This window comes from Corynebacterium maris DSM 45190 (assembly GCF_000442645.1).
Taxonomy (GTDB): Bacteria; Actinomycetota; Actinomycetes; order Mycobacteriales; family Mycobacteriaceae; genus Corynebacterium; species Corynebacterium maris.
In genome coordinates this window covers 1,191,995-1,249,665 of sequence record NC_021915.1, presented here as the reverse complement: position 1 = coordinate 1,249,665, position 57,671 = coordinate 1,191,995, and the positions used below count along the sequence as shown (strand labels likewise).

The following is a 57,671-nucleotide window of genomic DNA, read 5'->3' as shown; positions in this document are numbered from 1 at the left end:
GATGTCGTAGGAGTCGGGCTTGCCGGCCGTCGAGAAGCCGTGGGCGGCCGCTTCCTCGCGGATCTGCGGCTTCTCGGTGTCGCCGACGGGGAACAGGCAGTGATCGAGCTCGTGCTTTTCCAGCACGCCCAGGACATACGACTGGTCCTTCTTCTCGTCTAAGGACCGGCGCAGGTAGCCGTCCTCGTCGATGATGGCGTAGTGGCCGGTGGCCACCGCGTCGAAGCCCAGCGCGATGCCGCGCTCTAAGAGGGCGGCGAACTTGATCTTCTCGTTGCAGCGCAGGCACGGGTTCGGGGTTTCGCCCACGGCGTAGGAGTCGACGAAATCGTCGATGACGTCTTCTTTGAACCGGTCCGAGAAGTCCCACACGTAAAAGGGGATGCCCAGCTTGTCGCACACGCGACGGGCGTCCGCGGAGTCCTCGAGCGAGCAGCAGCCGCGCGCGGTTTCCCGGGTCTGCTGGGCGTCGCGGGACAACGCCAGGTGCACGCCGATGACCTCGTGGCCCGCCTCGACGGCGCGGGCGGCGGCGACGGAGGAATCCACTCCCCCGCTCATGGCTGCCAATACTCGCATGTGTTGTGCGCTCCTTGCTCGTTGAGTCCCTCACACGCTAGCGCCTGAGGCCCGTGTGCAGAAAATCCTTCCTCATCACCCAACGCTCCAGGTGCGGGCAGTATTCCGCTACGGTGAGCCGACATGGGAAGAAAGCGTGCACAGGCCGTGAACACGGCCTCCTCCATCATCGGCAACTACGAGATCTCCACGGGCAAGGCGGAGGTCGTCGCCGACGAGTTCCGCTCCGACGCGTATGTCCTCTACGTCAACGGGGTGCCGTCCTCGCACGTGTCGATCGGCCGGCCGCGGGACCTGGACTTCGAGTACATGCGGTGGCTCGCCGCCGCGATCGAGCACTTCGTCGACGCCCACCTCGATCCCGCCCGGTTACGCGTGACGCACCTGGGCGGGGCGGCGTGCACGATGGCGCGTTACTTCGCGGACGTCTGGCCCGAGTCGCGCCACACCGTCGTCGAGCTGGACGACAAGCTCGCGTCCTATGTGCGCGAGTGGTTCGACATCCCGCGCGCGCCGACGGTCAAGATCCGCGTCGGCGAGGCCCGCCGGGTCACCGACTCCTTCAAACCGGCCACCCGGGACGTCATCATCCGCGACGTCTTCGCCGGGGAGACGACCCCGGAGAGCCTGACGACGCTGGAATTTTTCCGCTCCGCGCACTCCTCGCTGGCGCCGGGCGGGCTGTACGCCGCCAACTGCGGCGACCGCTCGGATCTACGGTTGGCCAAGGCGGAGCTGGCCGGCATGGCGCAAGTCTTCGAGCACGTGGCGGTCATCTCTGATCCGGCGATGCTCAAGGGGCGCCGCTACGGCAACATCATCCTGCTCGGCTCGGACACCCCGTTGCCGGCCGAGGGCTCGGCGGAGGCCGCCGCCCTGGCCAAGCCGCTGTTGGCGGGCGCGGTGCCGGCGCAGTACAAGGACGAGCGCTGGACCCGGGAGTTCTTCTCCGGGGCGAATGCGCTGGTCGACGAGGACTAGCGTGGGCCGGGTCGTATGGCGCATCGACCCGTCGAGAAATACGAGGCGTCGGAAAACGTCACTCTTTGTGTCTTGGCGCGCCTTTATTTCCCCAGGTGGTGAAGGTCAAGGAGCAGGCGGGCGGGTGAATTTTCCGACCCGTCGTATTTTCTGACGTGAAACGTCAACCACGGCGTCACCGCGAAGCATGGCTGCAGGCAGTGTCTCGGCACCGCTTATTCCCCACTGCGTGCCGATTCACTGCCGTCTGCGAGTCCCTACCGCAACCCGGCGTTGCGCGCCTTGCCCACCACGTCGGCGATGTGGGCCGCGAGGTAGTCGACGTCCTCGGCGGTGGTGGTGCGGCCGAGGGTGAAGCGCAAGGAGCCGATGCCTTCGCTGTCGGCCACGCCCATCGCCTCGAGCACGTGGCTCATGCGGTTGACGCCGGCACTGCAGGCGGAGCCGGTGGCGGCCTCGACGCCGAGGGAGTCGAGCAGCATGATCATGCTGTCGCCGTCGGCGCCCGGGAAGGACAGGTGCAGATGCCCCGGCAAGGCGGGCTCGGCGGTGTTGACTCGGACGTCGTCGACGGCGGCGAGGATCTTGGCCTGCAGGTCGTCGCGCAGGCCGGCGATGCGCGCGTTCTCCTGCTCCATCTCGGTGACGGCCTCGGTGAGCGCGGCCGCCATGGACGCGGCGGAGGCGACGTCGACGGTGCCGGGGCGGATGCCTCGTTCCTGGCCGCCGCCGACGAGGATCGCGGACGGTGCGGGCGAGCGCTTGGCCAGCAGGAAACCGGCGCCGCGCGGACCGCCGTATTTATGCGCCGAGGACGCCAATGTGGTGGCGCCGAGCCCGTGGAAGTCGATGGGCACGCGCCCGACGGCCTGGACGGCGTCGACGTGCACCGGGGTGCCCTGCGCGGCGGCGCGGGCGATGATCTCCGGAATGGGCTGGATCGCGCCGGTCTCGTTGTTGGCGTACATGCACGTCGCCAGCGCCGCCGGGGCGTCCAGGGGCGTGAGGTCGCTGACATGCGAGTGGCGGTCGACGGGCAGCAGCGCGACCTCGGCGCCGCGTTCTTTCGCCAGCTTCTCCACGGCGTCTTTGACGGCCGGGTGCTCGATCGTGGTGGAGACGACGCGGTTGTTCTCGCTGATCTCGAACAGCCCCTGGATGGCGATGTTGTCGGCCTCGGTGCCGGAGGAGGTGAAGATCACTTCGATGGGGTCCGCGCCCATGAGTTCGGCGATCTGTTCGCGGGCGTCGTCGAGCACGCTGCGGGCCCGACGTCCGGAGCCGTACTGGCCGCCGGGGTTGACGGCGCTGGAGTGCTTGAGCCAGGCCTCGACGGCGACCTGTCGCATCGGGGTGGTCGCGGCGTGGTCCAGGTAGTGCAACGTGTCAGTCATGCCTGAGATTCTAACCCCACCGCTGAGGGAGGGATTCTGCACGTGCAGAAAAATCCCGGGCCCGACCATGCGCACGTAGTCGAGCCCGGGGACACGGGGTGTGTGGCAGGGCGCCGCCGAGATTACTTCCGGGAGTTGAGCTCCTCGGTCAGGGCGGGGACGATCTCGTGCAGGTCACCGACGACACCGAGGTCCGCGATCTGGAAAATCGGCTCGTCGCCGTCCTGGTTGATGGCGACGATGGTGCCGGAGGACTGCATGCCGGAGGTGTGCTGGATCGCGCCGGAGACGCCGACGCCGATGTAGAGGTCCGGGGAGACGGTTTCACCGGTCTGGCCGATCTGGTATTTCGCGTCGTACCAGCCTTCGTCGGCGACGTCGCGGGTCACGCCCACCGCACCGGAGAGCGCGTCCGCCAGCGGTTCGACGACCGCGCCGAAGGATTCTTCGGAGCCGACGCCGCGGCCGCCGGCGACGATGGCTTTGGCCTGCGACAGCGCCGGGCGATCGGCGTCGGCGGCCTTGGTGAAGTTGACCACGGCGGCGTCCTTAGCGGTGGCGGCCGGCAGCTGCATCGGGGCCACGGCGCCGGAGGCGGCCTGCGGGACCGGGGTGACCGAGCCGGCGCGGATCGTGTAGATCGGGCAGGCGCCGCCGGCTGCGGCGACGGTTTCGAGCTGGCCGCCGAACAGCAGGTGCGTGGCCGTGCGGTCGGCGTTGACGGCGATGACGTTGGCCAGCACGCCGGAGGCCAGTCGGGCGGCCAGGCGGCCGGCGATCTCGTTGCCGTATTCGGTGGCGGAGATGACGATCGGGGCCGGGTTGGCGGAGCCGAGCGCGTGCAGGGCGTCGACCTCGGGCAGCAGCAGGCGGGAGTCGTAGTCGGCGGCGCCGGCATCGATGACCTGCTCCGCGCCGAGGGCGCCCAGTTCCGCGGCGAGGGGCTCGGCGCTGCCCGGAGTGCCGACCACCACGGCGGAGACCACGCCCAGGGGGCGGGCGGCGGTGATCAGCTCGGCGGTGACGGGGTTGAGCTGGCCGGCGTCGTGCTCGACCAGAACGTACACGTGGGACATGAAGAAAATTCCTTAGCTTGTCGGTCGGGTTTACAGGAGGTTCTTGCCGGCCAGGAAGTCGGCGATCTGCTTGGCGGCGGCCTGCGGGTCGGCGGCGCCCTGGATGACCTCGCCGGCGGTGCGCGGAGGGCGGGCGGTGACGGACTGCACGACGGTGGCGGCGTTGTTCAGGCCCACCTGGGCGGGCTCGACGCCGACGCCGGCGAGGTCGTGGACGGTGATCTCGTGGGCCTTGGCGGCGCGCATCTTCTTGAAGTTGGGGAACCGCGGCTTGTCCGCCTTGTCGGTCACCGAGACGATGGCCGGCAGGCTCGCCTGCAGCTCATAGGTGCCGCGGGCGCCGTCGCGGGTGCCGGTGACGGAGCCGTCGGCGACGGACACGGCGTGCACTCCCGTCAAGGCGGGCAGCTGGCGGTATTCGGCGAGCAGGCCGGTCAGCAGGCCGGTTTCGCCGTCGGAGGAGGCGGCACCGGTGACGATGAGGCGGACGTCGTCAAGCGTGTTGAGCAGGTTGGTCAGCGCCCAGGCGGTGCCGATGGCGTCGGAGCCGGCGAGGGCGTCGTCGCTTAGCCGCACCGCGTCGTCGGCGCCCATCGACAGTGCCTTGCGCAGCGCCTCGTCGGCGCCGGCGGGGCCCATCGTGGCGGCGATGACCTGGTATCCGGCGGCCTCGTCGGACTCCTTGATGCGCAGCGCCTGTTCGACGGCGTACTCGTTGATTTCATCGATGATGGAGTCGACGTTGACGCGGTCGAGCGTGTGATCGGCTTCGAGCGTCTTGGCGGACCAAGTGTCCGGCACGTGCTTGACGAGCACGACGATGCTGGGCATGCTGTTTCCCTTTCAGTCAAAGTACATTATAGACAGTTCTGTCCACACTATCCTAGACCAAGGTGTCTAGGCGAGGGGCGGTGGGGTGGCCACCTTCCTGCCCCAAGGGAGCGTGCCACCCATTGTAAGGGTGCCCAAACCTCAAAGAAAAGGACCTCGGTCACAGGTAGGACAACCCAATATCCCCTGACAGCGGGCATCGTGACCCGCGCCACTCTACCGTTCGTCGCCCGATGTCCGCGGCCCGCAGATCACCGCCACCCCGGCACGCCCGATCCGGGTGCACACCACCGCCATCTGCTTCTTCCCCTTCAACTTGAGCTTCTTGCGCAACTGATCGGGATCCACGTCGACGCCGCGCACCAGAATCTCCACGCTGCCGGCGCCGTGAGCGGCCAACGCCGCCTTCAACCTCTTCAACGGCACCTGTTCGACGACCTCAAAACCGGTGCGACCGGCCGGGATGCGGTCACCGGTCAGATACGCGATCCGCTCATCCAGCATCCACAACCCCTCCCGGCGCGCATAGTGGCGCACCAGCCCGGCGCGCACCACGGCGCCGTCCGGGTCAATGAGAAACCGCCCCAGCTCCCCCGCCCCGACGTCATCGGGCTCACGGTCGGAAATCCGGTCGGCTTCCCCGCCCACCACCATGAACGCCTCGCGGCGGGTCCCCTGCGCCAAGCCCGGGGTGTACAGGCAGGCCTCCTTGACCGCGCCGTCGACGCTGGCGATCGACACCAGCCCGTCCCAGTCCGAAAAATCCAGGCCCGGCGCGCACTTGACCGCCAGTTCGCGCCCGGCGTAGACCTCCAGCAGATCCGGCAACGGCGGGATCAACTGCGCGGGATCCGTGATCCGACGACCGCCGGACCGGCGCGCGGGGTCGGCGACGACGACGTCGACGGCCCCTGTGCTCACCGGGGCCAACGCATCCGCGCGCAACAGCCAGGCGTCGTCGCCGAGGTTGTGGCGGGCCATGGCCAGCCGCGCCGGGTCGAGGTCCGAGCCGAGCCAGTCTAGGCCAGCTTCCCGGGCCGGGGCGCCTTCCGTGCCGATCGAACACGTCACGTCGTGGACCAGGCGGGCCCCGGCCTCAACGAGGCGGCGGGCGCGTTCCTGCGCGACCGGGCGCGGGGTGGCCTGCTGGGCCGTGTCCCCGTCCGCCAGCCACGTCACCGGGAACTTGCCGACGCCCGCACGCCGAGCCGTGATCAACTCGATGACCGCCCGGCCATACTCGCCGTGGCGCTCACGCAGGACGGCGGCGTCGGCCAGCATCGACTGCTTGGTCAACGCCAGCTCCTCCGCGGCGGCGTCGACGGCGGCCGGGTGTGCGCGCAGGTAGGCGACCTCGTCAGTGGTGAGGGCCACGGGTGAAACCGATCCGATCTATGGGGGTGGAAGTGAAAAACTCATGGTAGCGCCGGTCATCGACCGGATCGCCGACCACCGGGTTGAGGTCGGCTCGGGCGGCGGCCTCCACCACCTGCGCGGTGGTGTGGAACTGCGTCAGCTCGTTGAGCTGCGCCCACGTGGGGATCACGAAGCGCACCAGGCCCATCCGCCAGCCCTCCAGCAGCAACCGGGGCGGGAACCAGTTGGCGTCGTCCGCCTCCGTGGTGTCCGCGTCCGGTTCCTGCCCGGCGGGCGCGACCGCGACGAAAGAGTGGTTGTCGAACCACTTGCCCGCGTCCGAGGCGCCGACCCACCGGGCCCAGGGGCGCAACAGGTCCGACCGGACCTTGAGCCCGTGCCGGCGCAGCACGTCCGTCAACGACAGCTCGTGCGACACCAACCCGGCGCGCGCCTCACTGTACGGGCGGGCGTCGGTGACCGGGCTGCCGTCCTCGCGCACCGCCAAGAGCGTGCCGGTTTCCTCGAACAGCTCACGCACCGCCGCGAACACCAGGGCGTGCGCCTTATACTTCGTCGTTCCCATCGTGCGCGCCACCGACACCACCGACGGCCCGGTCCATAAATCGCCGGAGTCCCAGGAACGCGGCGGGAAATCCCGGGTGTCGACTCCCCCGCCCGGAAACACCGTCATGCCGGCGTAATTGCGCATCGTGTCCACCCGCTCCTGGACCCACACCTCTAGACCGTGGTCGCCGTCGCGCAAGAGAATGACGGTCGCCGCCAGGCGACCGCCGTTATAACCGGAGGCGTCGGTGGGGTCGATGCGATCGGCGTCGTCCGACGAAAATGCCCCAGTCGTCGCTGACATGCGCAGCCTCCTTCATGCTTGACGTCGCCCCGGCCCGGCCAGGTGCACTCATTGTAGGTGTCCCGGTGTGGGGCGGGCCCGCCAGGAGCGCTACTTGCGGTGCGCGCCGCCGGCCCGGAGACGACGGGCGAAGTACCGGCCGTCGATGCGGTCGAGCTGGATCGGCTGGTGGAACGTCCGGGAAAGGTTCTCGCTCGTGAGCACATCCTCCAGCAGCCCCTGCGCGACGACCTCGCCCTCGTCGAGCAGCATGGCGTGCGTGAAGCCGTACGGGATCTCCTCCACATGGTGGGTGATCATCACCGTGGCGGGCGCATCCGGGTCCAGGGCCAGGTCCCCCAGGTAGGCCACCAGGTCTTCGCGCCCGCCGAGGTCCATGCCCGCGCCGGGTTCGTCGAGGATGAGAAGTTCCGGGTTGATCATGATGGCGCGCGCGATCAGCACGCGCTTGCGCTCGCCTTCGGACAGCGTGCCCCACGTGCGGTCGATCAGGTGCATGGCGCCGACCTGTTCCAGGGTTTCCGTCGCCTGTTCCAGATCCATGTCGTCGTATTCCTCCATCCAGCGGCCTAAGACGGCGTACCCGGCGGAGATGACCAGATCGCCGACTTTCTCGTCCGCGGGGATGCGGTTAGCCAGCGCGGAGGTGGACACGCCGATCATGGCACGCAGGTCACGCATGTCGGTCTTGCCGATGCGCTCGCCGAGCACGTAGGCCACCCCCTTGGAGGGGAACTCTTCCGCGCCGGCCATCCGGACGAGGGTGGTTTTGCCGGCGCCGTTGGGGCCGATGATCACCCATCGTTCGTCGAGTTCCACGTGCCAGTCGATGTCCTTGATCAGCTCCCGGCCGCCGCGGATGAAGGAAACGTCGCGGAAGTCGATGAGCAGGTCCGGGTTGGTGGGGGCGTCAGCGGATTCGTAAGTCACACCCCTATTGTGGCTCAAAAACATTTCGGCCGGTGGCATCGACACAATATGGCTAATCTGGGTGGGCGAAGCCCGTCGAGGACGGGAGATCGACTATAAGCGAGGGAATTTGGTATGACCGGCCGACTTGGTATCGACGATGTTCGCCCCCAGATCTCTGGGCGGACCCACCCTGCGAAGGCGGTGGTGGGCGAAGTCGTCCCCGTGTCCGCGCTGGTGTGGCGCGAGGGGCACGACGCGGTGGCGGCCACGTTGAACGTGACCGGCCCGTCCGGCGCCGAGACCATGGCCGTACGCATGACCGCCGAGGAATTCGTTCCGGACCGCGTACACGCGGTGTTCGTGCCGGACGAGATCGGCACGTGGACTTTCCGGGTCGACGCCTGGTCGGACGTGTTCGCGACCTGGCGCAACGCCATCACCAAGAAGATGGAGGCGGGGCAGGGCGCCGCGGAGCTGGCCAACGACCTGGCCCACGGCGTCGAGCTCTTCGAGCGGGCCGCGGAGCAGACCCCGGACCCGCACGCCGAGGTGTTGCGCACCGCCGCCGCAGAACTGGCCGACGAGTCCCTGACCGTGGCCGAACGCGTGGCCACCGCCCTGGGCGAGGAGGCCACGGCGACGCTGGCGGCTTTCCCGGTGCGCGAACTGCTCACCCGCGGGCCGCTGTGCGAAGTCAAGGTGGACCGCCCCAAGGCCCTCTATTCCTCGTGGTACGAGCTCTTTCCGCGTTCCACCGGCGGATGGGATGATGAGGGCAATCCGGTGCACGGCACGTTCGCGACGACCGCCGACGCCCTGGAGCGGGTCGCCGACATGGGCTTCGACACCGTCTACTTCCCACCCATCCACCCGGTGGGCAAGGTCAACCGCAAGGGCCGCAACAACACCCTGACCCCCACCCCCACCGACGTGGGTTCACCCTGGGCCATCGGTTCCGACGAGGGCGGCCACGACGCCGTGCACCCGGAGCTGGGCACCATGGACGATTTCCGGGCGCTGGTCGACCGGGCCGAGGAACTGGGCCTGGAAATCGCCCTCGACCTCGCCCTCCAGGTCGCCCCGGACCACCCCTGGGCCACCGAGCACCGCGACTTCTTCACCGTGCTGCCCGACGGCACCATCGCGTACGCGGAAAACCCGCCCAAGAAGTACCAGGACATCTACCCGCTGAACTTCGACAACAACCCGGAGGAGATTTACGCGGAGGTCTACCGCGTAGTGAAGTTCTGGGTGGACAACGGCGTACGCACCTTCCGCGTGGACAACCCGCACACCAAGCCGGCCAACTTCTGGGAGTGGCTCATCGCGGAGATCCACACCACCGACCCGGACGTGATCTTCCTGTCCGAGGCCTTCACCCGGCCCGCCCGCCAATACGGGCTGGCCAAGCTCGGCTTCACACAGTCCTACTCCTACTTCACGTGGAAAACCACGAAGGAGGAGCTCACGGAGTTCATGACCGATTGCGTCGACAACGCCGACATCATGCGCCCGAACCTCTTCGTCAACACCCCGGACATCCTGCACGAGTCGCTGCAGACCGGCGGGCGCGCGATGTTCGCCCTGCGCGCGGCGCTGGCCGCCACCATGAGCCCGCTGTGGGGCGTCTACTCCGGCTATGAGCTCTACGAACACGAAGCGGTCAAGCCGGGCAGCGAAGAGTACCTGGACTCCGAGAAATACGAGCTGCGGCCCCGCGACTACGACGGCGCGCTCGAGCGCGGTGACTCCCTCCAGCCGTACCTGACGCTGCTCAATGAGATCCGCCGCGACAACCCTGCCTTGCAGCAGCTGCGCAACCTGCACTTCCACGACGTCGACAACGACCAGATCATCGCCTACTCCAAGGTCGACCCGGTCTCCGGAAACACCATCCTCACCGTGGTCAACCTGGATCCGACCCACCCGCAGGAAGGCACCGTGCACCTCGATGTGGCGGCCCTCGGCCGCGACGCCGGCGAGGTCTACCCGGTCCACGACCTGATCACCGGGTCCACCTACACCTGGGGCGAGCGCAACTTCGTGCGCCTGTCCCCCGTCGCCGACGTCGCTCATATCTTCCGGCTTCCGGACGTGCCCGCCGACAGGCGGGAGCAGCTCGCCTGGCGCAACATCACGGATTACCGCCCGTAGTCAGATTTCCTACCGGCGACCCCGCGGACCCGAGTACCGTTTGAACTATCACGTCTTCACCCCGCCCCACCCGGGGCGGACCACAAGGAAGGTTTTTCACCGATGACTGCCACATCCGCAGACAGCACGAATGAACTCCTCATCCCGGAAGGGGACCTCCAGCGCCTGCTGATCTGCCAGCACCACGCCCCGCACGATTTCTACGGCTGGCATCCACTTCCTTCCGGCGGCTCCGTGATCCGCACCCGGCAGCTGGGCGCGGTCAACGTCGAGATCCTCATCCACAACGAGTCCTGTCCCATGGAGCACATCGGCGACGACATCTGGGCCATCCGTCTCAAGGACAAACTCGCCCCGGATTACCGTTTCGCGGTTACCTACCCGGAGGCGAAGATGGATCTGGTCGCCGACCCCTACCACTTCCTGCCGACGGTCACGGACTTCGATCTGCACCTGATCGGGGAAGGCCGCCACGAACGCCTCTGGGAGGCCCTCGGCGCCCACGTGCACTCCTACGAAACCTCCCTCGGTGAAGTCGCCGGCACCTCCTTCGCCGTGTGGGCCCCGTCGGCCACCGGCGTGTCCGTCATCGGCGACTTCTGCGCCTGGAACCCCAACCAGTACCCGATGCGCACCCTCGGCTCCTCCGGCATCTGGGAGATCTTCATCCCCGGCCTGGACGTCGGCACCGAGTACAAGTTCGCCATCCACGACGCGGACGGCAACCGCCGCGACAAGGCCGACCCGCTGGCCCGTGCCACCCTCGCTCCGCCGGAGACCGTCTCCGTGGTCGAAAAATCCACCTACGAGTGGCAGGACACGGAGTGGATGGCCAAGCGCGACCGCATCGACGCGACCAACCGCCCGATGAGCATCTACGAGGTCCACCTCGGCTCCTGGAAAATCGGCATGGGTTACCGGGAGCTGCGCGAAGAGCTCGTGGACTACGTCGTCGAACAGGGCTTCACCCACGTCGAGCTCATGCCCGTCGCCGAGCACCCCTTCGGCGGCTCCTGGGGCTATCAGGTCTCCGGCTACTACGCCCCCACCGCCCGATGGGGCTCCCCCGACGACCTGCGCGCGCTCATCGACGCGTTCCACGCCCGCGGCGTCGGCGTGCTCGTGGATTGGGTTCCGGGCCACTTCCCCAAGGACGAGTGGGCGCTGGCCCGCTTCGACGGCAGCGCCCTGTACGAGCACCCGGACTGGCGTCGCGGTGAGCAGAAGGACTGGGGCACCCTGGTGTTCAACTTCGGCCGCAACGAGGTCCGCAACTTCCTCGTGGCCAACGCCTTGTACTGGATCGAGGAGTTCCACATCGACGGGCTGCGTGTCGACGCCGTCGCCTCGATGATCTACCTCGACTACTCCCGCGAAGAAGGCGAATGGGAGCCGAACCAGTACGGCGGCCGCGAGTACCTCGAGGCCGTGTCCTTCCTGCAGGAGATGAACGCGACCGTGCACCGCGCCCACCCGGGCGTGATCACCGTGGCCGAAGAATCCACCTCTTGGCCGGGCGTCACGGCGGACACCTCCGACAACGGCCTCGGCTTTTCGATGAAGTGGAACATGGGCTGGATGAACGACACCCTCGAGTACTTCAAGCTCGACCCGGTGCACCGCTCCTACCACCACAACGACATCACCTTCTCCCTGGTCTATGCCTTCTCCGAGCGCTACGTCTTGCCGTTCAGCCACGACGAGGTCGTCCACGGCAAGGGCTCGCTGTGGGGCCGGATGCCGGGCGACGACTGGAACAAGGCCGCCGGCCTGCGCACCCTATACGGCTACATGTTCTCCCACCCGGGCAAAAAGCTGCTGTTCATGGGGCAGGAATTCGGCCAGACCACCGAATGGGACGAGGCCCACTCCGTCAACTGGGGCAACCTCGAAGGCTGGGGGCAGGACTTCCACCAGGGCATCCAGCGGCTGGTGCGCGACGCCAACCGCGTCTACGCCGCCACCCCGGCGCTCTACGAGCAGGACAACACCCCGATGGGCTTCCAGTGGGTCAAGGGCGACGCCGCCGGCGAAAACGTCCTGGCCTACCTCCGGTGGGGCGCTGACGGCTCCGCGGTCCTGGCCGTGATCAACCTCTCCGGCGGCACCCACACCAACTTCACCGTGGGTCTGCCGCGCGGCGGCGACTGGGAGCTGCTGCTCAACACCGACGACTCGGTCTACGAGGGGGCGGGCGCCGACCTACCGTCCGTGGTCACGGCCGACGACCGCGAGTGGGACGCCCAGCCGCACTCGCTGACGCTGACCCTGCCGGCGATGAGCGTGCAGTGGTACCGCGCCAAGTAACGCCGCGGCGTCGCTGAAGACCATGCCGGCCGCCCCACCTCCCGGACGCCATCCAGGGGGTGGGGCGGCCGGCGTCGTTACGGTATCGAGCTGGGGTACAGCCCCGCCCGATTTTCCGGACTACGCCCGCCCCCTGGACTAAAAGAGCGCGGACGCCAACTTGGTGCGGGCCTCCCGGACCCGGGGATCAGCCGGCTCAAAGAGAGCGAACAGTTCCAGCAACCGGTCCTTGACCCGGGCCTTGTCGTCCCCGGTGGTGCGCTTCATCGTCGCCAAGAGCCGCTCGAAAGCCTGCTCAGGCGCCCCGGCCACGACCTCCGCGTCCGCCCCGGCCAACTGCTTGTCCACGTTGTCGGGATCATCCTCCGCGTCCTGCAGCGCATCCGTGCTGCGGTTGGCGGGATCCAGTCGCTTGAGCAACTCCACTGTGCCGCGGGCCTGCTTGATCTCGGCGTCGGCGGGATTTTCCGCCAACATCTCGTCGTATACCGCGATCGCGGCGTCGAAGTCACCGGCGTTCAACGCTTCGGTGGCCTGCGTCAGACGAGGATCCTCCGCTGGCTCGGCGTCCTGCTCGGCGGCTTCCGCCCCCGCCTGCACGGTGCCCGGCGGCAGCCCCTGCAGCTGTCCGCCGACGGCCTCGATGACGGCGTCCACCCACTGCCGCAGGCTCTCGCGCGGTTGCCCGCCCTCGAAATTCGCCAGCGGACGGCCCGCGCCGATGGCCAGCACCGTCGGCAGGTTGCGCACCCCCAGGGCCTGGGCGATCTGCGGGGTGGCGTCCGCGTCGACGTAGCCGACGAGGAACTGCAGCCCGCCGGCCTCCGCCAGCTCCCGCAGATCAGCTTTCAGCTCCTCGCTGACGTCGGAACGCCCGGAGCCGACCAGCACGATCACGGGTACCTGAATGGAGCGGCGCAGCACCTCGGTCTCGAAATTTTCTTCTGTGACGGTGAAAAACGCGGCCACGGCCTCCGCCCCGGCCGACTCTGTGTCGGCACCACCGGGCCCGGCGGCGGCCTGCCGCTGCGCGCGGGCCTCTGCCCGTGCCTTCACTTCACCCAGGTCCACCACGCCACCGGCGAAACGGTTCGGGTCAGTCATTTACTTCTCGCCTCCGTTCTCAGGGAAGTGTTCTTCCAGGGAATCGACCTTCTGGGAGAGCTGGTTCGGATAGCCCGGCCGAATATCGGCCTTCACCACCAGCGAGACGCGCGGGGACACCGCCATGACTGCCTCTGTGGCCCGCTTGACCACGTCAAAAACCTCGTCCCACTCCCCTTCCACGAGAGTGAACATGGCGTTGGTTTCATTGGGCAGCCCGGAATCACGGACGATTCGGACCGCCTCAGCGACTGCTTCGGACATTTCGGCGTTCGGGGTTTCGGTAACCGTCGGCGCCACTGAAAAAGCGATAATCATACCCACCAGGCTAATCAGAAAACCCGGAAGACGGTGCTGCCGGGCGTTCGCTAACGGCGATCCCAGCACCCGCGGTGCCAATGGCGCCTGTCGTCTGCCCCGCCACCATATTCCTTCGGCCAGGCGACGATGTGGGCGACGCCCGGCGGGATGTTCTGATTGCAGCCCGGGCACAGGTAGAACTTCCGGGCCGCAGAAGCGCCCATGTGGCGAAACAGGTAGGTCTCCCCAAACGCCCACCGTGGCCCCTCGGTCTCCTGGGTGCCGTAAAACGAGGATCCATCCTTCGGCAGCGCGCGGAGCGTGGGTCGGTGACGACGATTCTTCCGCCCCATCAGAACAACCGCAGTTCGTCGGATTCGATGCCGCGCAGCTCCTGATAATCCAGGAGGACGCACCTGATGCCCCGGTCTTCGGCCAGGGTGCGGGCCTGCGGCTTGATCTCTTGGGCAGCGAACACGCCGGTGACCGGGGCGAGCAGCTCATCCCGGTTGAGCAGATCCAAGTAGCGCGTCAGCTGCTCGACGCCGTCGATGCCGCCGCGGCGCTTGACCTCGATGGCGACGGCCTTGCCCTCGGAGTCGCGGGCCATGATGTCGACCGGGCCGATCGCCGTCGGATACTCGCGGCGCACCAGCCGGTACCCTTCGCCCAACGTGGTGATGTGCTCAGCCAGCAGTTCCTGCAGATGTGCCTCCACCCCGTCTTTGACCAGACCCGGATCCACGCCGAGGTCAAAGCTCTTTTCGTGATGCAGCTCCGCGATGGTGATGCGCAGCTGCTCTCCCTTGGAATTTTCCACCACCCACAGCATCTCTCCGGTGTCGTCGCCGTCCATGTCGGCGATCGGAGTTTCCGTGACGGTGCACGGCGGGGTCATCCAGTTCAACGGCTTGTAGGCCCGGTCGTCGGCATGAACGGAGACCGAACCGTCGGCCTTGACCATGATCAGACGATCCGCCATGGGCAGGTGGGCATCAAGTCGACCGATGTAGTCGACGGAGCAGCGGGCAATGACGAGACGCATGCCTTCCACCCTAACCCGTGGCTATCTGCGCTCCTGATTACGGGTGATCTTGTTCAACAACCGATTGTGGTCGGTGCGTTCCTGTCGCGAGCTGGGGGCGGCTTCGATCCAGGCGATCAGGGCCATCGCGCCACGGGAATCAAGGGCGAACTCGAATTCTGAGCCGCCCACCGAGACCTGGACGATGATGCCGTTTTCCTCCAGCAGCTTCAGATCCTCGTCTTTCGGGCGGCGGTGGCCATTGAAGGTGGCGCGGGTGCGGCCGAAGACCCGGTCTGCGGACGGCGACAGTGAACGCAGTTTGTAGAACTGGAGGTCATCGCCGTTATACCGCAGAGTGCCGTGACGCCAGTCGCCGACGGTCCCCGGGAGTTCGCGCAATACGACGGCGGTGCCGGTGGAACGCAGAGTGAAAAAACGCCACGCAGCCAGGAGCAGGGCCGCCACACCCAGCAAGGCGATACCCCACACCAACCATTCCATGTAACCGCTTGTCCCTTCGGCCGACGCAATGTTAGGTCATCATCCTAGTCGTTTAAGCACCGGGAAGCGATAGCCTGCGCGCAGGTCACGCCAGACAACACAGTGTGTCATATGACACAAAAGAGCAGGTCGGAGACGAAAAAGCCGACGCCTGCCGCACCAAATGATCTGGTGCGGCAGGCGTCGGCACGTCGAAGAGCAGCGAGCAGCCGAGGCCGCCCTTGTGCGTCCCTCTTAGACCCCGGCCTTACGCTCGATGGCGCGCAGCCCGGCGATAGCGCGGGACTGGGCCACCTCGTCGTCGGAATCGCGGCTGGCGATTTCGGCGGCGGCGGAGTCAACCTCATCGGCCCACACGGCGTGGTCCGCGAGGACGGTCACCTTGTCGGTGGAGACGGAGAGGTAGCCACCCTGCACGGCTGCGACGAGCTTCTCGCCGTCAGCCTGGGTGATGGTCACCACGCCGGCGTCGACCAGCTGGCCGAGCAGCGGCTCGTGACCGGGCAGCACGCCGATCTCACCCTCGGTGGTCTGGGCGGTGACCATGGTCGCCTCTCCGGACCACAGCCGGCGCTCCACGGAGACCAGTTGAACGGTGAATTCAGCCATGTGCGCCTCCCTACTTTCCGGTCAGCTTCTTGTACGCGGCCTCGACGTCGTCCAGGCCACCCAGGCTGTTGAAGGCCTGCTCCGGGTAGTGGTCGTATTCGCCGTTGGCGATGCGCTCGAAAGCCTCGACGGTCTCGGTCAGCGGGACGTAGGAGCCCTCGTCGCCGGTGAACTTCTTCGCGACGAAGAAGTTCTGGCCCAGGAACTGCTGGATGCGGCGGGCGCGCTGGACGGTCAGCTTGTCCTCTTCGCCCAGCTCGTCCATGCCCAGGATGGCGATGATGTCCTGCAGCTCCTTGTTCTTCTGCAGGATACCGATGACGCGCTGAGCGACCTCGTAGTGCTTCTCGCCGACGATCGACGGCTCGAGGATACGGGAGGTCGAGGTCAGCGGGTTCACTGCCGGGTAAATACCCTTCGACGCGATGGAGCGGTCCAGCTCGGTGGTCGCATCCAGGTGGGCGAAGGTCGTCGCCGGAGCCGGGTCAGTGTAGTCGTCGGCCGGGACGTAGACGGCCTGCAGCGAGGTGATCGAACGGCCCTTGGTGGAGGTGATTCGCTCCTGCAGCACACCCATCTCGTCAGCCAGGGTCGGCTGGTAACCCACGGCGGACGGCATGCGGCCGAGCAGCGTGGACACCTCCTGACCTGCCTGAGTGAAACGGAAGATGTTGTCGATGAACAGCAGCACGTCCTGGTCCTGGACGTCGCGGAAGTACTCGGCCATGGTCAGGCCGGACAGCGCGACGCGCATACGGACTCCCGGCGGCTCATCCATCTGGCCGAACACGAGTGCGGTGTCCTGGAGAACGCCCATCTCTTCCATCTCGAGGAAGAGGTCGGTGCCCTCACGGGTACGCTCACCGACGCCGGCGAACACCGAGGTACCGGCGAACTCCTTGGCGATACGGGTGATCATTTCCTGGATCAGAACGGTCTTGCCCACACCGGCGCCGCCGAAGAGGCCGATCTTGCCGCCCTTGACGTACGGGGTCAGCAGGTCGATGACCTTGATGCCGGTTTCCAGAATCTCGGTCTTGCCCTCGAGCTCGGAGAACGGCGGCGGGTCGCGGTGGATGCCCCACTGCTCGCCGTCGCGGCCCAGGCCCGGCTCATCCAGGCAGTCGCCCAGAGCGTTGAACACGTGGCCCTTGACCACGTCGCCGACCGGGACGGAGATCGGGGCGCCGGTGTCGACGACATCGGCGCCGCGGACCATGCCGTCAGTCGGGGCCATCGCGATGGTGCGCACGAGGTTGTCACCCAGGAACTGGGCGACCTCGAGCGTGATGGTCTTTGCCACTGCTTCGAGGGACACCTCGACGTGCAGTGCGTTGTACAGTGCCGGGAGCTCGCCACGCGGGAATTCCACGTCGACGACGGCACCGATGACGCGCACAACGCGGCCGGCAGACTTGGTCTGCTGATCGCTGCGCTCATTCAGAGCTGTAGTCATTGTTTAGTCACTTTCTCCGCTATCGGACAGCGCGCCAGCGCCGCTGATAATCTCTGTGATTTCCTGGGTGATCTGTGCCTGACGGGCCTGGTTCGCGATACGGGTCAGGTCATTGACCAGATCCGTGGCGTTGTCGGTGGCCGACTTCATCGCGTTGCGACGGGCCGCCAACTCACTCGCCGAGGACTCCAGGTAGATCTGGTAAAGCGTCCGCGAGAAGTACTGCGGAAGCAGAGCGTCGAGCAACGTGTCCGGATCCGGTTCGAAATCCATGTCCGACGAAATGTCGCCGTCGCCGGTGGATTCCTTCATCCCCGGAGGATTGAACTCGTCGTCCTCGTAAGCGATCTCGATGGGCAGCAGCTGCTGCACACGCGGAACCTGGCTCAGCATCGATTCGAACTCGGTGTACACGACGTGCACCTGGTCGAAGCCACGGATGGGCTGGCCCTCCGGGGCGTTGAGGCCGTCCCGCCATTTCGCCTCATCGTCGGATCCCGCGAGGAATCCGTCGATCAGGTGGTGACGGACGTCGTGGGTGCCGTCCCAGGTCGGGGTCTCGGAGAACCCGGTCCAGGCTCCCGCGACCTCGAGCTCGCGGAAGTCGAGGTACCCCACGCCCTTCTTGCCCGTGACGTAACGAACGACGTCGTGGCCGGTCTGGGTGAGCATCTCCTCGAGCTCGTGCGCACGCTTCAGGACGTTGTTGTTGTAGCCGCCGCACATGCCACGGTCAGAGGTGACCACCAGCACGGCCGCGACCTTGGCGTTGTCCCGCTCGCGGAGCATCGGGTGATCCAGCGAGCTGGCTTCCGCCAGACGAGACATCACGTCCCTGAGCTCAGCGGCGTAAGGCTGGGTGGCCTCCACGCGCTGCTGCGCCTTGGTGATGCGCGAGGTAGCGATCAGCTCCTGCGCCTTGGTGATCTTCTTGGTCGAATTCACGGACCTGATGCGGTCGCGTGTTTCGCGAAGTGTTGCCATTGTCGACTCGTCCTCCCTTCTTTATCTTGTGATGGATGTCGAAATATGAGCGTCTCGCTCTTACTTCGCAGCCTTCTTGCGGGAGACGGTCAAGGCAGTCTTGTTGACGTCCTCGCTGGCGAGCGGGTCGACCGGCTCACGGGAGACGGAGACGCCCGACGTGGTCTGGAAGGTCGCGGCGAAGTCTTCGTTCGCCTTACGCAGCGCGTCCTTCGACTCGTCGGACAGCTGCTGGCCGCCGGCGATCTGGTCCAGAACCTCAGGGGCCGCGGCGCGGATGTGCTCCTGCACCTCAGCCTCGTAGCGGCGGACGTCTTCGACGGGAACGAGGTCGAAGGCGCCCTCGGAGGCGAGCCAGATGGAGATCATCTGGTACTCGACGGACTGCGGTGCGTGCTCGTCCTGGATCAGGAGCTGCACCAGGCGCTCGCCGCGGTCCAGCTGAGCCTTGGAGGTCGGGTCCAGGTCAGAGGCGAAGGTGGCGAAGGCCTCCAGGTCACGGTAGGCGGCGAGCTCGAGACGCATCGAGCCGGCGACCTTCTTCATGCCCTTGGTCTGCGCGGCGCCACCGACACGGGAGACGGAGATACCGACGTCGACCGCCGGGCGGACGCCCTGGTTGAAGAGGTCGGACTGCAGGAAGACCTGGCCGTCGGTGATCGAAATCACGTTGGTCGGAATGAAGGCGCCGACGTCGTTGGCCTTGGTCTCGATGACCGGCAGAGCGGTCAGGGAACCTGCGCCCAGCTCGTCGTTGAGCTTGGCGGCGCGCTCCAGCAGACGGGAGTGCAGGTAGAACACGTCGCCCGGGTAAGCTTCGCGTCCCGGCGGGCGGCGGAGCAGCAGGGAGATGGCGCGGTAGGCCTCAGCCTGCTTGGTCAGGTCGTCGTAGATGACCAGGACGTGCTTGCCCTGGTACATCCAGTGCTGGCCGAGAGCGGCGCCCGTGAACGGGGAGAGCCACTTGAAACCGGCGGAGTCGGACGCCGGAGCAGCCACGATCGTGGTGTACTCCAGGGCGCCGGCCTCCTCGAGGGTGCGACGCACCGAAGCGATGGTCGAGCCCTTCTGGCCGATGGCGACGTAGATGCAGCGCACCTGCTTGTCCGGATCCCCGGAAGCCCAGTTTTCACGCTGGTTGAGGATGGTGTCGACGCCGACCGCGGTCTTACCGGTCTTACGGTCGCCGATGATCAGCTGACGCTGGCCACGGCCAATCGGGGTCAGGGCGTCGATGGCCTTGATGCCGGTCGGCATGGACTCCTCGACCGGCTGGCGGTCGAGGACGCCTGCGGCCTGCAGCTCAAGCGCGCGCTCTTCGTCGGACTCGATGGGGCCGAGGCCGTCAATCGGCTGGCCCAAGGGGTTGATAACGCGGCCGAGGAAATCCTCGCCCACGGGGATGGACAGGACTTCGCCCGTCCGCTTTACTTCCTGGCCCTCGGTGATGGATTCGAAGTTACCCAGGATAACGACGCCGATGGCGTCGGTCTCAAGGTTCTGCGCGACGCCGATAACCCCGTTGGGGAACTCCAGCAGCTCATTCGCCATTGCCGACGGCAGCCCCGAAACCTGGGCAATACCGTCAGCCGCCGAAATGACCACGCCGACCTCCTCACGGGAGGCCTCCGCGGAGTAGCTCGAGGTGTAGTTCGCGATCGCGCTACGGATCTCATCGGAGGAGATCGTCAGCTCCGCCATGTTCTTCCTGCTCTCGGTTGATTCTTCCAGCAATTTTCTTCTTATCAAAGGGTCGTTTCCGTTACGCGAGGGTCGAACGCATCCGGGCGAGTTTGCCCTGGGTGGATCCGTCGATGACCTCGTGGCCGGAGCGGATGATCATGCCACCGAGGAGGCTGGGGTCGACCTCAGAGTGGATGGACATCTCACGACCGTAAATCTGTCCCAGCTTTTCGGCGAGTGCCGCCTGCTGGCCCTCATTCAGCTCAACTGCGCTGACGACCCGGGCAACCGTGCGGTCACGCAGCTGGGCTGCGCGCTCCGCGAGGTTGGCGATGTCGTCGATCGGGTTGTGCTCGGGGCGACCGATCACCTGCAGCGCGAGCGCCTCGGTAATCATGGTCACCTTCCCGTAGAGCACGTTAGCCAACAGACCGCGCTTCTGGTTGGTCTCGGTGGCGCCGTCGGACAGCAGCTGAGTCAGCTGCGGTTCGCGGTCCAGGATGCGCGAGAGGCGGAAGAGTTCTTCTTCGACCTGCTCGAGCTGTCCCTGTGCCTCAGCGGCGCGCAAGAGTGCGCGGCGACCGAGCGAGACCAGTCCGGTACGGAACTCACGCGGCGTCGACCACTTCTTGGACGCGGCCTCTTCGAGCACAGCGATGCTGGACTCGGAGACCTTGCCCTCGAAGACCTGGCCGATGATGCCCGCGCGCTGCTGCGGCTCGTACGACACGTCGGCGACGGCGATGCGCAGGGAGCGCTCCGCGTCGAGACGGTCGACGACCACGAACAGGTCCGTGCCGACGGTGGTGGCGACGGCGACCTTGTCGACGGCGCCCGCAATGAGCTCGTCCACGTGGGACTCGCTCTGTGCTAGTGCTTCGCGGCTTGCTGCGTGCATCTCGCCTACTTTCCGGCCGGGGTCACGGAATCGAGCTCCGACAGGAAGCTGTCGACCGTGCCGGAACGCTTGGTGTTCTCCGACAGCTCGTTGCCCAGCAGCTTCTCTGCCAGGTTAACCGAGTTCTGACCGATGTCGGCGCGAAGCTCGGAGATGACCTGCTCGCGCGAGGCCTCCAGCTGCTTCTCGCCGGCGGCGACGATGCGACGCGACTCTTCTTCGGCTTCCTGTCGGTACTGTGCCTGGATCTGCTTGCCCTTGTCGCGGGCGTCTTCACGGATCTCAGCGGCTTCGGTGCGAGCCTCAGCCAGCTGGGCGTTGTACTTTTCCAGTGCGGCCTGCGCTTCGGCCTCAGCGGCCGCAGCGCGGTCGATGCCGCCGCTGATCTTGTCCTCGCGCTCCTCCAGAACCTCGCGGTACTTCGGAATAACGAGCTTCCCGAAGACGATGAAGACGATGATGAGCGGAATGATCGACCAGACGATGTCATATAGAGGCGGGATCAGAACGCTCGGCTGGCTTTCCAGCGGGAGCGTCTCGGCCGCAACTACGTAGGTGTAGACGTTTGTCATACGTGCCTGGCTTTCTCTCGTTCGTGGGTGGGGTGTTTACAAGCGCAGGGCTTAGTAAACGAAGCCAGCCACGAAGCCGATGAGCGCCAGGGCCTCAACGAAGGCGATACCGATGAACATGGAGGTACGGATCTGGCCAGCCATCTCCGGCTGACGTGCCATGCCCTCGAGTGCCTTGCCGACCAGGATACCGATACCCAGGCCCGGGCCCAGGGTTGCCAGGCCGTAGCCGATGGTCTTCAGGCCGCCGGTGTTGTCGACAGCGGCTGCGGTGTCCTGAGCGAGGAGGATGACGTCGTTCATTGTGTTGCCGTTCCCTTTCGGTGTGGTGCCCACACCACTGTGGTGTAGGCGTCAAGATGTTGTAGTTTTTCGGTCTGCCCCGTGCCCCCGTGGGCGTTACTTTCCCCGGGGGCGCGGGATCAGTGTTCGGCTGCGTTAAGAGCCAGCTGGATGTATACCGCCGTCAGCAGTGCAAAGATGTACGCCTGCAGGACACTCACCAGAATCTCGAAGAACGCGAAGGCGATGGCGCCAAACAGCGAGGCGATCGAGACTGCGCTCCATCCGTTCAGTTGCCAGAAGAAGAAGTTCGTGGCGGAGAACATGAGGACCAGGATGATGTGGCCGGCGAGCAGGTTGGCCATCAGACGCACGGTCAGCGTGAAGGGGCGCAGAATGAATGTCGAGAAGAACTCGATCGGAATCACCAGCACATGCATCCAGCTCGGAATGCCCGGGACCACGGTCTCGGCCTTCAGGTACTTGAAGAAGCCGTACTTCTTCGAACCGGCGTAGATGAATGCACCCCAGGCGATCAGCGCGAGCACGAGCGGGAAGCCGATACGCGCGTTCGCGGAGACGTTGAGCCCGGGGATGATGGTGGAGATGTTCGTGATGAACACGGCGAAGAAGATGCCGGCGATCAAAGGAAGGAAGCGACGTCCATCCTTCTTGCCCAGCGAATCCTCGGCGATGTGGATACGAACAAAGTCGATCACGTTCTCCGCGAAGTTCTGCACTCCACTGGGGACCAGCTTCGGCTTGCGCATGGCCCAAGCGAAGAAGATCACCATGATAGCGACCATGAGAAGACGGACGATCATCAGACGGTCTAACGCAAAGGCGCCTCCGGCGAATTCTGCGAGGAACATGTGTTCGGTGTCGACGAACCAGTTCCCATCACCGTCAGTGCCAAAGCCCGGGAAAAACTCTTTGTACAGATCTGGGGCATAAAATTCGCCCTTGAAGGCCAAAGTTGAAACGCTCAGCGTTCTCTCCCGTGTTCGGGCCGCCCCAAGCTGGCGGGGTTTTCAAGCCCGTGCTCGTTGGTGCGGTGCGATGGACGTCGTAATCTTTTCTTCGGCTGCCCCGGATTCCGTCGCACATCGTCGTGACAGCCTGCGGACCTTGACGCTCCTAAGTCCGCGCGGCGGAGTCAGTGGAGGTTTCAGATCCAACGGACAGACTAACAGTCGCCCCCGCCACCCGCGATCCCGACCCTCCCCCAAGTTCATTCACAGGATCCCCTCAGAACGAGCTGCCCTGCATTGAGCAGGGAAAACACTTGCGTCCGGGGTCAAAAAGGGTGATCCATACAACATTGAAGTAGTCCGAGTGGCCCCAGAAAGAATGAAACTACCCCTGCATGGGTGGATGCGGGGGTAGCTGAAAGGTGGGGTCAGCTGGTGTAGGTGACGTTGGTGGTGATCAGACCCCACAGTTCCGCGACCATGACGACGATCAGCGCCACCAGCAGGGTGACGACGAAAGCCCACTGGTGATAGAAGGTCAACCCGTCCAGCGCGATGAAGATGATCATCACCAGCACGAGTTTGACCAGCCAGCCCCCGAGAACGATGGCGCCGGTGGCGCCGGTGGAGGTGTTGGCGGTGACCAGGATGCTCAGCGCGGTCAGCAAGACGTAGCCGCCGCCGACGGCGGCGCCGATCAACACGCCCCAGATGCCCGGCAGTCCCTGGGCCCCGCCCCATGCCGCGAGAGAGATCACCGTGACGATCACCAGTCCGATCGTCCCGTATTTCAGGGCGCGCAGAAGGGGTCGGCGATGATCGTCGTACTTGGACTTGGGCGCGGCGCCGCCGCCGAGCGGGGAGACCGTCTCGGAGGCGGGGTTTTCAGATGGGGTGCTCACGGGCTTTTACCCTACCGAAGTCTCCCCCGGCGGCGAACTTCTACGCCGGTTCAGAACGGTCGACGACCTTCGTCCTCCGCTGCCCCGCCGGCCGGCGCCGTACTACGGGCACCGCGGTGACGGCCGCGGCCACCAGGGTCATGATGACGAACAAGGCGAGCGCGTAGACGGGCGGGATGACTGAGAAACTCACGGCCCCGAAGGCGACGACGCTGACCCACAGGTACAACACCAGGACGGTGCGCCGGTGGGTGTGGCCGAGCGAGAGCAGCCGGTGATGGATGTGCATCTTGTCCGCCGCGAACGGGGAGCGACCGCTGGCCAGTCGGCGGACGACGGCCAGCAGCAGGTCGAGCACCGGCACGAACACGGCGGCGAGCACGACGATGATGGGGCTGAGCAGCGCCACGATGTCCGCCGTGCCGTAGAGGCTCATGTTGATCTTCCCGGAGGCCGACGTCGAGGCGGCCGCCAGCAGCAAGCCGATGAGCATGGAGCCGGAATCGCCCATGAAAATGCGGGAGGGTTCGAAGTTGTGGGGCAGAAACCCCGCGCACATCCCCACCAGCGCAGCCGCGATGATGGCGGGCGGGTAGGCGGAGACCGCTCCGCCCTGGTCGTGCAGGACGGTCAAGGAAAAGACCAGGATGGCCCCGCCCGCGATCATGCCCAGCCCCGCGGCCAGGCCGTCGAGCCCGTCGACGAAGTTGATGGCGTTGATCAGCAACACCGTGAACACCGTCGTGACGATCACGCCTTGGATCTGACTGAGCACGACGGTGGTGCCTTCCCCGACGGGCCAGTAAAAGACGGTCCAGGACAGGCCGAGCAGGCTCATGATCACCGCGGCGATCACCTGTCCGATGAGCTTGGTCACGGCGTCGAGTTCGATCAGGTCGTCGATGACGCCGACCAGCACGATGGCCGCCGCTCCCCAGAGCACCGCCGTCATCTCCGGGGTGACGGGCATGAATCCGCGCGTCAGGGCGGGCAGTTGATAGGCCAGGAAGATCGCGGCGACGAGACCGGTGAACATCGCCACCCCGCCCAGCCGGGGGGTGGGCTGGGTATGGACGTCGCGGGTCCGGATCTCGGCGACCTTGCCGCTTTTCACCGCGATCCACCGGATAATCCCCGTGGTCAAAAAGGCGATGGCGGCGGCGGTGAGCAGGACCAGCCCGAGCTCGCGGAGCGGGACGCCGGCCCCCGCCATTTAGGCGGTTCCTTCGGCGCCCTCCGGCGCGTCCCTGCCTAGCAGCACGTGCGGTTCCATGCCGAGGACCTCACTGAGCCGGTCCGTGGCCACCGCGCCCTCGCGCAGGATGCGCGGGGTGCGGCCGGAAATGTCGATGATGGTCGACGGGGTGCCCACTGCGGCCTCTCCCCCGTCGAGGTAGACCGACACCGCGGAGCCGAGCTGTTGCTTCGCGGCCACGGCGCTGATCGGCGGGGTCTTGCCGGAGATGTTTGCCGAGGAGACCGCCATCGGGCCGACTTCGCGCAGCAGTTCGATGGCGACGGGCTGCAGCGGCATGCGCAGCATCACGGTGCCCCGGGTGTCGCCGAGGTTCCAGGGCAGCGACGGCGCCTGCGGGACGACGATGGACAACCCTCCCGGCCAGAAAGCCTGGACCAGATCCTGCGCCTGCGGGGTGAATTCGGCGACCAGCCCCTGCACAGTGTCCCAGGAGCCGATGAGCACCGGCACGGGCATGTCCGGCCCCCGGCGCTTGGTAGCCAGCAGGTTGGCGACGGAATCGTTGTTGAAGGCGTCGCAGCCGATCCCGTAGACGGTGTCGGTGGGAAGGACGACGAGCCGGCCCGCCCGAGCAGAGTCCACGGCGACGCGCATCCCCTTGGCGCGCTCGACTTCGTCGCTGCAGTCGTAGATCTTGCTCATGTGTCCAGGTTCCCCTAACTCGCATTCCGTGTCTCGCGCGCGATGGGCCCGCGCGATGGGCGGTTACGAGCTTACTCCCCGCACCGCCGTGACAAAGCGCGGCCGCCCGGTCAGGTCGGCCAGCGCCGCCACCTCCCGAAAGTCGCCGGTGGCGCGCAGCGCCTCCTGCACGGCCCCGGAGGTGGAGTCGTCGTGCTCGACGCCCACTGCCCCGCCCTCGCGGAGCAGGTTGGCGAGCAGACCGGTCATCCGGTCGATGGTGGCCATGCCATCGGCGCCGGCGAAGACGGCCTCCGGCGGATCCGAGTAGACCTCCGGGTCGAGTTCCGGGGTCTCGGGCACGTACGGCGGGTTGGTCAGGACCAGGTCGACCGCGCCGTGCAGCTCCGGCAACAGTCCCGGATCAGTGACGTCGCCGAGGGTCAACTCCACCTGCGGGGCGAGCCGGTCAACGTTTTTCCGGGCCCAGTCAAGGGCAGAGACTTGCTTTTCGACGGCGACGACGCGCGCCGAAGGCATCAGGGTGGCCACGTACAGCGCCAACGCCCCACTGCCCGCACACAGGTCGACCACCGTGGGCGCCGCCGCCCCGGCTAGGCGTCGCACCCCCCAATCGGCGAGTACTTCGGTCTCCGGGCGCGGGATGAACACCCCGGGCCCCACGACGAGATCGAGGTGTCCGAAAGGGGCCACGCCCAGGATGTGCTGCAGAGGTTCGCGCGCCTCCCGGCGAGTCAGGGCCGCCTCGAAGTCCGCGGAAAATCCGGCCGGCAGGTCTTCCTCACGCAGTCGGTGCACGCTCATGTGACCCACGTCCAGCAGGTGCGCGGCGATGAGGCGGGCGTCGACGAGCGGGCTGGGTACCCCGGCTGCGGCGAGTCGGCCCGCCGCCCGCCGCAGAAGCTGGTCAAGCATGATGACTTTACTCGGCTTCGAGCCGCTCGGCGCGCTCGGCGGCCTGCAGGGCCGTGATCAGCTCTTCCATGTGGCCGTCCAACACCGTGTCCAGGTTGTTGGCCTTGTAGCCAATGCGGTGGTCCGAGATGCGGTTCTCCGGCCAGTTGTAGGTGCGGATGCGCTCGGAGCGGTCCATGGTGCGCACCTGCGCGGCGCGGCCCTCAGCCGCCTCCGCGTCAGCTTTGTCGCGCTCCATCTGCTCCAGGCGCGCCTGCAACACCTGCATGGCGCGCGCCTTGTTCTGGATCTGCGAGCGCTCGTTCTGACAGGTGACCACGATGCCGGTAGGCAGGTGCGTCAGACGCACGGCCGAGTCCGTCGTGTTCACGCCCTGACCGCCCTTGCCGGAGGAGCGGTACACGTCGACGCGCAACTCCTTCTCGTCGATCTGCACGGCCTCGATCTCGTCCGGCTCCGGGTAGACCAGCACACCCGCCGCAGAAGTCTGGATGCGCCCCTGCGACTCAGTGACCGGCACGCGCTGCACGCGGTGCACGCCGCCCTCGAACTTGAACACCGACCAGGCGCCGTCGCGGGAGGGCTTCTTCGCCTTCACCGAGACGGTCAGATCTTTGACGCCGCCGAGGTCGGACTCCGCCTCGTCCAGGACGTCCCAGACGAAGCCGTGCCGCTCGGCATAGCGCTGGTACATGCGGGCGAGCTCGCCGGCGAACAACGCCGCCTCCTCGCCGCCGGCGCCGGCCTTGATCTCCATGATGATATCGTCGCCGTCCTGCTCGTCGCGCGGAGCGAGCAGGTCAGCGAGCTTTTCCTCCAGCTCGACGGCCAACGGCTCGAGGCGGTCGACCTCAGACTGGTAGTCGTGGTCCTCGTAGGCCAATTCCCGGGCCATCTCGAGGTTCTCGCGCACCTCGTTGAGCTCGTCGTTGACCTTGATGATCGGCTGCAGCTCCGAGTAACGCTTGGACAGCTTGCGGAACTGGTTCTGGTCGCCCGCGATGGACGGATCGGCCATTTGGGCCTCAATGCCCTGGAACTCGGAGACGACGTCGTCTACGAGCGAAACCTCGGATGCCATCAGAAGTACTCCTCCACGTCCTTGTCTGCGGCCATCGGAGCGCTCGAGGTCACCTGGGTGAGGAACTCTCCGTTGGACTTGGTCTTCTTCAACTGCTTGATCAGCAGATCAATCGCCTGCTGCGGGTCCAGCCCGGCCAGGAGGCGGCGCAGCTTGTGCACGACCCGGAATTCCTCCGGCGCCATGAGCAGCTCGTCCTTACGGGTGCCGGACGGGTTGACGTCGACGGCCGGGAACACGCGGCGCTCCGAAATCTTGCGGTCCAGCTTGAGCTCGGCATTGCCGGTGCCCTTGAACTCCTCGAAGATCACGGTGTCGCCGGCGGAGCCGGTCTCGACCATCGCGGTGGCGATGATCGTCAGCGAACCGCCGTCCTCGATGTTGCGGGCCGCACCCAGGAAACGCTTCGGCGGGTACAGCGCGTTCGAGTCGACGCCGCCCGAGAGGATGCGGCCGGACGCCGGTGAGGAGTTGTTGTACGCGCGGCCCAGCCGGGTGATCGAGTCCAGCAGGACGACGACGTCCTTGCCCATCTCCACCAGGCGCTTGGCCCGCTCGATCGCCAGCTCGGCGACCGCGGTGTGTTCTCCCGGCGGGCGGTCGAAGGTCGAGGCGATGACCTCGCCGTTGACCGAGCGCTGCATGTCGGTGACTTCCTCGGGGCGCTCGTCGACCAGCACGACCATGAGGTAGCACTCCGGGTTGTTCGTCGCGATCGCGTTGGCGATGTTCTGCAGGATCGTCGTCTTGCCGGCCTTCGGCGGAGAGACGATCAGGGCGCGTTGCCCCTTGCCGATCGGCATGATCAGGTCGATCACGCGAGTGGTGAGGATGTTCTGTTCCGTCTCCAGCCGCAGGCGCTGGTTCGGGTACAGCGGGGTCAGCTTATGGAACTCGGGGCGCTTCTTGGCCTCCTCCGGGTGCATGCCGTTGACGGTGTCCACGCGCACCAGGGGGTTGTACTTGCGACGATTGCGGCCGTTGCCGTGGCTCTGGCCGCCCCCGCCCATCTTGACCTGGCCGGTGATCGCATCGCCGGAACGCAGGTTGAAGCGGCGGATCAGGTTGTTGTTGATGTACACGTCGGCTGGGCTCGTGTGGTAGCCGGTGGTGCGGACGAAGGCGGCGTTGTTGTCCACGACGTCGAGGATGCCGGCGACTTCCTGCAGCTCATCCTGGTCGTTGTTCTGGTTCTGGCCGTCGTTGTGGTGCTGGTCGCGATCCCGGTCGCGGCCGCGGCGGTTGCGGCGGTTGCGGCGTCCCCGGCGGCTGTTGGACCCGCCGTCGTTGTGGTGCTGGTCGCGTCGGTTGTCGCGGGAGCGGTCCTGCCGGTCCTGTCCGCCCTGATTCGACTTGCCGTCGCCGGAGTCGCCTTCGGAGCGGGAATCCTGCCGGGAGTCGTCCCGCTGCTCGGACTGGTTGCCCTGACCGTCCTGCTGCTCATTGTGCTGGTCGCGGTGACCGTGGCGGGCGCGGTTGCGGCGGGCGCGGCGGGCGGCCGAGCGCGATTCATAGCGGTGCTCGCCGTCGCCGGAGCCAGACTGATCCCGGTTGTCCCGGTTGTCCTGGTTGTCGTTGGCCGACGTCTTCTCCGCGGCAGGTTTATCCTGCTGCGTGTCGGCGGGAGCCGTCCGGGCCTGGGCCTGCGCCGTGCCTTCGGCCACGGCCGGGTCCGGGGTCTCCTTGGCCGGCGCCTGCTCCTTGGCGGCGCGAGCGGGGACGGCGCCGGTCTTGATGGCGGTGATCAACTCACCCTTGCGCAGCCCGGAAATCCCCCTGAGGCCCATGCCCGAAGCCATCTTGCGCAGCTCCGGCAGCTTGAGCTTAGCGAGGTCCTGCTGGTTATCGGCAGCTGCCATGTTGTCCGTTTGGGTCACGGATGTCCTTTCAATTGCGTGCCAGCCATGTGGTTCACCTCTCGCAGTGAAGTACCTGATATTGGCGGGTGAAAGTCTCCCCTGGCTGGCAGCCCTCTTCAATACATATACAAGGGACGGATTCGTCTCACGCTGACTCTCACGTGCAATGAGGGCCACCCCGTGGGTGACAGCCCTCATCGAACTTCGATGCGCCGCAGCCACGTCGGACGTGAAACTGCTTTCATAAAATGACAGACCGCAGGCCGGAGCAACCGCTAAACCTAAGCGCGCACCCGCCTGTGCGCCGGTGCGTGGTGTGGGGCTTCGACCGACTCCGGAACGGGCAGCGAACGGGTTCGAAAACCCTGCCGTCCGGCGATCTAGGGCAAGTGTAACCGATGTCGCCCGGCGCACCACCAAAGGGGGCCCGGGCGAGTGGCTACAGTGGACGACATGCTCTCGACAATGCAGGACATTCCCCTGTCGATCTCCCGCATCCTGGCGTACGGCGCGACGGTGCACGGCTCCACCAAGGTGACCACCTGGAGCAACGACGAGGCGCAGGAGACCACCTTCACGGATGTGGCCGCCCGGGCCGCAGCCTTCGCCCATGCCTTGCGGCAGGACCTGGGCGTCGACGGCGATCAACGGGTCGGCACACTGCTGTACAACTGCGCGGAGCACCTGGAGGCGCTCTTCGCCGCCACCTGCATGGGCGCGGTGTTCACCCCGCTGAATAAACAGCTGATGAACGACCAGATCCGGCACATCGTCAACCACGCCGAAGTCGAGGTGATCGTCGCCGACCCTCGCCTGATGACCCAGCTCAGCGCCGTCCTCGTCGATTGTCCGAGCGTGCGCGCCGTGGTGGTCATCGGGCTGGAACCGCTCGCGGATTTCCTTCCGCTGTTGCCCGAGGGGGTCACGCTGCACTCCTACGAGGCCCTGCTGGACGGGCGTTCCACGAAATTCGACTGGCCGGTCCAGGACGAGCGCACCGCCGCCGCCATCTGCTACTCGACCGGCACCTCGGGCGCGCCGAAGGGCGTGGCCTACTCACACCGTTCGGTCTACCTGCAGGCCATGAGCCTGCGCACCACCGACTCCCTCGCCGTCGAGCACGGCCAGTCTTTCCTTTGCTGCGTGCCGATCTACCACGTCCTCAGCTGGGGCGTGCCCTTCGCGGCGTTCATGTCCGGCACTCCCCTGGTGCTGCCGGACTCCGACGTCTCCGCCCCCACGTTGGCCAAGCTCATCGCGACGACGCATCCACGCGTCGCCCACGGCGTGCCCACGGTGTGGACCCAGCTGATGGTCCATTACCTGCACAACCCGCCGGAGCGCATGAGTCTGCAGGAAATCTACGTGGGCGGCTCGCCCGCCCCGCCGATCCTGATCAAGATGTGGGAGGAACGCTACGGCGTCGAGGTGATCCACGTGTGGGGCATGACGGAGACCTCCACCGTGGGCACCGTCGCCCGCCCGCCCTCGGGCGTGTCGGGTGAGGCGCGGTGGGCGTACCGCGTCTCCCAGGGGCGTTTCCCGGCGTCGTTGGAGTACCGGGTCGTCGCGGACGACCGGGTCCAGGCCGCCACCGACCGGAACCAAGGCGAAATCCAGGTGCGGGGAAACATGGTCACCGCCAACTACTACCGTTCTCCCGCGGAACAGGCCGGCGGAACCGCGCATCAGTTCCGCGGCAAGGACGTCGACGACGCCGAACCGCAGTTCACGCCCGACGGCTGGTTACGCACCGGCGACGTCGGCTCCGTCACCCGCGACGGCTTTTTGACGGTCTCCGACCGCGCCCGCGACGTCATCCGTTCCGGCGGCGAGTGGATCTATTCCGTGCTGCTGGAAAACGTCGTCACCGGCAACCCCGAGGTCGTGGAGGCCGCGGTGATCGGCTACCCCGACGCCAAATGGGGCGAGCGGCCGCTGGCCGTGACGGTGCTGCACCTCGACGTCCCGCGGACGAAGGAGACCGCCGAGAAAATCCGCGAGCGGATGCGCGCCCAGCTGCCGAACTGGATGCTGCCGGAGTACTGGACGTTCGTCGACGACATCGACAAGACCTCGGTGGACAAGTTCGACAAGAAGGACCTGCGCAAGCACCTGGCGGACGGCAAGTTCGACGTCATCACACTACTCGGCCCGGGCCAGCGCTCCCCCGCCGACGAGCCCGACGCCGCCACCGACGTCATGGAATAAAACCCGATTAAGCCCTTGGAAAATCTCCGCCGCCTCCTTATTATGGTTAGACCATGACATCGCGCGAAAAGATCCTGCTCCCACTCCGCACGTCTGCCCCGTCTGCCGAACCCCTCCCGGCTGATCTGCCGGCCCCGGCCGCCGACGGCACCCGCGCCCTCGCCGACCGGTTCGGCCGCGTCGCACGAGATCTCCGCGTCAGCCTCACCGACCGGTGCAACCTGCGATGCACCTACTGCATGCCGGCCGAAGGACTGGACTGGATGCCGACCGAACAAACGCTGAACGACGACGAAATGATCCGCATGATCACCGTCGCCGTCGAAAAGCTCGGCATCCGACAGATCCGCTTCACCGGCGGCGAACCGCTGCTGCGCAAGTCGTTGGAAAAAATCATCGCCGCCACCAAGGAACTGACCACCGACGAAGGTAAACCGGTGGGCACCGCGATGACCACCAACGGCATGGGGCTCGCGCGCCGGGCGCAGAAGCTCGCCGACGCGGGCCTCGACCGGGTCAACATTTCCCTCGACACCCTCGACCCGGAGCTGTACGCCCGCCTGACCCGCCGTGATCGTCTGAAAGACGCCGTGGCCGCCATCGACGCCGCCATTGAGGCGGGGTTGACCCCGGTGAAGGTCAATGCGGTGGTCATGCCGGGCGTCAATGAGGGCTCCATCACCGAATTGGCTCGCTTTGCGCTGCAGAAGGGCGCCCAGCTGCGGTTCATCGAACAGATGCCGTTGGGCCCGCCGGAGCAGTGGGAGCGCGCGCAGATGGTGACCGCGCAGGATATTCTCGACGAGTTGGCCACCGAGTTTGAGATGACCCCGGCCGAGGAGCCGCGCGGTTCCGCGCCGGCCGCTCTGTGGGACGTCACGGACTTGACGGACGACTCTGTCACCGGGCAGCTCGGGGTGATCGCTTCGGTGTCGCATCCGTTTTGCGGCGATTGCGACCGTTCCCGGTTGACCACGGACGGGGCGATCCGCAACTGCCTGTTCTCCAACTCGGAGACGTCCCTGCGTGATCTGATGCGCGCGGGGGCCAGCGACGATGAGCTGGCGGAGAAGTGGGCGGGAGCCATGTGGGTGAAGAAACCGGGCCACGGCATCGACGATGTAGGGTTCCTGCAGCCGGACCGTCCGATGTCCGCCATCGGCGGCTAGCCCGCGTAGTTTTCTTCTGTGAAGTCCCGGAAAGGTCGTCTGGCTGTCATGCCCCATGGTTCCATCGCTCGTCCAGCCTCCGAGCATTTTGCGGCGGTCGTGTCCCTCGCCCGTCCCCTGCCTCCGGTGCGCCGTGCGGTGCAGGAGGCGCTCGGCGAGGTTCTCGCCCGCCCGGCGACGGCGGTGTTGGCCGTCCCGCCGTTCACGAATTCGGCGATGGACGGTTTCCTCGTCCGCGCCGCCGATGTGGCCGGCGAGGGGCCGTGGACGTTGCGGGTCGTCGGTGACGTCCCCGCCGGTGGCTCAGCTCGTCCCGTCGGCGCCGGTGAGGCCGTCCGGATCATGACCGGCGCGCCCGTGGGCGAGGACGCGGTGGATCAGCTGCGAGTGATTCCGGTGGAGGACACGGACGTGGCGCCCGGCCCGGGGCCCGTGCCCGCCGAAGTGACCGTGCGCCGGGTCTCCCCCGGTCGCGCCCATATTCGTGGCGCGGGTGAAAACATCCGGATCGGTGATGTGGCCGTGGCGGCGGGGTCGGTGGTGGATGCGGGCACGGTGGCAGCGCTGATTTCCGTCGGGGTGACCGAGGTGGACGTGCATCCGGCGCCGCGGGTGGCGGTGATTTCCTCGGGCAGCGAGCTCGTCGCCCCCGGCGAGACGCCGCGGGCGGGGCAGATCCCGGACTCCAACCGGCCGATGCTCGCCGCCCTGGCCACCGCCCACGGCGCCGGCCGGGTCGTCCAGAATCATGTCGGTGACGCCGAGGAGGATTTTGCGGCGGCGTTGCGCACCGCGGTGGACGAGGCCGATCTGGTGGTCACCAGCGGCGGAGTCTCCGTCGGCGCCTACGACGTGGTGCGTGCGGTGACCGACTCTCCCGCCGGGGCCGGGTCGATGTGGTTCGGCGAGGTCGCCCAGCGGCCGGGCGCCCCGCAGGGCGCCGGGCTCTGGCACGGGACGCCGCTGTTGACGTTGCCCGGCAACCCGGTCGCCGCTTTCGCGTCTTTCCACGCGTACGTCGCGCCCGTGCTGCGGGTGCTCGCCGGTCATCGTCCACCGGCGGATATTCTGGATCGGCCGACGGTGATCGCACGTCGCGGGGAGGAGTTCCCGCCGGTGCGCGGCCGCACCGTGTTCGTCCCGGTCCGAATGGAATGGGCGGGCGGCCCGGTCGCCTACCCGTTCAACGGCAGTCGCACGGGGTCGCATCTGGTGGCCTCGTTGGCCGACACCGACGGCGTCGCGGTACTCACCGAAGAAGGCGGCGATACGGTGGACGTCATCCTCACCCGCACCCACTGAATCGAATCTGATGTCCCGCGCCTGAAGGAGTCGCAAGCACGCATGAAATTCACTCACTTGAACGAGTCCGGGTCCGCGTACATGGTCGATGTGACCGGTAAGCGGCCCACCGTCCGCGAGGCCACCGCCCAGGGCGAGGTGGTCTGTTCCCCGGAGGTCATGGCCGCGCTGCGCGACGGGACGGTGCCCAAGGGCGATGTGTTGGCCGTGGCCCGGATCGCGGGTGTCTCGGCGGCGAAGAAGGTGCCGGAGTTGTTGCCGTTGGCGCACACCATCGGGGTGCACGGCGCGTCGGTGGAGCTGGAGCTGCACGACGACCACGTGTTCATCGAGGCGACGGTGCGCACCGCGGACCGCACCGGAGTGGAGATGGAGGCGTTGACGTCGGTGTCGGTGGCGGCGTTGGCGGTCGTCGACATGGTCAAGGGGGTGGACCGCTCGGCGTATCTGCGCCGGTGCGGGATCGTCGCCAAGTCGGGCGGCCGTTCCGGAGACTGGTCGCGCGAGCTGCCGGGCGGCGAGCGGTGACGGCGCCGCGCAACCTGGAGACGACCCTGGCGCCGGGCCTCGACGTGATCGTCTTGGCCGGCGGACGCGGTTCGCGGATGGGCGGGCGGGACAAGGCCGTCGTGCGCGTCGACGGCCAACGTCTGATCGACGTGCTGCTTGACGACGTCTCGATGCTGCCCGGCGTGATGCAGGTCGTGGCGGTGTCGTCGCGGGATCCGCAGCTGCGCCCCGGAGTGAAGGTCGTGGCGGAGGAGCCGCCTTTTTCCGGTCCAGTCGCCGCGGTCGCCGCGGGCGCACGTGCCCTGGCCACGGAGGCCTGCACGCACACTGCGGTGCTGGCGGTCGACGCGCCCGAGTCCTCCGGCCTTGTCCCGGAGCTGCTGGACGCGCTCGACGAAGTGCCGGAGGCGGACGCCGCCGCGGTGCGGGAAGTCTCGGGGCACCTGCAGCCGCTGTGTGCGGTGTGGCGCACCCGCTCCCTGCACCGCGTGCTCGACGAGGTGGCGACGGACGGCGGCCTGACCGACCGGGCCGCGAAGCTGCTGCTCGCGCGCGCCGAGGTGGTGGAGGTCGTCGGCTCCGGCGAGGAGCGCGACTACGACACCCTCGCCGACCTCGCCGACTACGGCGAGGTCGAGGAATAGGGCCGCCCCGTCACTCGGTGACGACGATGGAGCCGCGCTGGCCCTTTTCCGCGTCCGTCATCTGGTGGTTGACGAAGACGTAGGTGCCCGGCTCGTCGAAGGTGAATTCGACGAACCCGCCCTGGGCGGCCAGCAGGCTCACCGCCTGCGATCCGGTGCCCTTCTGCCCCGCGTCGCGGATGAGGTAGTCGCCTTCCGACCAGACCGTGTCGAAGCTCTCGCCGACCACGTGGAAGCTGAGCGGGTTGTCCGGCCCGACGTTCATCAGCCACATGCGCACGGTGTCGCCGACCCGGTGCTCCAGCGGGGCCAGGTTGTACTGGTTCGGGTACCAGTTGAAGCCGGTCAGGTCGTACTGCCCGTCGCTCACCCGCTGCGCGTCGGCGCCGACGTCCGGATCCCCGAGAAACATTTCGTGGGCGACCAGGAGGTACTCTTCGTCCACGTCGCTCAGCGCCTCGTCCGAGTCGGCGGGCGGGTCGATGACCACGGCGCCGACCATGCCGTTGGCGATGTGCAGGCTCATCGGCAGCGTGGCGCAGTGATACATCCAGATGCCCGAGCGGTGGGCCACGAATTCATACGTCAACGACTCGCCCACCGGGATCTGCGCCATGTGCTCGTCGGGGTTGACCTCGCCGGCGTGGAAATCGACGGAGTGGTCCATCGTGCCCTCGTTGTGCAGCGTGATGCGGAAGGTGTCGCCGACGGCGCCGCGGAGGGTGGGGCCGGGCGCCTGGCCGTCAAACAGCCACACGACCTGCTCGTGGCCGGGCGCGATCTGGCGGATTTCCTCGGTGATGGTCCACTCATGTTCGTGGACCGTGCCGGTGGGCGCCGGCGGCAGCACGGGGTCGAAAGGCTCGAAGCCCTCGTGGTCGACGGTGCGCTCCGCGAGGGTGGGCACGTGCGCGAGCGGGTTGGTCAACGCGTCCGCGCCCGCCGGCGCGTTCTCGCCGCCGGCGTCGGTGACCACGACGTCGAAGGTCATGCCCATCGCCTCGTGCCCGGCCACGGTGCATGTGCCCTGCACGGATTCGGTGAACACCCCCGCTTCCAGCGTCACGGTCTCGCCGGGGCGGATCAGCCCGGTCTCGGCGTCGCGGATCTGCAGGTCGTGCTGCATGGAATCGCTGTTGGTGACCTCGAGGATAAGCTCGGTGCCGGCGGGGACCTCCACCCGGTTGGGCACGAACAACATGCCTTGGACGTCGACCTCGAAAGTCATGGTTTCACCGTCGACGGCGGCCACGGCGGCGGCGGAGGTAGCCGTGTTCGTTTCCCCGGCGTCGTTCGACTGCCCGGCCGAGGTCGTCAACGACACCGCGAGGACGACGACGGCGGCGACCGCCAGGCCGATCAGGATCCAAGAGGCCCACTCCGAGCTCTTCGACCCGGTGGCCCGTCCGCCACCCGCGCGTTCTGTTTTTCCGGACGGACCGATCGGAATACTCATAGATTCTCCATTCGATACTGGGCGACGACCGCCCTGATGATGTGCATGACATGTCCCGCCAGGCCGAGCCCCAGCAGAATCAGCCCCGCCTCCTTCGCCGGCCCGTCCGCCGCGAGCAGCGCCAACAACGCGCCCAGATTGAGCAGGACGGTCCGGGCGTAGCCACCGCGGTCGGCCAGGCTGCGGGCGCGGCGGACCTTGTCGGGCCCGCCGCCGATCAACGTGGGCAACAGGTGGTGCAGCACCCCGGTGACGAGCTGCAGCAGCCCGCCGCCCAGGAACGAAGGGGCGAGCAGCACCGTGGTGGCGCGGGCGTCGGCGCCGCCGATGAGGCTGGCGGCGTCGGCGGCGGACAGCGCGATCAGCCAGACCATACCGGCGGTGACGGACGCCGCCGCGGTCGTCCACCGCCCCTGGCCCGCGAACATGGTGGCCATGATCGGCTGGGCCACCATGACGGCGGCGAGCACGGTCAGCAGCTGCGCTGCCCCCGCCCACTCAGTCAGCCCCAGCGCCTGTAGCAGGACGGCCGCAGTCAGGCCGGCGCAGTGCACGGACAGCGCCCGGGTGCAGCGTCGGCGGGCCACCTCCGAGATCGGCGTCGACGACAATGTCGGCAGGAGCGTGACGACGGTACCCAGCACCGTCAGCCAGGAAAACCCCCACACGGTGGCCCGTGAGTGTGCGCCGATCAGGTCGGAGTAGTCGCCGACGCCGTTGCCCGCCAGCGCCGCCAACAAGATCGCCAGGATCAAAAAGGCGGCGGCCGCGACATAAAACGGCACGGTGACGGCGAAGCGCCCCGCCAACGAGCCCCGGAGCCGGCGGACGATGACCGCGATGTGCCAGAGCAACACCGCGATGACGGCGCCGGCGGCCACATCGGACAGCACGCCCCAGTCATACCCGGCCCGGTCCACGAGCAGGGCGATCAGCGCCACCTGGATGATCCCGACCCGGATCGCCACGAAAGTGCTCCGACCCGCCCCGGTGCGGGTCAACGCCTCCACGAAGTGGGTGGAGTAGACGATGACGGCGGTCGTCACCGCCCCGACCGTGAAAGTGTGGACGACGTCCCACCAGGCGACGGACGCCCCGAAGCGATGGGCGACGGCCACGCCGACCCCCACGAGCATCCACCAGATAACGGCTGCCGCCGCGAGCGTGTGCCACCGGCCGCGGGCGCGGAGAGAGACGTCGGAAACGGTCAGGGCGGTCACCGGACGACCCTTTCCCGGGCGGCGCCGGGACGGCGCCGGGTGAGCGCGCGACGCCCGGTGAGAAACACGGCGACGCCGAGGAAGAGGAGGACGGCGATGACGTTGATCACGCCGCCGGCCTGCCAGAGAGCCGTCGCTTCGCGGAAGTCACCGATGAGGCGCAGCGCCAGGCCTGCGTGCAACAGCACGACGGCGACGTACATGACCGGGTGGTACGGCAAGGTGCGCCTGATCACCGAGGTCAGGATGATGGGTGCGTGGGCGAAGATCATGGAGATGACGAACCCCAGGAAAATGGCGTGCACGCCGGCGTCGTAGACGAACCCCGTCTCCAGGTGACCGAACGCGACCCAGATCGCGCCGCCGACGACCAGCCACAGATACCCCAGCAGCATGCACACCGCCGAGTAGCGGGGCAAGCCCGTGGAGTTGACCAGGTGGCGGGCGACGTCGACGCGGACGGTGGTCAGCGCCACCAGGATGAGCACGACGCCCATGACGGCGAAGCCGATCTGCGGGTGGACGAGAAACACCAGCGACGACGCCGCCAGCGCGAGGACGAGGGCGGTGACCCGCTCCTCGGCGGCCGCGCCGGTGAAGGACACGCGCGCCAGTTCGAGGCGCTCGCCGATGACGGTGGCCACGGCGAAGAGCACCCCGAGCGGCATGGCGTAGGCGAACACCTCTCCGGAGGCCCAGACAACCGCCGCCGCGACGCCGCCGAGGACGCCGACGGCCTGAGTCAGGACGGCCAGCGTCGGCTGACGTCGGTGCACGACGACGTAGGTCAGGCCGAGCACCAGGAAGCTCAGCGCGAAGAACACGCCCGGCACCGCTTTGGGCAGGCCCGCCAGGGTAGTCACGACCCCTGCCGCCGAGGCAGCCGGGCCGAGCCATGCCCAGCGGGCGCGCACCGCCACGGCGCGCTCCAGACCGATGGCGCCGCCGACGAAGCCGAACACCATGAGCGGGCCGTGGTCGACGGCCAAGTCCGCGGCGGGGGTGTTCAGCCAGTGGCCCAGCCGGGCGATGGCGGCGATCAGCCCGGTGAGGACAGAGATTCCTGCGAAGAGCAGGAAGAAGAAACGCAGCCCCGAGGGTGCGCTCCAGGAGGGGGTGGCCCCCGATCGCCTATTTGTCACGACTTTTATCGTACTATTGGCGACGCCGATCCCCAACCGGGGATCAACCCCGCCACGCCGGTGGACCCCTAGCCCCGATCGCCCCGCACGACCCGATCGGCGCCCCGCGCAAAGTTGAGGGGCGAAAGGAGATCCCTGCGTTGGATTACCTTCAGGAAGTCTCGGCCGTCCGGCGCCCGAAGTTCCCCCCCCGCATCGCCCAGCCAGTCACTGGAACCGCTCGAAGATGCTCCCCAACAGCGGCAGCACGACCCCCAGGCTGTCCGAGACCCCGCCGGGGGCGCTGGGGGCGTTGACGATCAGCGCCGCCCGCTCGTCCCGGGAAGTCAGGCCGATGAGCCCGCGCGAGAGTCCCGCCTGGCGCGAACTCTTCAACCCTTCGACGAGCACCTGCGTCTCCAGGCCGGTCAACCGGCAGTCCAGCCGCTCGGCGGTGACCTCGGGAGTGAGGTTGCGCGTGCCGACGCCCGTGCCGCCCGTGGTCACGATGAGCCGGACGCCGTCCGCTAGGGCGCGGTCAATCTCCCGGGCCACCGCTTCCCTGCCCTCCGGCACGACGACCTCTCGGCCGGCCTCGATCCCGGCGTCGGCAAGCAACTTCCGCGCCCGCGGGCCGGATTTATCCTCCCTCTCCCCGGAGTGGACGCGATCGGACACGACGATGACGGCGGCTCTCATGCGTCCCATATTGGCACGGCGCAAAACCTCCGAGCATATTTTACCCCCGGGAAAATATAATTTTCGTCACATAAAAGAGCACCTTTTCTCAGGCTGCACTTTGGTGATCCGTCACACACGCCCACTGCCAGCGCCTCTCTTTCTCGTCCAGAATTAGCGAATGGCAATATGCTCTAATTAAGCACGGAATGGGCCGGGGAAAAGAATGGACGAGCAGGTCAGCCTTCATTATCCTGGTGAATATTGCACGAATTAATCGGTGACAATTCATTTCCGCACCGCTCCTAGTGAGGATCACAATGACAACGTTGGACACATCTCAACGCGTTCTCCACGGATGGGACCCGGAAGACCCCGAGAAGTGGGACTCCAAAATCGCCTGGAAAACGCTCTGGATCTCAACGATCACACTTTTCATCGGGTTCTGTACGTGGTATCTCGTCTCCGCCATCGCCCCGATGCTCAACCAGATCGGCTTCGACCTCTCCGCCAGCCAGCTGTACTGGCTGACGTCCATCCCGGGCCTGGCGGGCGGCATCCTCCGCCTGGTCTTCATGTTCCTGCCCGCGGTCCTGGGCACCCGCAAGCTGGTCACCCTCTCCTCCCTGCTGTTCATCCTGCCGATGCTCGGCTGGTTCTTCGCCGTCCAGAACACCGACACCTCCTACTGGTGGCTGCTGACGCTCGCCTTCCTCACTGGCATCGGCGGCGGCGTGTTCTCCGGCTTCATGCCGTCGACCGGCTACTTCTTCCCCAAGTCCAAGTCCGGCACCGCCCTCGGGCTGCAGGCCGGCCTGTCAAACCTGGGCATGTCCTTCATCCAGCTGGTCAGCCCGTGGCTGATGGGCTTCACCCTGCTGGGCATCGGCTTCGTCGCCCCCACCCGCAGCGCCGCCACCGGCGAGGCCCTGTACGTCTACAACCCGGCGATCGTGCTGGTGCCCTGGGCCATCGTCATGGCCGTCATCGCCTGGACCCAGCTCAAGGACGTCCCGGTCACCGCCAACTTCAAGCAGCAGATCGACATCTTCGGCAACAAGAACACCTGGATCATGACGGTGATCTACATCGCCGGATTCGGCGCCTTCGCCGGCTTCACCGCCCAGCTCGCCCTGCTGATCAACAACACCTTCGGCGTCTCCTCCCCGCTCGCCGACACCTACGCCCTTGAGGACCTGCCCCGCGGCGCCGCCTGGGCCTTCCTCTTCCCGCTCGTCGGCGCCGGCGTCCGCGCCCTGTGGGGCCCGCTGTGCGACAAGTTCGGCGGCGCCGTCTGGACCTTCATCGGACTGGTCGGCATGACCGTCTCCACCGCCGCCGCGGCGCTGTTCCTGAACCCGGACTCCCCGGACGCCTTCACCCCGTTCTTCATCGCCATGATGGTCATGGCCTTCTTCTCCGGGCTGGTCAACGCCGGCTCCTTCAAGCAGATGCCTATGATCCTTCCGAAGCGCCAGGCCGGCGGCGTCATCGGCTGGACCGGCGCGATGGGCGCCTTCGGCCCCTTCATCGCCGGCGTCCTGCTCTCCCTGATCGCCCCGGCCACCTTCTTCTGGGGATGCGTCGTGTTCTTCGCGTTCGCCGCCGTGCTCGCCTGGATCTATTACGCTCGGCCTCACGCCCCCTTCCCTGGCTGACAGGCCTTTCGCTCACTGCCTCACCCCGACTAGCCGCAAAGGATGACACTTTGACTACCGCCAACACTCAGGCCGCCAAGCCCGATGACTCCAACACCAACCCGCTGTTCAAGTTCGGGGGCTTCCTCCGCAAGGGTGACGTGGGCTCGGAAGGCCAGCAGATCTTCCTCAAGGGTGGGCGCGAAGCGGACGTGTTTTACCGCAACCGCTGGTCCTTCGACAAGATGGTCCGCTCCACCCACGGCGTCAACTGCACCGGCTCCTGCTCCTGGAAGGTCTACGTCAAAGACGGCGTGATCACCTGGGAGTCCCAGGCCGTCGACTATCCGTCCACCGGCTCCGAGATGCCGGACTACGAGCCCCGCGGCTGCCCCCGCGGAGCCTCCTTCTCCTGGTACACCTACTCGCCCACCCGCATCCGCTACCCGTATGTCCGCGGCGTCCTGCTGGACATGTACCGCGAAGCCAAGCGGGAGCACGGCGACCCGGTCATGGCCTGGCGCTCCATCGTCGAGGACCCGGCCAAGCGCGACGCCTACGTCTCCCAGCGCGGCAAGGGCGGCATGATCCGCGCCTCCTACACCGAAGCCGTCGAAATCGCCGCGGCCGCCCACGTCTACACCACCAGCAAGTGGGGCCCGGACCGCATCGCGGGATTCACGGTCATTCCGGCCATGTCGCAGGTCTCCTACGGCGCTGGCACCCGCTTCCTGCAGATGATCGGCGGCGTGGCCCTGTCCTTCTACGACTGGTACGCCGACCTCCCGCCGGCCTCCCCGCAGACCTTCGGCGACCAGACCGACGTCCCGGAGTCCGGCGACTGGTACAACTCCGCGTACCTGATGATGTGGGGCTCCAACATCCCGGTCACCCGTACCCCGGACGCCCACTTCATGACGGAGGTCCGCTACAAGGGCACCAAGGTCGTCGTGGTCTCCCCCGACTTCGCGGATAACACCGTCTTCGCCGACGAGTGGCTGCGCATCTCCCCCGGCGCCGACGCGGCCCTGGCGTTTTCCATGGGCCACGTCATCCTCAAGGAATTCCACGTGGAGAAACAGGAGCCGTACTTCCTGGAGTACATGCGCAAGTACACCGACGCGCCATTTTTGATCTCGCTGGATCAGCGCGAAGACGGCGGCTACACCGCCGGCAAGTTCCTCACGGCCTCCCAGTTGACCGGCGTCGACGAAGAGCTCGCCGGCACCCCGAACGCCGCCCACCGTCTGCTCATGATGGAGGCCGACGGCCGCGTCGTCGACCCGGGCGGAACCATCGCCGACCGCTACGGCGACGAAGGCGAAGGCAAGTGGAATCTCAGCCTCGAGGGGCTGGACCCCGTCATGTCCATCGCCGACACCGAGGACTTCGACACCGCCGAGGTGCTCATGCCACGCTTTGACCTCGACGCCAACCCCGACGACGTCGACGGCAACGGCCCCATCGGCGCCGGCATCGTCGCCCGCGGCGTGCCCGTCCGCCGGGTGGGCGACCAGCTGGTCACCACCGTCTTCGACGTCATGCTGGCCAACTACGCGGTGCCCCGACCCGAGCTGAACCTGCCGGGCGAATGGCCCGCCGACTTCCACGACGCCTCCACCCCGGGCACCCCGGCCTGGCAGGAAGGTCTGACCGGCGTGCCCGCCAACGCCGCGATCCGCATCGGCCGGGAGTTCGCACAAAACGCCGCGGACTCACAGGGACGCTCCCAGATCATCATGGGCGCCGGCGTCAACCACTACTTCCACGCCGACAACATCTACCGCACCTTCCTGGCGTTGACCTCCATGTGCGGCACCCAGGGCGTCAACGGCGGCGGCTGGGCCCACTACGTCGGCCAGGAGAAGCTGCGCCCGCAAAACGGCTGGTCGCAGTACGCCTTCGCCCTCGACTGGCAGCGCCCGGCGCGCCAGATGATCACTACCGGCTTCTACTATCTGACGACCTCCCAGTGGCGCTACGACAACTCGAAGGCCTCCCGGCTGGCGTCGCCGTTGGCGAACCGGGACGCCGTCGGCGACAAGTCGCTGTCCGACACGCTGATCGAGTCGATGAAGCGCGGCTGGATGCCGTCGTACCCGCAGTTCGACCGCAACCCGTTGATGCTGGCAGACCAGGCTGAGGCAGCGGGCATGGACGTCAAGGACTACATCGTCTCGGAGCTGGAGAGCGGGAACATGAAGTTCGCGGCCGAGGATCCGGACGCCCCGGAGAACTGGCCGCGTATCCTGCTCAACTGGCGCACCAACCTGATGGGCTCCTCGGCCAAGGGCACGGAGTTTTTCCTGCGTCACATGCTGGGCGTGGATTCGGACGCCACCGCGAAGGAACTCGAGCCGCACGAGCGCCCCGAGTCCCTCGTCTGGCACGACGAGGCCCCGCAAGGAAAGCTCGACCTGATGTTGACCACGGACTTCCGCAACACCTCCACCACGCTGGTCTCTGACATCGTGCTGCCTGCGGCGACCTGGTACGAGAAGCACGATCTGTCCACCACGGACATGCACCCGTTCATCCACTCCTTCAACGCGGCGATCAACCCGCCGTGGGAGGCGCGCACGGACTTCGAGGTCTTCCGCGATCTGGCCGACGCGTTCTCGCAGATGGCGACCCGTTGGCTCGGCACCCAGACGGACATCATCGCCTCCCCGCTGGCCCATGACTCGGCGGACGAGTTGAACATGGCCAACGGCATGGTCCCCGACGTCGAGAAGGAGGGCCTGCAGCCAGGCAAGAACATGGCCAAGCTCATTCCGGTGGAGCGCGACTACACCAAGGTCTTCGAGAAATGGATGCACTTCGGCCCCCTGACCGAGGAGAAGGGCACCAGCGTCCACGAGACCGATTACGACGTGACGAAGCAGGCCCAGGAAATGGCCCTGATCAACGGCGCCTCGGAGACGGCGTCGGCGGGCGTGCGCCCGGACTTGGACACTGAAATCAAGGTGATCGAGTTGATTTTGCACCTGTCCGGCGTGTCCAACGGCGAGGTCGCGCTCGAGGGTTTCCGCAACCAGGGCAAGCGCGTGGGCACGGACATGACGCCGTTGGTGGCCGGCAACGAGCAGACCAAGATCACTTGGGACGCCGTCAAGGAACGCCCGACGGAGGTGATCACCTCGCCGGAGTGGTCCGCCGACAAGCGGGGCGGGCGCCGGTACACCGCGTTTTCCATCAACATCGAGTGGGATCGGCCGTTCCGCACCCTCTCGGGCCGCATGCACTACTACCTCGACCATGACTGGTACATCGATTACGGCGAGCAGCTGCCGATCTTCCGCCCGCCGCTGGATCGCCTCCACCTCAACGGGGAGAACAACCCGGGTGAGCTCGTGCGCGGCGAGGACGGCAACCCGGAGGTCACGGTCCGCTACCTGACCCCGCACAACAAGTGGTCGATCCACTCGCAGTACTTCGACAACCTGCACGTGCTGTCGATCTCCCGGGGCGGCCAGGTGGTGTGGATGTCGGACAAGGACGCCGAGAAGATCGGCGTCAAGGACAACGAGTGGATCGAGGCCTACAACCGCAACGGCGTGGTCTCCGCCCGCGCGATCGTCTCCCACCGCATCCCGGCGGGGACGGTCATCATGAACCACGCGCAGGAACGCACGGTGGGCACCCCGCTCAACGAACGCTCCGGCCGCCGCGGCGGCACCCACAACTCTTTGACCCGCATCATGATCAAGCCGATCCACGTCGCCGGCGGTTACGGCCACCTGACCTACGGCTTCAACTACATCGGCCCAACCGGCAACAACCGCGACGAGGTCACCCGCATCCGTCGCCGCTCCCAGGAGGTGCAGTTTTAATGAAGGTAATGGCACAAATCGCGATGGTCATGAACCTGGACAAGTGCATCGGATGCCACACGTGCTCCGTCACCTGTAAGCAGGCATGGACCAACCGTCAGGGAACCGAATACATTTGGTTCAACAACGTCGAGACCCGCCCGGGTCTGGGGTATCCCCGCGGTTGGGAGGATCAGGAGAAGTGGCAGGGCGGCTGGGTCCGCACCCCGAACGGCAAGCTCAAGCCCAAGGCCGGCGGCCGGCTGAAGAAGCTGCTGACCATCTTCCACAACCCGAACCTGCCCACGATCGAGGACTACTACGAGCCGTGGACCTATGAGTACGACAAGCTGCTGACCGCCCCGAAGGGGCTGCACACGCAGCCGACGGCCCGCCCGGTCTCACAGATCGACGGCCGTCCGATCGACACCATCTCCTGGTCGTCGAACTGGGACGACAATCTCGGCGGTTCGCAGGAACTGTTGGAGCAGGACCCGGTGCTCAAACAGATGAACCTGTCGGTGCAGAAGGAGATCGAGGACTCCTTCATGTTCTACCTGCCGCGCATCTGCGAGCACTGCCTGAACCCGACGTGCGTGTCCTCCTGCCCCTCGGGCGCGATGTACAAGCGTTCGGAGGACGGCATCGTGCTGGTGGATCAGGACCAGTGCCGCGGTTGGCGCATGTGCGTCTCCGGCTGCCCGTACAAGAAGGTCTACTTCAACCACAAGTCCGGCAAGGCCGAGAAGTGCACTCTGTGCTACCCGCGCCTGGAGGTCGGCCAGCCGACCGTGTGCTCGGAGACGTGCGTCGGCCGACTGCGTTACCTCGGTGTGCTGCTCTACGACGCCGACCGCGTCGCCGAAGTCGCCGCCACCCCGGATCCGCAGGACCTGTACGAGGCACAGAAGTCGCTGTTCCTGGACCCGCGGGACCCGGAGGTCATCCGCGCCGCGGAGGCCTCGGGCATCCCGCACTCCTGGATCGACGCCGCCCAGCAGTCCCCGATCTGGGACCTGATCTTCACCTACGACGTGGCGCTGCCGCTGCACCCGGAGTACCGCACCCTGCCGATGGTCTGGTACATCCCGCCGCTGTCGCCGGTCGTCGACGAGGTCACCGCCTCCGGCAACGACGGCGAAGACCACCAGGTGCTGTTCTCCGCGCTGTCGAACATGCGCATCCCGCTGGAGTATCTGGCGGGGCTGTTCACCGCCGGCGACACCAGGCCGGTGGAAAAGTCCCTGCGCAGGCTGGTGGCCATGCGTTCGTACATGCGCGACATCAACCTCGGCAACCCGCCGCAGGAGTCCATCGCGGAAGCCGTCGGCATGACCGGCAAGGAGGTCGAGGGCATGTACCGGCTGCTGGCCATCGCCAAGTACGACGACCGCTACGTCATCCCGACCGCCTCCCCGGAGACTCCGCGCGGCATCGCCGGCCTGGACCCCTTCGGCGACACCGACCCGGCCCGCGCCATGGATTCCTTCCCGGACCTGGGCATGGGCGCTCCGGAGGCCTGCAGCTCGGAAGGCTGCGGCTGCGGCGACCACGACGCCGGCGACGGAGCCCAGGCAGGCAAGGTGTCGCTGCTGTCCTGGTCCGGCGACCGCCCCGACTCGATGTTCCCGCCCAGAAAGGACTAGTGAGCGAGCCATGAATCCCACCCCAGTCCGCACTCCGGCCGGTCTCGTCCCCGCCGAATTCGTGCAACCGGTGGCCGTCACTGAGGAACAGCGGCGCACCCTGTCCATGGCCGCGTCCCTGCTGCTGGCATACCCGGAGGAAGACGGCGTTTTCCTGGACAAGCTCGACGCCGTGGAGACGCAGCTGGATCAGCTGCCGGAGGAGATCGCGGGCGAGTTCCGCTCCTTCCTCGCCGCCGCCCGCCAATTCGGAGAAAGAGCCATGGCGGAGCACTACGTCTCCACCTTCGACCAGCGGCGGCGCTGCTCGCTGTTCTTGTCCTACTACTCGGTGGGCGACACCCGGCAGCGGGGCGCGGCGATCTTGGCCTTCCGCCAGGGACTCGCGCAGCTCGGCCTCGAGGAGTTGACCGACGAGCTCCCGGACCACCTGTGCGTGGTCTTGGAGGCGGTCGCCCGCACGGAGGGCGACGCCCACGCCGCGGCCGTCGAGTTCATCGCCGCGCACCGCGACGGCGTGGAGGTGCTGCGCTCCGCCCTGGCGTCGACGGGCTCGCCGTACGTCTCCCTCATCGTCGCCGTGTGCATGGGGCTGCCGAGGGTCGACGAGGACACCGCCAACAGCTACATCGACCTGATCCGTTCCGGCCCGCCGGCCGAGATGGTCGGGATCAACGCTCAGCTGCCCTTCCCCTCCGCTCAACCCGACCTCATCTAACCTGCGCAAAAGGACATACGGACATGAGTAACTTCGAAACCTTCCTGTGGGTCGCGTTCCCGTGGCTGGCGATCGCCGCGTTCGTCATCGGCGTCATCTGGCGGTGGCGCACCGACCAGTTCGGCTGGACCACCCACTCCTCCCAGATCTACGAGTCCAAGCTGCTGCGCCTGTCCTCGCCGATGTTCCACTGGGGCATCGTGCTCGTGGTGATCGGTCACCTCATGGGCCTGGGCATCCCCAACACCTGGACCCGCGCCGTGGGCATCTCCGACGGCGTCTACCACTGGATCGCCGTCATCCCCGGCACCATCGCCGGCGTCTTGACGGTCCTCGGGCTGATCGGCCTGCTGTACCGCCGTATCAAGAACCGCTCGGTGTTCCTGGCCACGTCGACCTCCGACAAGGGGATGTTCTTCTTCCTCGGCCTGGCCATCCTCACCGGCTTCTGGGCGACCCTGTCGACCCAGGTGTTCACCACCGGGCACGGCTACGACTACCGGGAGACGCTGTCACCGTGGCTGCGCCAGCTGCTGATCTTCAACGCCCAGCCAGAACTGATGGCCGACGTCCCGTGGCAGTTCAAGCTGCACGTCGTCGCCGGCTTCGCGCTCATCGCGATCTGGCCGTTCACCCGCCTGGTGCACGCCTTCTCCGCGCCGGTGGGCTACGTCCACCGCCCGTACGTGGTCTACCGCTCCCGCGACGTGCGCACCGACCCGCGCCGCTCCCACGTGGCCTGGGAGCCGGTGCGTTCGCGCACCGAGCAGCTCGACGCCAATGAAGCGCCCTCCCGCGGCGCCTAGCCACCCCGGCCCCGGCCGAGACCACCCGGCCGCCGGATAACATCAGGGACTGCCCGCCTCACCGCCGGCAGTCCCTGTTCCTTGTCTCCCAGGAGTACGCCATGACCCGCCTGCCCCGCCCGCTCGCCCGGGCTGCCACCCTGCTCGGCGCCGCCGTCCTGCTCACTGGCTGCACTGCCCCGGGCACCGGGACAACCGGGGCCACTGACCTGCAGGTCTTCGGGGCCTCCTCGACCCGGGTGATCAACGACGAACTCTCCGCCCTGGCCGCCGAACTGGAACCACCGCACGAACTGACCTTCAACAACGACGGCTCCGGCACCCTGGTCACCCAACTGCATGAAGGCGCCCCGGCGGACGTGCTGATCACCGCCGACGAGCACAGCATGGACCAAGCAGTCGCGGACGGCAGCGTCGACGAGCCGCGGCACCTGGCCACCAACACGATGGTCATGGTCGTCCCCGCCGGCAACCCCGCCGGCATCGACTCCGTCGACGACCTGGCCGACGACCGCGTCGACCTCGTCCTCTGCGACCCGCAGGTCCCCTGCGGCCGCGCCTCCGAACGGCTCATCGAACACAACGACCTCACCCTCGACCCGGTGTCCCTGGAAGGCGCGGTCGGCGACGTCCTGGGCAAAGTCCACAACGGCGAAGCCGACGCGGGCTGGGTCTACCGCACCGACGCCGCGGCCGCCGGCGACGACGTCGAGGTCATCGACATCCCCGGCGCAGAAAACGCCCCCACCACCCTGTGGGTCGCCGCGGCCACCGCGTCGCAGACCCCGGAGCGGGCCGCGGCGCTCGTCGAGCTGATCCTCTCCCCCGACGTCGCCACGATCCTCGCCGACGCCGGCTTCACCCCGGCCGCCTGACCACCGTTACCGAGACATCCCGTGACTTCTACGTTTCCGCTGTCGCCGCCACGCCCGGCCCCCACCCGCACGCCGGCGGCGTTCACCGTCGTGGCCCTGGTGGCGATCTTCTACATCGTCTTCCCGATCTTCGCCCTCGGCCTCCGCGTCCCGTGGGGCGACCTGGGCGAAGTCCTCACCTCCCCGGACACCGCCCAGCTACTGTGGCTGACGTTGTCCGCCGCCGTGCTGTCCACCCTGCTGACGCTGCTGCTGGGCGTTCCCCTGGCGGTATGGCTGCAGTCCTTGCGCCGGGGCGCCCAGCTGGCGCGCCTGCTCGTACTCTTGCCGCTGGCGATGCCGCCGGTGGTCGCGGGCCTAGCGCTCAGCGCCGCCGCAGGCAATCGCGGCGTACTCGCACCCCTCCTCGACGCCGCCGGCCTCACCCTGGCCTTCGCCTTCCCCGGCGTCGTCGTCGCCCACACCTTCGTCTCCCTGCCGTTCGTCATCGTGACCGTGGACTCTGCCCTGCGCCAGATCGACCGGGAGGTGCTGCACTCCGCCGCCGGGGTGGGCATGAGCCCGCGCCGGGTGCTCACCCGGATCACACTGCCCACGGTCACCCCCGCCCTGGCCACCGGCGCCGGCCTCGCGTTCGCCCGTTCCCTGGGCGAGTTCGGCACGACGATCACCTTCGTCGGGTCGATGCCGGGCGTCACCCGCACCATGTCGCTGGCCATTTACCTGGAGCGGGAAATCGACCGCGACAACGCCTACGCGCTGTCGGCCATCCTGATCATCCTGGCGGTCGTGGCGCTGGCCATGGCGTCGCTGCCTGCGCTGTTGCGCCGGGACGCCGCACCGCGGGCGCGCTCGATCACGGCGATGGACGCCGAGAAGCTGCGTGATCTGACCCGACCCACCGCCGGAGGCGAAACCGTGGCCGTCACCTCCGCCGGGGTGGAGTCCGTCTTCCCCGCCAACCAGATCACGGCGGTGGTCGGACCCAACGGCTCCGGGAAGTCGACGCTCATGGGGCTGATCGCGGGCCGGCTGCGTGGCGCGGACGCCCGGATCGGCGACCGCACCGTCGACGGGCAGTCGTTCCTGCCGGCCCACCGGCGCGGCGTGGTGCTGCTGACCCAGAAACCGGGGCTGCCCCGGACGGCCACCGTCCAGCAGGCGCTGACCATGGTGACCCGGGACGCCGCCCGCTCCGAGGAGCTTCTCGACGCCGCCGGGTTGACTGCCCTCGCCGACGTGGCGGTCCCGTCCCTGTCCGGCGGTCAGGCCGCGCAGGTCGCCCTGGTCAGAGCCTTGGCGGCCCGCCCTCGGGTGCTGATCCTGGATGAGCCGCTGGCCGCGGTCGACGTCGCCTCGGGCACCCGGTGGCGGCGGTTGTTGCGGGCCACCGCCGGCGACCGGACCACTGTCCTCGTCACCCACGACCCCGTCGACGTCGCAGGCCTCGCAGACCGACTCGCGGTGCTGGCGGAGGGCCGTGTCGTCGCTGCCGGGCCGGTCAACGAGCTGTTGTCGGTGCCTCCGACCGACTTTGTCGCGGAACTTGCCGGATTAAATGTGGTGTCAGGCTTAATTTCGGGAAAATCAGTTGATAAGATTACAGTGAACAGCGCTGGTCTCACTCTGATAGGCGTCCCCCCTCAATGGATTTCCGCTGAGGATCTCACGGTCGGCTCCCCCGCGGTCGTGACGGTGCCACCGGAGGCGACCACGTTGAGAATTCCCGGCTCCACGCCGAGGGAGTCAGCGAGCAACGTCTGGCCCGGCACTGTCTCGGCCGTCGACGCCGCCGGCATGGTGTCCGCCACGGTCACCGTGACACTGGACAACGGCTCGACGATCGCAGTACCCGTCACCAGGTCGTCGGCGCTGTCTCTCGGACTGGAGGCGGGCACGAGGGTGGAATGCGTGACGAAGGCCCTCTCCGTCACGGTCCACCCACACGGCAGCTAGCAGGAAAGGCAGGAATGAGAACCTCACACATTCCACGACCCACCACGGAACTCTTCCCGGAGTCGTTGAATCTCAGCCCAAAGCAGCGGGAGGTGCTCAACGTTCTGCAGAGCTTTCCGGAAGGCGCACGCGCCATTGAGGTCGCGGACCGGCTCGGCATGCACGTCAACACGGCTCGTGGTCACCTCGACGAGCTCGTCTCCAAAGACGCGGTCCGCGTGGTCACTGCCCCGGCCAGCGGCCGCGGCCGCCCGTCGCTGATTTTCCGGGTGCGCATCCCCGACAACCGTGAGGTCGCCAACGAATACGTCACACTCATCGAACTGCTGATTTCCATCCTGTCGGATCAGGAGACGATGAGCCCCGAGGACACGGACAAAGCCCGCCAGATCGGCAGGTACTGGGCACGGCAGATGAAGCTGGACGGCCGGGCCTTCGACTCGACGGACGACACCGTCGACATGCTCTATCAAAAGCTGCGGGAAATGGGCTTCGACCCGAATATCCGCAGCGACGACGACTCGGCCGGCGAAGACTCTGACGGCAGCACCGTCCTGGCCCTGAACGCCTGCCCTTTCGTCACCGAAAAGGGCAAACGCCCCTCCCCCTTCATCTGCGCCATCCACGAAGGGTTCATGCGGGAGGCCCTCGGCGACCTTCCGGAACAGCCGGGCAAAGTCGTGATCTCGCTGCGGCCTTTCGACGCCCCCGGCCAGTGCGGCATCACCTTCGGCAACCAGGCCAGCGACTCGGACTTACCCGAGGCCCTTCCCGAAGCCACCGGGTCTTAAGCCCGCCGCCGGCGTCAGGCTTGGGAGACCTCGACGGTGACCGGGCCGGCGACGTCGAGGTCGATCACCCGCAGGCCATCCGCGCGGGCCTGATCCAGAATGTTGTCGTCGACCGGGCCGGTGGACAACACCATGACGGTCGGGCCAGCGCCGGAGAGATACGCCGCATAACCCCGGTTGCGCAGCCGGTTGACCCATTCCGCGGTCACCGGCAGCACGTCCGACCGGTAGGGCTGGTGCAGCCGGTCACGGGTGCCTTCCTGCAGCAATTCGGGGTGCGTCTGCAGCGCCACCGTCATCACCGCGACGCGGGAGACGTTGAAGCGGGCGTCCTGGTGCGTGACCTGCTCGGGCAGGACGCGGCGCACGGCGTTGGTCGACGCGTGAAAGTTCGGGACCAGGGCCGTGGCGCGGATGTCGGCGTGGACCGGAATGCCCACCGCCTTGTAGGTCGGCTGGCTGTGGCCGTCGACCGGGATCTCCGTCCAGGACACCACGGCGTCACCGAGCACGGACGCTGCCGCGTTGTCCGGGTGCCCCTCAAAAGCGGAGGAGAGTTGAACGATCTCTTCCACGCCCAATGGAGCACCGGCGAGGCCGTTGGCGGCGGACACGCCCGCCACCGCCGCCGCCGCGGAGGAACCCAGTCCACGGGACTGCGGGATGGTGTTGGTGCACGTGACCTTCAACCCCGGGGCCACGGCGTTCGCGGCGTGCAGACCGGTGCGGATGGCTTTGACCACCAGGTGCGAAGAATCCTTCGGCAGATCGTCGGCGCCTTCGCCGAAGACCTCCACCTCCAGACCCGATTCGGTGATCTCCACCTCGACCGTGTCATAAATGCCCAGGGCCAGGCCCAGGGTGTCGAAACCGGGCCCCAGGTTCGCAGAGGAACCGGGGACCGTGACGGTGACTTTCGTGCCGGGGATCAGCTCAATGCTCATGCGTACAGCGTACCCCGCGGCCGCGGCCTCCTAGCCGTCGAGGCGGATGACGCTGTTGATCTCGTGGACGTAGTCCAGCTGGCTGAGCTCGTCGACGATCTGCGCCAGCTTCGACTCCTTGGCGGAATGCGTGACGATGACCAGGCGTGCGCGGGAGTGACGCTCCTCCTCTTCCTGACGCAGGGTACGCAGCGAGACGTCGGAGTCGGCGAACTTGGTGGCCAGCTCTGCGAGGACGCCGGCGCGGTCCGCGACGGACATGTCGATGTGGTAGCGGGAGGTGACCTCGCCGAACTCCGCGATCGGCAGGTTGGCGTAGGTGTTGTCGCCCGGGGCGCGGCCACCGTGGACCTTGTTGCGTGCGGCGCCGACGAGATCGCCCAGCACAGCGGAGGCGGTCGGGGCGCCGCCGGCGCCGTTGCCGTAGAACATTAGGGAGCCGGCGGCCTCGGAGTCGACGTAGATCGCGTTGTAGGACTCCTTGACCGAGGCCAGCGGGTGCTCGCTCGGGATCAAAGTCGGGTGGACGCGGGCGTTGACGGACTCTTCGCCCTTGTCGTTGGTGACCTTCTCGCAGATGGCCAGCAACTTGATGGTGTAGCCGGCCTTGCGGGCGGCCTCGATGTCGTCGGCGGTGACCTTGGTGATGCCCTCGGTGTGCACGTCGTCGAACTTCACGCGGGTGTGGAACCCCAGGGAGGCGAGGATCGCGGCCTTGGAGGCAGCGTCGTGTCCCTCGACGTCGGCGGTCGGGTCAGCTTCGGCGTAGCCCAGGCGGGTCGCCTCGGCGAGCGCGTCGTCATAAGTCGCGCCGGTGGAGGTCATGGCGTCGAGGATGTAGTTGGTCGTGCCGTTGACGATGCCGGAGATCCGCTGCACCTGATCGCCCGCCAGCGAGCGACGCAGCATGCCGACGACCGGGATGGCGGCGGCGACGGCAGCCTCGAAATACAGGTCGACCTGTGCCGCGTCAGCGGCTTCGGCGAGCTCGTCGGCGTGAGCGGCGACCAGCGCCTTGTTGGCGGTCACGACGGACTTGCCGGCGTTGAGCGCCGCCAACACGATGCGGCGCGGGTAATCGATGCCGCCGATGACCTCGACGACGATGTCGACGTCTTCGCGCTCGACGAGGCTCATGGCGTCGTCGGTGAGCAATTCAGCGGGAACGCCCGGGCGCTGCTTCTCCAAGTCGGAGACGGCGATGCCCTTGAGCTCCAGCGGTCCACCGATGCGGGCCGCGAACTCCTCGGCGTATTCGTCCATGAGGCGGACGACTTCCGTGCCGACGGTGCCCATACCCAGAACGGCGACTCCCACGGGTTGGCCGATTCCCTTGCCGGGTTTGAAAGTGGACTGCTGGGTCATCGTCATGGTTCTCCTGTCGCATCTGCCGGGCGGCTGGGGTGACGCCCGGCGGTTACTGGTCAAACGTGTACCTCCCCGACAGTCTAGATAACTGAGGTCACTCACGCTGGCCGGGGGTGCACCAGCCCAGTGTAGACCAAGCGGTACATTTTCACCCTCCTCCCGAAGCTTTGGGGCCCGGGACGGGGCTTCCGACTCCGGCCGCCCGCACACATGACGAGTTTTATATTTCTCCCCCGCCCCAAGGCCGGGGCCCCGCCCCGCGCGACACGGGACAGATAGAGCGGAAGCAACGAGGGGATGTGCAGGGAAATTCTCGAAAACCGGTGAAACTGCCGGAGCGGCAGCTGCGGAACAGGGCGCCTTGTCCAGGCGTCATCTTTATGCGTTTTCCCAGCCCCTATTGAACCGTTTGTCAGAACACTCCCTCTATGAATTCCATAACAGACATAAGGGTTATGCGCGCCTCTTCGGTGGGACTCCCAATAGTGGGGACTCCCCGCTTCACTGCGCCGTCGGAACCGCCACTAGCCAGCGCGTGAGGGTGAGGCCGGCCCCAAAAGTGCGCCCCCGGCACAGCCCCGCAGCCGTCCGGCGTCGGTTTCGCGCCCGGGAAATGCGGGAAATAGACAAAAGAAGGCAAGGCAATTCATCCCCGTTGTCTCTTCAAATTCCAATGACCGTACCCTCATGAAAACCAGGAAAATATCTGACGAAACTTGTGTGATATTCAAATTCTACATGCCGACCAATAGGCTCCTAGCGGGAGAAATAATTAATGCAAATAATCCAGTAAATATCTGGAAATACCTTTCGAACATAAACCCCCACACCAAACCCCACCCTCCGCTCCCCGCATACGTGCAGCTCACAGAATGGGAGGTGCACCGGAGGGGGCTGCCCGGCCGACAGCCCCTCCCGCCCGACGGCCGCCCGAGCTCGGGGCAACACCGGCGTGTATTGCGGCAAAGCGTAGAGAATAGATTTTTCAAAAATTATCAACCATAGCACGTCTACTTCTGCCTTTAAATAGCCAAATCTTTGATTTGTCTGGATTGGGTAGCCCTGTTACGTTGATTCGGTGCTTAAATCGCCCCGTAGGCAGAATGGTGTGTATTTGCTTTAGTGGGACCGAAAGGCCGTGGCGCGTCGCCCCGGCCCCCTGATGCCGCGGGTCAATTCAATTCTTCGGTCCCGAAGTATTGGAGGAGATGTGGACGGCTTTCAGTTCAGTTCATGGGCAACGATATTGATGTTGGTCGCGTTCTTCGGCGCCACCTTCCTGTTGACCCTGACCATCCGGGAAAGCAAAGAAAACGCCGATGGATTCATGGTGTCCAGCGGATCGATCGGTTTCGGTTTCTCCGCCTCGTCAATGACGGCGACCTGGGTCTGGGCGGCTTCTTTCTACGCAGCCGCCGAGGCCGGTTACGTCTACGGAATCTCCGGCCCCATCCATTACGGGCTATGGGGCGCGTTGATGATTCTGTGCATCTACCCGTTCGGAAAACGCTTCCGATCGCTTGCGCCGCACGCGCACACTCTCGCTGAGCTGGTTCATGCCCGGCACGGATCGTCCAGCCAGATGCTGCTCGCGGTGTCAAATATCGCCGGCAGCCTCATCAGCCTGACGGCGAACTTCACCGCCGCCGGAGCACTGATTTACATCCTGACCCCCTTCAGCTTCGGCACCGGTGTCCTGGTGGTCGCCATCGGCGTCCTGGGCTACACGATCTGGTCCGGATTCCGCGCCTCGGTGCTCACTGACTTTGTCCAGTTGGCCGCCATGATGGGCGCCGCGGTCATCATCATTCCGACGATCTTCTTCGCCGCCGGTGGCCCGGACATGCTCGAGACGGGCATGGCCTCCCTGGAGCGCCAGGATCCGCAGATGGCGAGCTTCTGGTCGCAGGACGCCTTCCTCTACCAGGGCGCGCCCTACATGGTGGCGGTCCTGGCCTACGCAGTCGGAAACCAGACGATCACGCAGCGTCTGTTCGCGGTGCGTCCGGACCGCATCAAGTCCACCTTCATCACCGCCACCTTGGGCTACGCCGGCACCGTCATCGGTCTAGGCATGCTCGGCGTCATCGCGGCGATGATCGGGATGCAGCCGGCGGACGACAACCCCAACAACCTCATCCCCCAGATGGGCGTGGAGTTCCTGCCCGTCGCCCTCATCGTGGCGCTGTTCATCATGGTGATCGGCTCGCTCGCCTCCACCGCCGACTCCGATATCTCAGCTCTGGCGGCAATCGCCATGACCGACATCTACGGCAAGAACCTGGCCCGCGGCCGGGTCAAGCCCAAGACGATGCTGATAGTCGGCCGCATGACCATGATCGGCGCCACCGCCTGCGGCGTCGCCTTGGCCTTCGCCAACTTCAACATCCTGGATCTGCTGGTCTTCGTCGGCGGCCTGTGGGGCGCCCTCGTCTTCCCCGTGATCGCGAGCTTCTACTGGAACCGCCTCACCAGCAAGGCCTTCGTCATTTCCGTCGTGGTCGCGGTCGTCTTCTTCCTGCTGACCCGCTTCGAGCTGATCCCGATGTTCGGCATTCAGGCCGTGGTGTTCGAGCTCTTCGCCGCCATCGGCGCCGCCTCCGCGGTGGGCCTCCTGGCCCGCGGTTTCCTCGGCCGCTGGGCCGGTGGAATCGCGGCAGCGGTCATGTTCGTCGCCATGGTGCCGATCTTCCTCGGCTTCCTCCGCGACTACCCGGCATTGATCAGTGCGCTGGTCGCTTACGGCATCAGCACCACCCTGTGCGTGCTCATCAGCCTTCGCAGCAAGGAGTACTTCGACTTCGACCTCATCGATGAGCGAGTGCAGTCCTTCCACGACGAGGAGCCCCGCAAGACCACCGTCACGCAGGAGCCCGCGAAGGTCGAAACCACCACTACCCTGGAACGTGACGGCGACGGCACTGGCCCGAAGGGAGGTGTTCGCGAATGACCGCACTGATGACTGGTTACATCCTGGTTTGGCCGGCCCTTGCTGGAATCGTCCTGATCCAGCTCACCTTCGGCGTGATCAAGGACTACCGAGATGCACGCCGAGAGGGACGCAAGGTCGTCTGACACGACTTTCTGCCTCCCCCGCCGCCGCGGAGCCGCACACGGCTCCGCGGCGGTTCCGTCTTTCCGGACGCCGGGCACATCTTTTGGAGCAGAGACGTCTCCCTTCGTCATCACCGCCGTGCTGACCCCCGGTGTTCTCTGCCTGCGGACTCACCGTCGAAAACGGGATCTGCGCCATCACCGAAATCGAGGCAGGCAAGGCTGCCGAAGCACAGGTTCTTATCGAC

General features: G+C 66.8%; 50 protein-coding genes (1 of these 50 cut by a window edge). 18 read left to right on the top strand and 32 right to left on the bottom strand.

All coding sequences use genetic code 11. The annotated features are described in order from the left end of the window. Positions 1-579, bottom strand: partial view of a tRNA 2-thiouridine(34) synthase MnmA gene (mnmA, locus tag B841_RS05900; protein WP_020934577.1) — the 5' portion only. Its footprint begins 507 nt before the window's first position; only the first 579 of its 1,086 coding nucleotides appear in the window; it begins with the start codon at positions 577-579; the stop codon falls past the left edge of the window. Between the two features lie 123 nt (positions 580-702). Between mnmA and B841_RS05895 the strand changes: the two genes are divergently transcribed. Beyond that, positions 703-1,560 (top strand): spermidine synthase, encoded by an 858-nt coding sequence (locus B841_RS05895; protein WP_041631774.1) that lies wholly within the window; start codon positions 703-705, stop codon positions 1,558-1,560. A gap of 257 nt (positions 1,561-1,817) precedes the next feature. On the opposite strand, the gene B841_RS05890 is transcribed toward B841_RS05895, so the two are convergent. The 6 genes from B841_RS05890 to B841_RS05865 all read right to left on the bottom strand — a co-directional run bounded on the left by B841_RS05890 (position 1,818) and on the right by B841_RS05865 (position 8,018). Then, the gene (locus tag B841_RS05890) at positions 1,818-2,954 is read right to left on the bottom strand and encodes a cysteine desulfurase family protein (RefSeq protein ID WP_020934575.1); all 1,137 of its coding nucleotides are present in this window, start codon (positions 2,952-2,954) and stop codon (positions 1,818-1,820) included. A gap of 122 nt (positions 2,955-3,076) precedes the next feature. Continuing rightward, on the bottom strand, positions 3,077-4,030 hold the full coding sequence (locus B841_RS05885; protein ID WP_020934574.1) for an electron transfer flavoprotein subunit alpha/FixB family protein: 954 nt from the start codon (positions 4,028-4,030) through the stop codon (positions 3,077-3,079). Positions 4,031-4,060: 30 nt separating this feature from the next. Beyond that, positions 4,061-4,861 (bottom strand): electron transfer flavoprotein subunit beta/FixA family protein, encoded by an 801-nt coding sequence (locus B841_RS05880; protein WP_020934573.1) that lies wholly within the window; start codon positions 4,859-4,861, stop codon positions 4,061-4,063. Between the two features lie 216 nt (positions 4,862-5,077). Further along, entirely contained in the window at positions 5,078-6,235 is a 1,158-nt protein-coding gene (locus tag B841_RS05875; protein ID WP_020934572.1) for a class I SAM-dependent methyltransferase, read from the bottom strand. Next, entirely contained in the window at positions 6,219-7,088 is an 870-nt protein-coding gene (locus tag B841_RS05870) for an NUDIX hydrolase (protein WP_020934571.1), read from the bottom strand. Before B841_RS05870 ends, B841_RS05875 begins: the two co-directional genes overlap by 17 nt. Positions 7,089-7,178: 90 nt before the next feature. Then, positions 7,179-8,018 (bottom strand): ABC transporter ATP-binding protein, encoded by an 840-nt coding sequence (locus tag B841_RS05865; RefSeq protein ID WP_020934570.1) that lies wholly within the window; start codon positions 8,016-8,018, stop codon positions 7,179-7,181. Between the two features lie 114 nt (positions 8,019-8,132). Here B841_RS05865 and B841_RS05860 point away from each other — a divergent pair, with 114 nt between their 5' ends. Continuing rightward, positions 8,133-10,154 (top strand): alpha-1,4-glucan--maltose-1-phosphate maltosyltransferase, encoded by a 2,022-nt coding sequence (locus B841_RS05860; RefSeq protein ID WP_020934569.1) that lies wholly within the window; start codon positions 8,133-8,135, stop codon positions 10,152-10,154. A gap of 102 nt (positions 10,155-10,256) precedes the next feature. Continuing rightward, positions 10,257-12,461, top strand: coding sequence for a 1,4-alpha-glucan branching protein GlgB (glgB, locus tag B841_RS05855; RefSeq protein ID WP_020934568.1), 2,205 nt, complete (start codon positions 10,257-10,259; stop codon positions 12,459-12,461). 138 nt (positions 12,462-12,599) lie between these two features. Here the strand turns inward: glgB and B841_RS05850 are convergent, their stop codons facing one another. From B841_RS05850 to rho, 19 genes are all read right to left on the bottom strand, one after another. Beyond that, positions 12,600-13,565 (bottom strand): tetratricopeptide repeat protein, encoded by a 966-nt coding sequence (locus B841_RS05850; protein ID WP_020934567.1) that lies wholly within the window; start codon positions 13,563-13,565, stop codon positions 12,600-12,602. Beyond that, on the bottom strand, positions 13,566-13,883 hold the full coding sequence (locus B841_RS05845; protein ID WP_020934566.1) for a thiamine-binding protein: 318 nt from the start codon (positions 13,881-13,883) through the stop codon (positions 13,566-13,568). Positions 13,884-13,933: 50 nt separating this feature from the next. Then, positions 13,934-14,218: a hypothetical protein gene (locus tag B841_RS13605; protein WP_084481982.1), complete on the bottom strand. Its 285-nt coding sequence runs from the start codon at positions 14,216-14,218 to the stop codon at positions 13,934-13,936. Then, positions 14,218-14,910 (bottom strand): endonuclease NucS, encoded by a 693-nt coding sequence (gene nucS / locus B841_RS05840; RefSeq protein ID WP_020934565.1) that lies wholly within the window; start codon positions 14,908-14,910, stop codon positions 14,218-14,220. Before nucS ends, B841_RS13605 begins: the two co-directional genes overlap by 1 nt. Before the next feature lie 21 nt (positions 14,911-14,931). Further along, the gene (locus B841_RS05835) at positions 14,932-15,393 is read right to left on the bottom strand and encodes a DUF2550 domain-containing protein (protein ID WP_020934564.1); all 462 of its coding nucleotides are present in this window, start codon (positions 15,391-15,393) and stop codon (positions 14,932-14,934) included. 234 nt (positions 15,394-15,627) lie between these two features. Next, positions 15,628-16,002 (bottom strand): F0F1 ATP synthase subunit epsilon, encoded by a 375-nt coding sequence (locus B841_RS05830; RefSeq protein WP_020934563.1) that lies wholly within the window; start codon positions 16,000-16,002, stop codon positions 15,628-15,630. Between the two features lie 10 nt (positions 16,003-16,012). Next, positions 16,013-17,458: a F0F1 ATP synthase subunit beta gene (atpD, locus tag B841_RS05825; protein ID WP_020934562.1), complete on the bottom strand. Its 1,446-nt coding sequence runs from the start codon at positions 17,456-17,458 to the stop codon at positions 16,013-16,015. Positions 17,459-17,461: 3 nt separating this feature from the next. Continuing rightward, positions 17,462-18,442, bottom strand: a complete 981-nt coding sequence (locus tag B841_RS05820; RefSeq protein WP_020934561.1) for a F0F1 ATP synthase subunit gamma — start codon at positions 18,440-18,442, stop codon at positions 17,462-17,464. Between the two features lie 60 nt (positions 18,443-18,502). After that, the gene (gene atpA / locus B841_RS05815; RefSeq protein WP_084481981.1) at positions 18,503-20,176 is read right to left on the bottom strand and encodes a F0F1 ATP synthase subunit alpha; all 1,674 of its coding nucleotides are present in this window, start codon (positions 20,174-20,176) and stop codon (positions 18,503-18,505) included. Positions 20,177-20,204: 28 nt separating this feature from the next. Next, entirely contained in the window at positions 20,205-21,023 is an 819-nt protein-coding gene (locus B841_RS05810; protein WP_041631773.1) for a F0F1 ATP synthase subunit delta, read from the bottom strand. Positions 21,024-21,028: 5 nt separating this feature from the next. Continuing rightward, on the bottom strand, positions 21,029-21,595 hold the full coding sequence (locus B841_RS05805) for a F0F1 ATP synthase subunit B (protein ID WP_020934558.1): 567 nt from the start codon (positions 21,593-21,595) through the stop codon (positions 21,029-21,031). A gap of 51 nt (positions 21,596-21,646) precedes the next feature. Further along, positions 21,647-21,898 (bottom strand): ATP synthase F0 subunit C, encoded by a 252-nt coding sequence (locus B841_RS05800; protein ID WP_020934557.1) that lies wholly within the window; start codon positions 21,896-21,898, stop codon positions 21,647-21,649. A gap of 119 nt (positions 21,899-22,017) precedes the next feature. Further along, a complete protein-coding gene (gene atpB, locus B841_RS05795) occupies positions 22,018-22,851 on the bottom strand; it encodes a F0F1 ATP synthase subunit A (protein ID WP_020934556.1) in 834 nt (277 codons plus the stop codon). A gap of 425 nt (positions 22,852-23,276) precedes the next feature. Next, positions 23,277-23,651, bottom strand: a complete 375-nt coding sequence (locus B841_RS05790) for a hypothetical protein (protein ID WP_041632129.1) — start codon at positions 23,649-23,651, stop codon at positions 23,277-23,279. 139 nt (positions 23,652-23,790) lie between these two features. Continuing rightward, positions 23,791-24,963 (bottom strand): MraY family glycosyltransferase, encoded by a 1,173-nt coding sequence (locus B841_RS05785; RefSeq protein ID WP_020934554.1) that lies wholly within the window; start codon positions 24,961-24,963, stop codon positions 23,791-23,793. Beyond that, a complete protein-coding gene (locus B841_RS05780; protein ID WP_020934553.1) occupies positions 24,964-25,650 on the bottom strand; it encodes an L-threonylcarbamoyladenylate synthase in 687 nt (228 codons plus the stop codon). Positions 25,651-25,713: 63 nt separating this feature from the next. Beyond that, positions 25,714-26,565 carry a peptide chain release factor N(5)-glutamine methyltransferase gene (gene prmC, locus B841_RS05775; RefSeq protein WP_020934552.1) on the bottom strand — a complete coding sequence of 284 codons (852 nt, stop codon included), beginning with the start codon at positions 26,563-26,565 and terminating at the stop codon, positions 25,714-25,716. 7 nt (positions 26,566-26,572) lie between these two features. Beyond that, the gene (gene prfA, locus B841_RS05770; RefSeq protein WP_020934551.1) at positions 26,573-27,646 is read right to left on the bottom strand and encodes a peptide chain release factor 1; all 1,074 of its coding nucleotides are present in this window, start codon (positions 27,644-27,646) and stop codon (positions 26,573-26,575) included. After that, positions 27,646-29,523: a transcription termination factor Rho gene (rho, locus tag B841_RS05765; RefSeq protein WP_020934550.1), complete on the bottom strand. Its 1,878-nt coding sequence runs from the start codon at positions 29,521-29,523 to the stop codon at positions 27,646-27,648. The genes prfA and rho overlap by 1 nt, the downstream gene beginning before the upstream one ends. Positions 29,524-29,958: 435 nt before the next feature. Here rho and B841_RS05760 point away from each other — a divergent pair, with 435 nt between their 5' ends. From B841_RS05760 to mobA, 5 genes are read left to right on the top strand one after another with little or no spacing between them, the layout of a single operon-like run. Continuing rightward, on the top strand, positions 29,959-31,716 hold the full coding sequence (locus B841_RS05760) for a long-chain fatty-acid--CoA ligase (RefSeq protein WP_041632128.1): 1,758 nt from the start codon (positions 29,959-29,961) through the stop codon (positions 31,714-31,716). A gap of 53 nt (positions 31,717-31,769) precedes the next feature. Then, positions 31,770-32,885, top strand: coding sequence for a GTP 3',8-cyclase MoaA (moaA, locus tag B841_RS05755; RefSeq protein ID WP_020934548.1), 1,116 nt, complete (start codon positions 31,770-31,772; stop codon positions 32,883-32,885). Positions 32,886-32,933: 48 nt separating this feature from the next. Further along, positions 32,934-34,187, top strand: a complete 1,254-nt coding sequence (locus B841_RS05750) for a molybdopterin molybdotransferase MoeA (protein WP_020934547.1) — start codon at positions 32,934-32,936, stop codon at positions 34,185-34,187. 42 nt (positions 34,188-34,229) lie between these two features. Further along, positions 34,230-34,715 carry a cyclic pyranopterin monophosphate synthase MoaC gene (gene moaC / locus B841_RS05745; protein WP_020934546.1) on the top strand — a complete coding sequence of 162 codons (486 nt, stop codon included), beginning with the start codon at positions 34,230-34,232 and terminating at the stop codon, positions 34,713-34,715. Continuing rightward, positions 34,712-35,341, top strand: coding sequence for a molybdenum cofactor guanylyltransferase (mobA, locus tag B841_RS05740; RefSeq protein ID WP_020934545.1), 630 nt, complete (start codon positions 34,712-34,714; stop codon positions 35,339-35,341). Before moaC ends, mobA begins: the two co-directional genes overlap by 4 nt. A 10-nt stretch (positions 35,342-35,351) precedes the next feature. On the opposite strand, the gene B841_RS05735 is transcribed toward mobA, so the two are convergent. The 4 genes from B841_RS05735 to B841_RS05720 form a co-directional block, all read right to left on the bottom strand. Beyond that, a complete protein-coding gene (locus B841_RS05735; protein ID WP_020934544.1) occupies positions 35,352-36,797 on the bottom strand; it encodes a multicopper oxidase domain-containing protein in 1,446 nt (481 codons plus the stop codon). After that, positions 36,794-38,017 (bottom strand): hypothetical protein, encoded by a 1,224-nt coding sequence (locus tag B841_RS05730; RefSeq protein ID WP_020934543.1) that lies wholly within the window; start codon positions 38,015-38,017, stop codon positions 36,794-36,796. The genes B841_RS05735 and B841_RS05730 overlap by 4 nt, the downstream gene beginning before the upstream one ends. Beyond that, positions 38,014-39,159 carry a hypothetical protein gene (locus B841_RS05725; protein ID WP_020934542.1) on the bottom strand — a complete coding sequence of 382 codons (1,146 nt, stop codon included), beginning with the start codon at positions 39,157-39,159 and terminating at the stop codon, positions 38,014-38,016. The genes B841_RS05730 and B841_RS05725 overlap by 4 nt, the downstream gene beginning before the upstream one ends. Positions 39,160-39,366: 207 nt before the next feature. Beyond that, a complete protein-coding gene (locus B841_RS05720) occupies positions 39,367-39,837 on the bottom strand; it encodes a molybdopterin-binding protein (protein ID WP_020934541.1) in 471 nt (156 codons plus the stop codon). 299 nt (positions 39,838-40,136) lie between these two features. Here B841_RS05720 and B841_RS05715 point away from each other — a divergent pair, with 299 nt between their 5' ends. The 8 genes from B841_RS05715 to B841_RS05680 all read left to right on the top strand — a co-directional run bounded on the left by B841_RS05715 (position 40,137) and on the right by B841_RS05680 (position 52,057). Further along, positions 40,137-41,474: a nitrate/nitrite transporter gene (locus tag B841_RS05715; RefSeq protein WP_041631772.1), complete on the top strand. Its 1,338-nt coding sequence runs from the start codon at positions 40,137-40,139 to the stop codon at positions 41,472-41,474. Between the two features lie 50 nt (positions 41,475-41,524). Then, complete coding sequence (locus B841_RS05710; RefSeq protein WP_020934539.1) at positions 41,525-45,286, top strand: nitrate reductase subunit alpha; 3,762 nt, start codon at positions 41,525-41,527, stop codon at positions 45,284-45,286. Continuing rightward, a complete protein-coding gene (gene narH / locus B841_RS05705; protein ID WP_020934538.1) occupies positions 45,286-46,911 on the top strand; it encodes a nitrate reductase subunit beta in 1,626 nt (541 codons plus the stop codon). The genes B841_RS05710 and narH overlap by 1 nt, the downstream gene beginning before the upstream one ends. A 10-nt stretch (positions 46,912-46,921) precedes the next feature. Then, on the top strand, positions 46,922-47,629 hold the full coding sequence (gene narJ / locus B841_RS05700; protein WP_020934537.1) for a nitrate reductase molybdenum cofactor assembly chaperone: 708 nt from the start codon (positions 46,922-46,924) through the stop codon (positions 47,627-47,629). A 23-nt stretch (positions 47,630-47,652) separates the two neighbouring features. Then, positions 47,653-48,435, top strand: a complete 783-nt coding sequence (narI, locus tag B841_RS05695) for a respiratory nitrate reductase subunit gamma (protein ID WP_020934536.1) — start codon at positions 47,653-47,655, stop codon at positions 48,433-48,435. A gap of 101 nt (positions 48,436-48,536) precedes the next feature. Beyond that, positions 48,537-49,310: a molybdate ABC transporter substrate-binding protein gene (gene modA / locus B841_RS05690; protein WP_020934535.1), complete on the top strand. Its 774-nt coding sequence runs from the start codon at positions 48,537-48,539 to the stop codon at positions 49,308-49,310. Positions 49,311-49,331: 21 nt separating this feature from the next. After that, complete coding sequence (locus tag B841_RS05685) at positions 49,332-51,266, top strand: ATP-binding cassette domain-containing protein (protein ID WP_020934534.1); 1,935 nt, start codon at positions 49,332-49,334, stop codon at positions 51,264-51,266. 14 nt (positions 51,267-51,280) lie between these two features. Next, positions 51,281-52,057 (top strand): helix-turn-helix transcriptional regulator, encoded by a 777-nt coding sequence (locus B841_RS05680; protein WP_041631771.1) that lies wholly within the window; start codon positions 51,281-51,283, stop codon positions 52,055-52,057. A 14-nt stretch (positions 52,058-52,071) separates the two neighbouring features. Here B841_RS05680 and thrB read toward each other — a convergent pair whose 3' ends face one another. Both thrB and B841_RS05670 read right to left on the bottom strand, forming a co-directional pair. Beyond that, the gene (thrB, locus tag B841_RS05675) at positions 52,072-53,001 is read right to left on the bottom strand and encodes a homoserine kinase (RefSeq protein ID WP_020934532.1); all 930 of its coding nucleotides are present in this window, start codon (positions 52,999-53,001) and stop codon (positions 52,072-52,074) included. A gap of 30 nt (positions 53,002-53,031) precedes the next feature. Further along, the gene (locus B841_RS05670; RefSeq protein ID WP_020934531.1) at positions 53,032-54,372 is read right to left on the bottom strand and encodes a homoserine dehydrogenase; all 1,341 of its coding nucleotides are present in this window, start codon (positions 54,370-54,372) and stop codon (positions 53,032-53,034) included. 1,246 nt (positions 54,373-55,618) lie between these two features. Here B841_RS05670 and B841_RS05665 point away from each other — a divergent pair. Both B841_RS05665 and B841_RS14045 read left to right on the top strand, forming a co-directional pair. Continuing rightward, positions 55,619-57,319, top strand: a complete 1,701-nt coding sequence (locus B841_RS05665; protein WP_020934530.1) for a sodium:solute symporter family transporter — start codon at positions 55,619-55,621, stop codon at positions 57,317-57,319. Next, complete coding sequence (locus tag B841_RS14045; RefSeq protein ID WP_020934529.1) at positions 57,316-57,444, top strand: putative transporter small subunit; 129 nt, start codon at positions 57,316-57,318, stop codon at positions 57,442-57,444. Before B841_RS05665 ends, B841_RS14045 begins: the two co-directional genes overlap by 4 nt. Positions 57,445-57,671: the final 227 nt, after the last annotated feature.

Bases quoted from the DNA above. Each gene is read 5' to 3' on its own strand.
- B841_RS05895 (WP_041631774.1), top strand. From the start codon at position 703: ATGGGAAGAAAGCGTGCACAGGCCGTGAACACGGCCTCCTCCATCATC.
- B841_RS05890 (WP_020934575.1), bottom strand. From the start codon at position 2,954: ATGACTGACACGTTGCACTACCTGGACCACGCCGCGACCACCCCGATG.
- B841_RS05885 (WP_020934574.1), bottom strand. From the start codon at position 4,030: ATGTCCCACGTGTACGTTCTGGTCGAGCACGACGCCGGCCAGCTCAAC.
- B841_RS05880 (WP_020934573.1), bottom strand. From the start codon at position 4,861: ATGCCCAGCATCGTCGTGCTCGTCAAGCACGTGCCGGACACTTGGTCC.
- B841_RS05870 (WP_020934571.1), bottom strand. From the start codon at position 7,088: ATGTCAGCGACGACTGGGGCATTTTCGTCGGACGACGCCGATCGCATC.
- B841_RS05860 (WP_020934569.1), top strand. From the start codon at position 8,133: ATGACCGGCCGACTTGGTATCGACGATGTTCGCCCCCAGATCTCTGGG.
- glgB (WP_020934568.1), top strand. From the start codon at position 10,257: ATGACTGCCACATCCGCAGACAGCACGAATGAACTCCTCATCCCGGAA.
- B841_RS05850 (WP_020934567.1), bottom strand. From the start codon at position 13,565: ATGACTGACCCGAACCGTTTCGCCGGTGGCGTGGTGGACCTGGGTGAA.
- B841_RS05845 (WP_020934566.1), bottom strand. From the start codon at position 13,883: ATGATTATCGCTTTTTCAGTGGCGCCGACGGTTACCGAAACCCCGAAC.
- B841_RS13605 (WP_084481982.1), bottom strand. From the start codon at position 14,218: ATGGGGCGGAAGAATCGTCGTCACCGACCCACGCTCCGCGCGCTGCCG.
- nucS (WP_020934565.1), bottom strand. From the start codon at position 14,910: ATGCGTCTCGTCATTGCCCGCTGCTCCGTCGACTACATCGGTCGACTT.
- B841_RS05835 (WP_020934564.1), bottom strand. From the start codon at position 15,393: ATGGAATGGTTGGTGTGGGGTATCGCCTTGCTGGGTGTGGCGGCCCTG.
- B841_RS05830 (WP_020934563.1), bottom strand. From the start codon at position 16,002: ATGGCTGAATTCACCGTTCAACTGGTCTCCGTGGAGCGCCGGCTGTGG.
- atpD (WP_020934562.1), bottom strand. From the start codon at position 17,458: ATGACTACAGCTCTGAATGAGCGCAGCGATCAGCAGACCAAGTCTGCC.
- B841_RS05820 (WP_020934561.1), bottom strand. From the start codon at position 18,442: ATGGCAACACTTCGCGAAACACGCGACCGCATCAGGTCCGTGAATTCG.
- B841_RS05810 (WP_041631773.1), bottom strand. From the start codon at position 21,023: ATGCACGCAGCAAGCCGCGAAGCACTAGCACAGAGCGAGTCCCACGTG.
- B841_RS05805 (WP_020934558.1), bottom strand. From the start codon at position 21,595: ATGACAAACGTCTACACCTACGTAGTTGCGGCCGAGACGCTCCCGCTG.
- B841_RS05800 (WP_020934557.1), bottom strand. From the start codon at position 21,898: ATGAACGACGTCATCCTCCTCGCTCAGGACACCGCAGCCGCTGTCGAC.
- B841_RS05785 (WP_020934554.1), bottom strand. From the start codon at position 24,963: ATGGCGGGGGCCGGCGTCCCGCTCCGCGAGCTCGGGCTGGTCCTGCTC.
- B841_RS05780 (WP_020934553.1), bottom strand. From the start codon at position 25,650: ATGAGCAAGATCTACGACTGCAGCGACGAAGTCGAGCGCGCCAAGGGG.
- prmC (WP_020934552.1), bottom strand. From the start codon at position 26,565: ATGCTTGACCAGCTTCTGCGGCGGGCGGCGGGCCGACTCGCCGCAGCC.
- prfA (WP_020934551.1), bottom strand. From the start codon at position 27,646: ATGGCATCCGAGGTTTCGCTCGTAGACGACGTCGTCTCCGAGTTCCAG.
- B841_RS05760 (WP_041632128.1), top strand. From the start codon at position 29,959: ATGCTCTCGACAATGCAGGACATTCCCCTGTCGATCTCCCGCATCCTG.
- moaA (WP_020934548.1), top strand. From the start codon at position 31,770: ATGACATCGCGCGAAAAGATCCTGCTCCCACTCCGCACGTCTGCCCCG.
- B841_RS05750 (WP_020934547.1), top strand. From the start codon at position 32,934: ATGCCCCATGGTTCCATCGCTCGTCCAGCCTCCGAGCATTTTGCGGCG.
- moaC (WP_020934546.1), top strand. From the start codon at position 34,230: ATGAAATTCACTCACTTGAACGAGTCCGGGTCCGCGTACATGGTCGAT.
- B841_RS05735 (WP_020934544.1), bottom strand. From the start codon at position 36,797: ATGAGTATTCCGATCGGTCCGTCCGGAAAAACAGAACGCGCGGGTGGC.
- B841_RS05720 (WP_020934541.1), bottom strand. From the start codon at position 39,837: ATGAGAGCCGCCGTCATCGTCGTGTCCGATCGCGTCCACTCCGGGGAG.
- B841_RS05715 (WP_041631772.1), top strand. From the start codon at position 40,137: ATGACAACGTTGGACACATCTCAACGCGTTCTCCACGGATGGGACCCG.
- narH (WP_020934538.1), top strand. From the start codon at position 45,286: ATGAAGGTAATGGCACAAATCGCGATGGTCATGAACCTGGACAAGTGC.
- narJ (WP_020934537.1), top strand. From the start codon at position 46,922: ATGAATCCCACCCCAGTCCGCACTCCGGCCGGTCTCGTCCCCGCCGAA.
- narI (WP_020934536.1), top strand. From the start codon at position 47,653: ATGAGTAACTTCGAAACCTTCCTGTGGGTCGCGTTCCCGTGGCTGGCG.
- modA (WP_020934535.1), top strand. From the start codon at position 48,537: ATGACCCGCCTGCCCCGCCCGCTCGCCCGGGCTGCCACCCTGCTCGGC.
- B841_RS05680 (WP_041631771.1), top strand. From the start codon at position 51,281: ATGAGAACCTCACACATTCCACGACCCACCACGGAACTCTTCCCGGAG.
- thrB (WP_020934532.1), bottom strand. From the start codon at position 53,001: ATGAGCATTGAGCTGATCCCCGGCACGAAAGTCACCGTCACGGTCCCC.
- B841_RS05670 (WP_020934531.1), bottom strand. From the start codon at position 54,372: ATGACGATGACCCAGCAGTCCACTTTCAAACCCGGCAAGGGAATCGGC.
- B841_RS05665 (WP_020934530.1), top strand. From the start codon at position 55,619: ATGTTGGTCGCGTTCTTCGGCGCCACCTTCCTGTTGACCCTGACCATC.
- B841_RS14045 (WP_020934529.1), top strand. From the start codon at position 57,316: ATGACCGCACTGATGACTGGTTACATCCTGGTTTGGCCGGCCCTTGCT.